Here is a 57671-nt window from a genome sequence, read left to right as displayed (position 1 = left end):
GAGTAAATCCTCATTTTCATCAAATTATTCGTATTTTCAGCCCTTATAAAATAATTACCCAAAAAATATTGAGGCCAACTCACTGATCATCAATATTTTAAGTTATCAAGGTTAGTCATTCATAGATATTAGCATATATTCAATGGAAAACACTGTAGCAAACCAACAGGACGAAACATTAACAGCAAAATTTAACGAACTTGCCCGTAAGAATGCCGAAGCATTGTTAGGTGGTGGAGAGAAACGCATAGAGTCGCAGCACAAAAAAGGCAAATTGACCGCTCGTGAGCGTATTGAGCTTTTTTTAGATGAAGGTTCTTTCGAAGAAATCGGGAAATTTGTCATGCACCGCTGTAAAGACTTTGGCTTGGGCGAAGAATATTACCTGGGCGACGGAGTAGTAACTGGATACGGCACCGTTCATGGGCGTTTGGTGTATGTGTTTTCACAAGACTTCACTGTATTTGGCGGCTCTTTGTCAGAAACTTACGCTGAGAAAATATGCAAAATTATGGACTTGGCGATGGAAAATGGAGCACCTGTCATAGGACTTAATGACTCAGGTGGAGCACGTATTCAGGAGGGGGTCATTTCGCTTGCCGGATACGCCGATATTTTTTACCGTAACACGCTTGCCTCAGGGGTAATACCTCAGATTTCGGCAGTAATGGGACCTTGTGCGGGTGGAGCTGTATACTCGCCAGCCATTACCGATTTTATTATGATGGTAGAAAATACCTCTTATATGTTTGTAACTGGTCCCAAAGTAGTAAAAACGGTTACCAACGAAGAGGTAACCTCTGAAGAGCTGGGTGGTGCCAGCACTCATAGCACCAAAAGTGGGGTCACGCATTTCTCTTGCGCCAACGAAGTAGCTTGTATTAACAACCTTAAACAGTTGTTGAGTTACATTCCTCAAAACTGCGAAGAAACTCCCCCTATGTTGCCTTACGAAAGCAATGGAGATGAACTACGCAGCAAATTGAATGAGGTGATTCCTGCCAATCCTAACCAACCTTATGATATGCGCGAGGTAATAGAGGAGTTGGTAGACACGGACAGTTTTTTGGAAGTACATAAAGATTTTGCCGAAAATATTGTGGTAGGTTTTGCCCGTTTGGGTGGGCGCAGCATTGGTATTGTGGGCAACCAACCTGCAGTGCTTGCCGGGGTATTAGACATCAACGCCAGTACTAAAGCAGGTCGTTTTGTGCGGTTCTGTGATTCATTTAATATTCCTTTACTGGTCTTGGAAGATGTGCCAGGTTTCTTGCCAGGTACCGACCAAGAATGGAAAGGTATCATCACCAACGGTGCCAAGCTATTGTACGCTTTCTGTGAGGCTACTGTACCACGTATTACAGTGATCACCCGCAAGGCTTATGGTGGAGCTTATGATGTAATGAACTCTAAGCACATTGGGGCAGACATGAACTACGCCTGGCCAACTGCCGAAATTGCAGTAATGGGCGCTAAAGGGGCTTCTGAAATTATTTTTAAACGTGAAATAGCCGAGGCTGCCGACCCAGAAGCTAAACTACAGGAAAAAGTAGATGAGTATACCCGCAAGTTTGCTACTCCTTACCGTGCTGCCCACCGTGGCTATGTCGATGAAGTAATTATGCCAGAGCAAACCCGCGCAAAGTTAATCAAGGCTTTCAAAATGCTCGAAAATAAAGTGGCTACTTTGCCTAAGAAAAAACACGGCAATATTCCGTTGTAAAATATAAACAGCTTACGCACACAATCAATGGCTGTATAGAGTGAGACAAAATCATTGCTATACAGCCATTTTTCACATCATCTGGTGGTACAAAAAATATACTCTAACTAACTCATCATCTACTGAAGGTGAATAGACTATGCATTTGTTAGTTGCCTGTGAATCGAATCTGTTTTTAAATCCCGATTCATTGGTAAGGACTTGAAGCTTGTCGCTTAAAGCTTACCCCCTGTTGAAGCTTTCAACCCAACTATTAGTTATCTTTAGCCCCATCGTTTACCCAACAACGAATCTGATCTATCTCAGACTTAGATAAGGTGCTGCCCCTCGGCATCGAGCCACTCACTACTTCGCTTTTAATGCTGGCAGCATTGTTCAAAATACTGGCTTTGGTTGTCAGGTTAGGACTTCTGCCTCCAGATACATGGCATTGTGATATAGCACAGTTGGTTCGTATAATAGGCTCAACATCTGTGATAAGGCTCACATCAGAGTTTGTTCCTATGCTGGCATTTACAGTATTGGTACAGCCTATCGAATCTTTTACTATTACAGTATAAGTATCATCTGCCAGTCCGGCAAATACGGTGTCTGTCTGAAAGTTTTGCCCATTGATACTGTAAGTCAAAGAACCTTGCCCTCCTGAACCTTCCACCACTAATTTTCCTTGGCTCTGTCCACATTCGGTGTTTTGGGTAGACTTCACTATTACCGAGGGGCTATTGGGGCAACTTGGGCCTTGCGGTATAGCAATATCGGGTTGGCTAGGTACCACGTCATCTTCTTGGTTTTGATTGCTACAAGCATATAACCCTGACAATAACAAGCAAATAATTAATAAAAGGCGCTTACTCTCCATAGTTTCTTTTGTTTAATGTAATCGGTTATTTATAAACTACTTACAAGCACACCCTAAGAATTGGTTGCTTCTGGGAAGAGATTTTTATTGTATTTTTTTTGGGAAATGTCTTTTATAAAAATTTCTGAAAAAAAACAGAAACAGTAAAAAAACACCTGATTCACTCGTAGGTAACAGTCACTTCATACCAAATAAAAAGTTGAAATATCATACCTAAACCCTTTATATACCTTCATTTATCAATTTTTACAGTATTTTTAAGAATGCTACGATAGTATCTATAAAAGGTTACAAAAATCTATAAAAACTTGCTTTTTTTAAGAAAAAATGAGTACTTTGTAATATAATAAAGATTAGTAAGGGATATTGAAAAATTGAAGAAGTTATGGACACGTTTAATAAATACTCATATTCAGATAAAAGACCAAGAATTACCAGAGGTTTTCATCGCCCATTTTTTATGATGGATATTGAAAAAAAGAAAGTAATTAAAAGAAAATAATGATCAATTAATTTAACAAGTAAACACAAAAGAGATGGCGAATATTTCACGCATCTCTTTTTTTTTGCCAAGCCTTTTTCTGCACAACCGTTCCTCTCTCTTTTTTTACTTGACAGCACAAAATATCCACCTCTGCCCATATTTAACCCTCGCTCACCGTAACCTTGACACGTTAAAATCAGTAATAATTTTAAGGAAAATAAAAAGGTCTTACAATATATTAAATACCATGAAAAATATTCTCACAGTCCTTGTCCTGACCGTAAAACAGGAGGGCAAGCAATGCACACCTTCCGTTTTACAACACCACCATTACACAAAAAACCTAACAATAACCCTAAGCAAATGATGCAAATTTCAAAAAAAACACAAAACACAAAAACCTTGATAATTGATGCAAACTTTTTAACCCGAAAGGGGTTCAAAGCATTGTTTGAAGCAATGCCAGGCTACGAAATTACCAGAGAAGCGGAAGAGCTTTTACAGGTTCATTATTTACTAAAAACAAAACAACCATATTTAATTATTGTTCACTTAAACACTCCTAACTCAATAGACATTATCAGAACTATCAAGCAAAACAATCCACAACACCAAATCATTGTTTTTGCCAATGAAGTAGAAGATCACGAGTTTAATCAACTGTTGGCAATGAATATTGATGGATTATTGATGAAGGAGGGCAAAGAAAACGAATTGGTAGAATGCCTCAGAAAACTACAACAGGGCAAAACTTTCTTAAGTAGGGCTTGCCAAAAAAATAGTATAACAACACACAACAAACCTACCAATGAACTGCACTCGCTCAATCGGTTGGAAATAAAAATACTGCAAATGATTGCTGAGAAAAAAACTACCAACGAGATAGCCTCAGTATTGTTTAAAAGCCCTAAAACGATTGAGAATAGGCGGTATCAGATGTGCCGAAAACTGAACTTAAATGGGCACAATAGTTTGTTGATATATGCCTTGGAACATAAACAAACCCTGGCAACAATGTATTAAGTAAAACAGCAAAATTCACCTGTTCCATAGAATACCATCTCTTGGATCATTTTGTTTTTTCTATTTTACTAATTTTTGAACTGTTTGCAACGCTCAAAATGAGTGCAGGTGTTGCAAACAGTTTTCCAATCACAACTTGTTGGTCAATACCCCGATTAGATAAACCGAGCCTTAAAGAGTTTATAAATTCGCCGAATCAAGTTCGGAAGACTCTGCCTTTGCGGCTACTTTAAAACACATATTACTTGTTTGGTATCATAGCTTTTCGTTCAAATGTTTGCGCTCAAAGTCTAACAACCAACGTTTGCGTTCAAGCCCTCCTCCGTATCCAGTCAATTGTCCGTTTTTACCAATTACTCGATGACAAGGCACTATAATAGATACCCGATTGGCACCATTGGCAGTGCCTACTGCTCTTACTGCCTGTATATTATCTATTCGCTTGGCTTGTTGTTGATAAGTGGCAGTTTTGCCATAAGGAACGTTTTGCAATGCGCCCCATACCAATTGCTGAAAGTCGGTGCCTGGGGTATCTAAGGGCACCTCAAAAACCTGGAGTTTGCCCTCAAAGTAAGCTGTTACTTCGGCTTTTGCCTGTTCAATGTATTGGTTTTCGCCTACCATAATTTGTGCTTGCAGCAAACGTTGCAAATCTTTCAATTCGGTTTCCAACATTTTGCGATCTACAAATTCAAGCAGGCATATTCCCTGGTTGGTGGCCGCCACAAACATAGGACCTAGTGGGGTAGTGAGTCGGCTGATTAAAATGACCGATTTATTTACACTTTTTTGGGGCGATTTTCCCAAAATTTTCTTGTAAGTATAACCAAACCCACTCAATGATTCGTACCCGGCGTCAAAGGCAGCAGCAGTAGCGGCTTTGCCACTCTTAAGCTCTTGATAGGCAGTATTTACTCTATACATGCGCTGATACGCCTGAAAGGTCATTCCATAATTTTTATTAAACCAACGACGCACCACTTCAGGGCTAATGCCTTGTTCGCGCAGTAAAGCATCTGACACTTTTTGCTTGGGATTCTCTTTTACTAAGGCAATGGCAACAGTTACTTGAGGGGGAGCAGCATGGGCGTTTTCGGTAGGTTTGCAAATTTTACAGGGGCGAAAACCATTGTCTAACGCTTCCTTAAATGTAGTATAAAACACTACATTTTCGAGCTTGGGCTTGCGGGCTCTGCAAGTGGCTATACAAAATATGTCGGTTGTTTTGACACCTACATAAAATATTCCGGCAAAATCAGACTTTCGCTCTACCAATGCCCGGTAGTATTTGTTAATGAGTTGTTGATCGGTTACTTGCATAAAAACGGAGAGTTATAAGTAGCAGCAGGCAATTAGCTACAAGTAAGATTGGCTTGCTGATAGTACGCTCATTACACTTGCCTGTTGTACTTGTCTTGGTAATTATTAAAATAAATACGCTGCAAAGTACCGAATACCTAAAGCAACTGGCAACCGAAAAATGGACAAGTATTTTTTTGGGGGAATTGAAAAAAAACCTTTGCCCACAAACGAACAAAGGTTTTAAGTTTTTTTATGAAAGTTCTAACAGCTCTTTGGCGCTTAGTATCGCACTTTCTGAAGGAGTAGAGCCACTAATCATTTGAGCTATTTCCTGGACACGTTCTTGGTCATCGAGTTGCCTTATACGACTCACCGAACGTTCTGCCGAATGGTCTTTGTACACAAAATAATGATGATTCCCTTTGGCCGCTATCTGATGTAGGTGACTAATGGCAATGATTTGGTGTCCATGTGCCATTTCTTTGAACATATTACCCATTTTCAGGGCTATTTCGCCCGAAATACCTGTATCTATCTCATCAAAAATAATGGTAGGCAATGATGTTTTACTTGCCATGATGTATTTGATAGCCAACATCAAACGTGAAAACTCACCACCTGATGCTACCTTGGCTATTTCTTGTGGTGGAATACCCTTATTGGCACTGAACAAAAAGCTGATTTCGTCGATGCCATGTACAGTAGGGGTTACTTTGTTGAGCACAATTTGTAGTACTGCGTTGGGCATTCCCAGTTCTACCAATAGCTTTTTGAGGTCTTTCTCTATCACGGGGGCTACCTTCTGGCGGGTTTCCGACAGCTCCTCTCCTACCTTCATCAAGGCAGTATAAACAACCTCTAATTGTGTGCTTAATGCCTCAATTTCTTCGTCAAAGTTGAGTACCTTATGCACTTTTTCTTCTAAAGTATGTTGTATCTCCAGCAGTTCTTCTACAGAAACTGCCTGATGCTTTTGTTGCATTTGGTAAATAAAACTCACCCGCTCTTTTACCTCTTCTATGCGTTCTTCGTTGAGATCAACTACCTCTTCTTCGCGTTCTATTTCATTGTTTAGGTCTTCCAGTTCGATCAAGGCACTATTCATACGCTCGTGAATCTCACCCAACTTGTCGCTTAAGTCACCGACTTGCCCCAAGGCGTTGGTCACGGTGCGTAATTGATCTATAATGGCGGTTTCTTCTACTTTCCCCAGCAAACCCAGTGCTTCATTGAGCTTGAGTTTGATGTCTTCTGAGCTTTCCAGCAGTTTTAGTTCACCTTCGAGCTTGTCTTGCTCTCCAGCTTGCAAATTGGCTTTTGCCAACTCATCGTACAAAAACTTATTATAATCTAACTCGTTTTTGTGCTGATTGTACTCTTCTACCAGTTGGTCGTGCTTTTTCTTAACCGTGCGATACTCTTTGTATTTAGCAGTATAGCGCTTCATCAACGCTTGGTTTTCGGCACATACATCTACTATTCTTAATTGGAAAAGATGATCGCTCAAGAGTAAGTTGTCGTGTTGCGAGTGTATGTCTACCAAATGGCGCCCTACCTGCCGCAATATATCAAGGTTAACAGGAGTATCGTTAATAAAAGCCCTCGATTTACCACTGGGGGTTATCTCCCGACGAATGGTGGTTTCTTCTTCATAGTCTATGTCCAGCTCTTCAAACAAGCCATGAAGCTGGTAAGAGCCTATCAGAAAAGCTCCTTCTATAATACACTTACTGTCATGATACAGTAAGGTTTTAGTGTCTGCCCGCTTGCCCATTAACATACCAATGGCACCCAGTAAAATAGATTTACCAGCACCGGTTTCTCCGGTAATAATATTGAGCGATTGGTGGGGTTTTACCATTAATTGCTCAATCAGGGCATAATTTTTAATCAAAAGGTTCGTCAGCATAATCTCAATGCATTCGGTACAACGATCCGCTTATGGTCTTTTTTGTGTGTACATGTTTCAACCACTACTTTAATACAAAGTAGTATGGTCTATAATTATTTCGGCAACGGCTGATTTGTCAATCACGTGTTTGCGATGAATAGTATCTTTCAAATATAACTTTGATTCGTCATACTTATAAATTGTGCCACGAAGCGTCAGGTTATTCTTAAGAATCAGGTTGAGTTCTTTTTGCACCAGTTCGGGCAACTTTGGGTCAATATCACTCTCAAAAATACGTATTTGTCTTTTTCCCATGACTTTATTTACTCATTGCTTATCCGTTCTGGAAGCAAAGTTAATATTCTAAACAAAAAAAAGAGCCGATTGGACAAAATCTTTGGTTTTTTTGGTAAATTTTCTCATAAAAATAGCAATCACAGCAACTCAATGATCAAAAATTGAGCATTCCAGTTACCACCTTACTTCATTACTTTATCAACACACTCGTCCATGAGCGCATACATCTTATGATAAATAAAAGGGCGGTGTTGTTTTTTTCTAAAAAAGGGAGTTTGCTCATGAAGTAACCAAAAAGCACCTGCATAGTTTTGGGCTAAGAACATTTTTTTTGCCTGGGCATATATTTCGTTGCCTTGAGGCAGGTACTCTACCCAAAACTTTTGCTCTTCGTACTCTTCTTGCTGAAGTTGGGTAAGAATATGCTCTACCCTTTGCTGTATATAGGGGTTGGGGTAGTGGTTTAAGACTTGCTGCCCCAGGCGTATCGCTGTGTCGCGTCGTAGGTTTTGCCAGTTGCGAAACAGTGAAGTGTAATTTTTGCCAATAATTGCCTTGCAATGCTTCAAATCTTCTTGACAATGCTGGTTGCCTAGTGCCGTAGCACGTTCATAATCATTGAAGGCTTTGTAAGGCGCGTCCATTTTATACAACAACAAGTCGGCACGCGCTGCATATCCCACCCCAGTGGCACAAACCATGATACTGGTAGTAAAATCACGCAAAGCATCGCCATATTCTTCCAACAACTCATTGGTTTTAGCCCGAAAAAAGAAATATTCGTGTTGTCGGCTATCTCGTATAATAGCACTGCTGAAGGCATCTAGCGCCTCATAGCCCCACTCTAGGTGGTACAATGCGATGCCATACAAGTAGTGTAGTTTTGCCTCGCGGTGAAACAGGTGCGTGCCTTGCGACAAAAGGTCATAAGCATCTTCATAACGTCCTTCGCCTAACAAATGAGTGCTGTAATGATAGTATCCCTCCAGTACTTTGTTGCCACAAATGTTCAAAATTTCCATAAGGGCGTCTTCTTCTCCTATTTCGTCTTTGAGATTGGTATGTGCCTGCCCCAGGTAGGTATAAATCATGGGCTCACAGGGGGTGTCGGTAAGTAATTGTTTTAAGATCAAGAATAATTTATCGAATTCTCCGTCCATCAACAAGGTAAAAAGCCTGTTTTCGATGCCTGAAAAGGGCAAATCACTTTCATCGTTGGGTGACTGCCAGGCAGTTGCCAAAAATCCGCCACAAATCACCATCAACAGCCAACCGATTGCATATATATCCATCATTGTACGTAATATGAACCAAGGGGAATTAATAGAGGTTAAGATAGTGAAAAATTGTAAATAAGGGTAGTGTGGGGCTGATTTCTTATATTAAGTTTTTATGGGGCAATCAAGGGAATTATAGGGTTAACCAATGTTTTTAAGCGCTTTTTAAAATTAGCCGAACGGCTGAGTCTCCAACTTGATTCGGAAGATTTAGAAACTCACTCTCTGCTTAGTTTAACACAGATCAAGGGCAAACAACCAGTGCTACAACTGATCGTTTGCCTACTGAAGTTGCTCTATTCTATCAACTTTGCGTATCTCTGGGTTTTACTTGGGTCAATTTTCACCAAAATGCGGTATACTTGTTGGCGTTGTTCTTTGGGTGAACGGATAAATATATTAATCAATTCATCCGACTTGGCATCCATAAAACTACGCATAAGAATCGCTGAAGGCTTCAGAGTATTTATTTGCTCCATTGTTTTCAAGACTTTAAATATTTTCTCACGCGACTTGTCGGGCGTAAACAAAAAACGGTCTAAGCCTTGGCGGTGATAAATGTAGATGCCTTCCAGGAAACCCAACATTTGTTGGCTCATGAGGTTTTCTGACAGCCAGTAACGGTTACGACGGTCTTGGTTGGGGCGCCAGCCAGGTTCAGAGGCTGCCTGGGCATTGTTAACTACCTGCAGGGCGCGTTCGGCGTATAACTTTCCTCCGTTTTTCTTAAAACTAAAATAGTCCATTGCCAATACAGTATAGGCATAAAAAGCAAGTATAGAGGTAAGGTTGTTATTGTAGGCGTTGTCGTTGTAAAGCAAGGGTTGCGCCTGGGTATAGGTAAACTGAAAGTTGCGGTCTACATAATTGATCAATACCGATTCGTAGTCAGTTTTGAACACTGGGCGCACTGCTCTGAGTTGGGCGGTTGCCTGAAAATTGTTTTGGCTGAGCATGTTGGTAATATTGATTCGCACATCACACTCTATTTTTTCAGCTTCTTCAAACTCATCTTCCGACCACTGTTGACCATTCAAAAAAGTATTAATATCTGCTTTCAGATTATTAAATATAGACTTTTCGGTTACTTGGGTGGTGTTCAACTGGCTGGTATTTACGGTCACTCTCCAGGTGATTTGTGCTTGTGTGTTGATAATACAGACCAACAAGCAGGCAATGGTATATATAAGGTTTCGTAACATTTTTTATTCAATATATTTTTTACAGATTATGTTGATGACACATCTCGCTAATCCTCTAGGTTTTAACTAACAAAAGGGACTTGTCGCTTAAAGCTTACACCTGTTGTTGCTTCTAAAAGTACTAGTGCACTGGAAACTAAATTCCTACCACATTAGCTTCGCAGAGCTCGCCACAGCAGAGCTGCCCCGATGAAATGAATCGGGATTTAGAAATAGGCTCGGTTATTCGGAGTCTTTAGCTCGCTGACTTTACTTAAAAAAGTTTGCGTAGCTACGGTTCCGATAGCCATCGGAATTGTAAACTAACTCTGCGCACTTTTTGAAGTGCGTCAGCAAACAAAATACCCTCGAATAAATAGTGCATTTATTTAATCCCCAGTACACTAGTATACGGGTTTTGCCTCAGCACAATGGAGTTTAGACCACCTCAAGGTTTTAAAGTGATACTTTAAGCAGTCACTTTTCAAATTTACAAATAATTGGGGTTTTTAGCCATACTACCTCAAACAAAACGATGAGACAACACAAAACCCCACCCTTACAATAAGTCTAGAGCTGCTGCTAACTCTTTTTCGGGCAGGTTGTATACTACCTCGTTCAAGGGCTTAAGCATTTGCTGAATGGCTTTGTGTTCGCCCTGAAATACTGCTTTTACTTTTTGTTTATGGCGCATTACTACGGGCATCAGCTTCAATATGCTTCCCAAAGGGCTGTTTGGTTCGGCTTGTAGGATAAGCACTATTTTTTGGGCGTTGTTGAGTAGCTTTAGGGCGTAGTCTGTGACCATTGCTTCTGAAAAATTATCTAAGTCATAGACAAAAAAATCGGGGTAATGCTGGGTAAACCACTCTTTCATTGGCAGCTGATAATCGAAAGATGTATCACGGGTAATTTTAAGTAAAAGGCATACTTTTTCGGGAAACATGTTTTTTGGGTTTGAAGGTGAAATTTTTCACTAATTTATCAAAAGTTCAGGAGTCTCTTTATTTTACTATTTTGCACAAATCTACTGTTAGGTACCAAGCTAAAAAACACCTCCTCAGACATAACAAATAAAAGTTAACCACCTTAAACAATCGCTGACCGACATTCTTCATTATTGAACAAAAATCTCTGTGGATTTTGCACACAAAGGCAACAAAATTGCTGCAATGTATCATCAATACTACAAGCTTTTATCAACCTACTTCCTACACCACATCTTATTGCTATAGCTTTTGCCAAAACATCCTATTCTCACGCTTAAATTTTGGTTTCTTGTATGAAAGTCGAAAGCAATAAAACCCTGCTCTACAGTGGCAATAAATCGTTGGTTTATCACCAATACAATCACGAGCGTCAATTACCTGTGATGATAAAAATGCTGCGTAATCCTTACCCTACCTCGCAGGAAATGGTCAGGTTTGACAATGAATGCACGATTTTGCAACAATTGACTGATGTAGAAGGAGTGCCAAAAGTACTAAAAAAAGGAGTGCTGGAAAACCGACAATCCATTTACATGACCCACTTTGAGGGTGTGCGCCTTCAGGACATGATCTTAGCACAGCCCCTTTCTATCCGGCAGTTTCTTCAAATAGCCCTCCACATTGCCCATACCATAGGACTTATTCACCACAAAAAAGTAATTCATCATAGCTTGCACTCTGGTAGTATCATGGTCAACCCAAACAATGACCAGGTACAAGTAATGGATTTTGAGTTAGCCTCAAAGTTTGTATTTAAAATGCCCTATCTGAACACCTCCCAACATCCAGAAAGCACCCTTTCTTACCTCTCACCAGAACAAACCGGAAAAATAAACCGAACAGTTGACCACCACACCGACTTGTATTCGTTGGGGGTGATCTTGTATGAGTTGCTTACACAACAATTGCCTTTTGCTGCCAAAACTCCGGAGGCGATCATACACCAACACCTCACAGTGTCTCCTCTTCCTCTGATTGAAGTACGCCACGACACTCCTCAGGTATTGTCTGATATTATACTTAAGTTATTGAGCAAACTGCCTGAAAACCGTTACCAAACTGCTTTTGGGCTACAAACAGACCTTAAGCAATGCTTGACCACCCTGGCAACAAACAAAAAGACAGGGACATTTGCACTGGGGCAACACGACTTTTCGGGGCAACTCAAGGTTACTGAGAAGTTGTATGGCAGGCACGCTGAAATACAGCAATTGTGGCATAATATAGAAGAAACAGCCAAAGGTAGTGTAGCTATGGTATTGATTTCGGGCGATGCAGGAGTGGGTAAGTCGGCGCTAGTTGCTGAACTACAACTCCCCCTGGCGGCTAAAAAAGGGCATTTTTTGTCGGGCAAATATGATCAATATCAACGCCCAATACCTTATGCAGCTATCATACAAGCATTTACCCAATTTGCCCACTACCTGCTCACCGAAAATGCAATGAACCTGGAACAATGGCGCAAAAAAATAATGGCAGCCATTGGCGAAAACGGTCAGGTGTTGGTAGAGGTTATTCCGGAGCTGGAGCGCATTATTGGGCAACAGCCCCCGGTAACCGAAGTAAGCGAAGAAGAAGGCGTTCGCCGTTTTAATAAAGTTTTTCGGGCGCTGGTGCAGGTGATATGTAGCCCAGCCCACCCATTGGTTATTTTTATAGATGATTTGCAGTGGGCAGACACAGCTTCGCTTCGTTTGCTGCATTCACTCATTACAGACAGTAGCCAACATTATTTACTTATTATTGGGGCTTACCGCCACCAGGAGGTAGACTTGGCTCACCCACTGTTGCGCACTGTGCATGACATAAAAACCGAGGGTGGTCAGGTTCATCAGGTTCAACCAGGCAATTTAGAAATTGCTCATGTTCGGGCATTATTAGCCGATAGGTTGCAACTACCTGCAGCCAATATTGATGCATTGGCCAATCTGGTATATCAAAAAACGGCAGGCAATGCATTTTTTACCCACCAACTATTACAAACCATACACAATCAGGGCTTACTGCTACATCAACCCAAGCAAAATAAATGGCAATGGGATTTACAAAAAATTGAAGCTGAGCATCACACAAACCAAGTGGTAGCACTGTTGACACAAAAGGTACAACAGCTTGCTTCCCCTACTCAAAGCATACTTAAGTTGGCGTCTTGCCTGGGGCATCAGTTTGAACTAAATACTTTGGTGATGGTTCAACAAAGTACGCCTACCCATGCCCTTGCCACGCTTTGGCAAGCGGTAGAGGCTGGCTTGGTGGTTCCTTTAGATCATCACTGGCAGACATTGCAGGTACAACCGTCCACCTACCCACCTACGCAAGAGGTTTGGTTTATGTTTTTGTGCCACCAGGTACAACAAGTGGTTTACTCGCTCATACCTGCCCAGAACAAAAGTAGCACTCACTTAAAAATTGGACGTTTATTGCTCAATAATTTACCTGAAGAGGCTTCAACTGCCTCTGTTTTTAAGACGACACATCACTTCAATCAAGGGCGGAGCCTCCTCAACAATCAAAAGGAAATAAAACAGGTCGTTGCGCTTAATTTGCTTGCCAGTGAAAAAGCAATGAGTATTTTGGCGTACGATTCGGCGCTGGACATGCTCAGTAAAATACTGGAAGTAATACCACATGATAAATTCTGGAAAAAGCACCACCTCCTATTATTTTCTATATATAATCACAAAGCGCTTTGTGCTGCTTATTTGGGGTTGTTTGAAAGTGCCCAGACTGACTACCAGATTTTGCAAAGCAAAGCAATTACCCCTCAGCAAATAGGCAAAGTATACAGTGAGGCAATCCACTGGCATACTACTGTGCAGGAATACCCGCAAGCTATAGCACTAGCCCGCGAAGGATTGGCATTGTTAAACATCCATTTTCCGCAAACCATTTCTCCAGAGCTTGTAAATGAAGGGTTTGCTCAGGTGAGGGCATCTTTGGGCGAACGCCAGATCAGCGACTTGTCAGATGCTGCCCAAATGGACACAAATAGCCCTATAGCTCAATTGAATATCTTATATAAGTTGGCACAATCTACCTGGCACACTATGCCCGAAGGGTTTGCCTGGAGTGTCCTGCAAATGGTCACTTTGTCGCAAAACGAGGGAAACCACCCTGTGTCATCGTTTGGGTACGCGGCCTATGCTTTACTGCTTTGTAAACAACCTGCCCAATACCAAGAGGGGCTCGAATACGGTAACCTTGCCCTTGTGTTAAATAAAAAAATGCCTCATCACTTGACCAAAGGGGCCATTTACTTTTTCTATACTTGTTTTGTTCAACACTGGACCAAACACAAAGCACACAATGTAGTTTTGCACCAAATTGCCTGTCAGCACTATTCAGCAGGCGGAACTGATGTATATGGTGTATACAATATTATTTGTTACTTCTTTCAACCATTTTGTTCCAATTTGTCTTTACAAGAGGTAGACTCACTGTTTCAGCCCTTGCTGCCTTGGGTAAAAAAAGTGAACAATCAGTCTGCTACTAGAGTGCTTGGCTTGTTGCTACAGGTGATACAAAACTTGCAAGGTAACACCTCTGATCTACACTCACTGACAAATGAAAACTTTGACGAAACGGCTTGTCTCCATGAGCTGAAGGCTTACAACGACAGCAATGGCTTGGGTTACTTTTATTTTAGTAAATTATTGGTGTACTATACGCATGGCGCTTATGATAAAGCCTTGGACATGGCACAACAAGCCCAGCCTTATGCCACCTGTATGCAGGGGTTATACCACCAGACTTTGTTCCATTTTTATTATGCGCTTACCTTATGCAAACTATACACTGGGGCATCGCCAGACCAACAGGCAGGTTTTACACTACAGCTTGACCAGCACTTGATTAAACTACGGCAATGGGCAAGCACTTGTCCAGAAAACTACGAATACCAATATTTGTTAGTGGCTGCCGAAATGGCTCACATCCAAAAAAAACCGTTGGGCGTGGTCAGCGATTTGTACGAAAGTGCAGTCGAGGCTGCCAGCAAAAAAAGCAAAGCCCTGGTACACAGGGCACTTGCCAATGAACTATATGCGGCATATTGGCTGACACAGTCAAGGGAAAAAATAGGTAAGGTATTTCTTCAGGAAGCCAACGAACTGTATGCACAATGGGGCGCAAGTACTAAAGTTACACAATGGCCACTTTCCCAACCAGGTCAGGTGCATTTAGCCCTTTCTGATGATTTGCCGCAAGCAGCCCCGCCAAACAGCCATAGCCCATCATTTTTAGGCACCTCTATTCGTCACCGTTCAGTCTCTCGCTCGAAAACTATTTCGCTAGATTTTTTATCTGTCATCAAGGCACTGCAAACATTGACACAAGAAACAAAACTGGACAATGTGCTAAAAAAAATGTTGGAAATTGTGATTCAAAATACGGGTGCCCAAAAAGGTGTGCTGATTGATTGTGCCAACAACCGACTTAAGGTATTGCTCGACGGCAATCGACAACGGGTAAAGATGTTGCCCAAAGGGATGTCATTAGACAAATACCAGGCGTTGCCCTCTTCTGTAGTTCGCCACGTCAAACGTTCGTCGCAACCTTTAGTGTTTGAAGATGTCCGTCAGGCAAAAAAATACGCCCACGATACTTACCTCAAAACTACCCAACCCAAATCGGTGATTTGCTTGCCTATTATGCGCCAAAACGAAATCAAGGTAATTTTTTACCTGGAAAACAACCTTACAGCTCAGGCTTTTACCAAACACCATTTAGAGGTGTTGAACGCATTATCGCCGCAAATGGCCATTTCGTTAGACAATGCCCTGCGTTACCAACAATTGGAACAACAGCTAAACGACCAAACCGAAGCACTACAAACACAGGGTAAACACCAGACAGAGGGCATTCATTATGGGCAAAAGGTTCAGAAAGCTATGCTACCCAACCAAGCCACACTGCAGGAAAAGTTTCGAAGTGTATTTATTATTTTCAAACCTGTTGACTTGGTTTCAGGTAACTTTTACTGGTTTTCTCAAGTAGGTCAATATTTGTTTTTGGCAGAGGCAGACTGCGGCAAGCAAGGAGTACCAGGGGCTTTTATGGGTATGCTGGGCGACCAGTTGCTCCACCGACTGATCAATATAAACCAAGTAACTGACCCAGCTGCCATAGTGGGCATGTTACATAAAGAAATCAAGCATTACCTGAAACAAGGTGCGAACGAAAGTACTGATGGAATGGCGCTCAACCTGTGCCGTATCACTTATCAAAACCCTCAGCAAATAGAGGTGGTGTTTATAGGTGCCGGACAAGATTTGTTTTATTCGCACCAAGGCAAAATGGAAGTACTAAAAGGGGGGCGAACTACTATTGGGAATGAGCAAAGTAAAGTGGCTACGTTCAAAAACCGCAAAATTTTACTACAGGCAGGCGACCATTTGTACCTGGCATCTGATGGCTATTTTGACGCTCCTAACCCCCGACGAAAGAGTTTTACCAAGAAAAAGTTTATTAAATTACTACAAGACATTTATTTACACCCCTTGCCTGAACAAAGAGAACGTTTAGAGGTAGCTCTTAAATTACATCAGGGCGAAACAGCACAAAAGGATGATATTACGGTGATTGGGGTGAGACTGTAGTGGTTGTTTGGGTTTAAAATCTGAGGGAAATCAACCATCAAAGTGTACCCTACATTTGTCATTCTCTCTCGTGTTAGAAATCAGTTTTGTAGGGTTGAATGGTCTATATATGTTTTGAAAAATCGGCTTTGGCACGAAACGACCTGCGTTGTTTGTTCAATGGGAAATGCACTCCCACCACCAGCATATCGTCTACCTGAGCGTGGGTATTGCCCTCTGGAGTCAGGTGGTTCATCCAGTCTTGAATGGTGAGTTCTATAATTTTGTGTTGTTGCTCCATGGGTAGCGGATGAATTTCTTTGAGTAGTTCTCTGAACCTGCGCCGCATAAACTTTTTACCCTTTTCGCCTCCAAACTGATCCTGGTAACCATCTGAAGCCATGTAAATAGTGGTAGGAGTATCCAACGAAAAAGTGTGGGTAGTAAAAGTATGGGCAGCATCGGGTTGCCAACCACCTATAGCCACATTATCGCCTTTGATCTCTTGCAGCTCTCCGTTTTGAAACAACCATAACCAGCTTTTGGCACTGGCATATTTACAAATTCTTTTTTCCATGTCTACTACGATCAGCCCCATGTCCATTCCATCACGGTTGGCAATTTCGTCCTGACGCAAGGCTTTTCTTACTCCTTCTTGCATGGCCTTCAATATATCGGCTGGCTCGGTCAGGCGACGATCAAAAACGATGTGATTAAGCAATGAGTCGCCAATTGCCGACATAAATGCTCCTGGTACTCCGTGCCCGGTACAATCTACGGCTGCCAATACTAACTTTTCGTTTTCGAAACCCTGTAGCAATTTATTGCCTTGAAAATCAGGAGAATCGGCATACAAAGGTTGGGGTTCGGTTTTGGTAAACCAGTAAAAATCGCCACTGACAATATCACGGGGGCGATAATAGACAAAATGTTGGGGCAATGCCTCCTTCATTTCTTCACGGTTGGGCAAAATAGCCTCCTGAATACGTTTGGCGTATTGAATACTACTTTCTATGTCTTGATTTTTGCGTAAAATCTGTTCATTGCGTTCTTCAATCGCATCCCGCTGAGTCAATATTTCTTCTTTCTGCTGATTAATCTCCTCGTTCTTTTCTCTCAAATCGTTGCGTTGCTTTAGCAATATAGCATTGACTCGTTTGCGCCTGCGACTACGGGTATACAAAAATGCCAAACCAATGACTAATACAATGATTACTCCCACTGCAATAGATTGCTTTAGCACCCGTTCGGCTTCGTCGCGGGCATCTTTAGCCTTGAGTAAAGCTATTTCCGCTTGTTTTTTTTCCAGTTCATAAGCTGCCTGTAGGTTTGTCAAACGTTTGGTGTTGGCTTCGCTAAAAACTTCATCTTTGGCAAACACATAATAGGTTTGGTACTCATACGCTTTGTCGTACTGTTTCAGGCCTTCATAAATAACCATCAACGACTGGCTCAAATTCATCACCAGTGCCTGTGACTCTACCTCTTCGGCCAGTTCAAAACCTTGCAAGGCATACTTCAAAGCCTTTTTCAATTCATCAGTTTGTTGGTATACATCGGCTATGTAGCCCAGGGTACCCGCCATACTGGTACGGTCACCTGCCTGCTCTTCTAGTTTAAGTGCTTTGAAATGATACTCCAGCGATTTTTTTATTTGCTTTTCCGCGAAAGCGACCAAACCGAGGTTGTTATAACTAATGGCGATGCCTGCCCTGTCGTTCAGCTCTTTTTCTATGGCCAACGACTTGCTGTAGTACTCACGTGCTTTGTCGTAGTCGTTGCGTTGATAATAAATACTCCCTAAGTTGTTGAGTACACTCGCCAACCCGGTTTTGTCCTGATTTTTTTCATCTATTTTACGCACTCTTTCATAGTACTTCAGGGCTTCGTCGTAGTTGCCTTGATTGCGGTATATAATGCCTATGTTGTTCAGCACATTGGCGATGCCTGGCTCGTTTTTTAGTTTTTCGAAAATGGTAAGCGATTTCAGGTAATGCTCTAATGCCTGAGGGTAGTTGCCTTGATACTGATACACCACTCCAATGTTTTTCAAGGCAGTGGCTTCGCCTTTACTGTAGCGTTGGCTTTGTGCCAAATCAAGGGCTTGCCGCCCGGTACTGAGGGCTTTCTTGGGAGCAGAGTTGCTTAGTTCCCAACACAACTCATTGAATATATCCACTTTGGCATTGGCTTTAGCGCTTTTCAAGGCGGTTTGCAGGCTGTCTATGCGTTGGTTTTGCGCCCAAACGCCTGCCGTAAAGTAAAATACCAATAATAAAGTGAATACTATTTTTTTCATGGGTGTTTTGGTAACAAATGGCTATACGTGTCACAACATGGTTAACCGAAAAACATTGGTTGAATGGTTGCGCTTAATGATGCAACAAAATTTTCACTAATAAATTCATAAACCACTGAAAATAAACATGCTATGAATTTGTTAGTTGCCTATGAACCGAATCTACAGCAGCTTGCTGTGATGAGCTCAACACAGTTAAACAGGGTGTACCTAGAACCTTGTCGGGGCTACGTACACCAGGCGAAGCTACCACTCAATCTTGTTCAGCATATACTACAGTAACAGGTGATTTTACAACATTTATGGGTGGTATAATGGTGTAACGACTATAGCACGCTTAAGATATGTACAAAAAAGTAGCCGAAGCTTTATTTATTGGCTTTTTTTCGCGGTTGAGTATGCAAACGGTTGCGCTGGGGCTTAAAAAAAGAAGAAGAAGGAAAATGATCGTGAAAACCAGCCAAATCCTGAAAAGGGGCAATCAGCTCAGGAAAGTTGATATGGCGGGTATGGCGCGACTCGGTAGAAAGGCAATAATCACTGAGATTAAACTTTTGTAACACGGCTCGTTTTTGGGCATAGTTTGCCTTGCGTTGCCCCTGCCAGGGGTACACAAACATCGCGAATACCACTACTACTTGTACTGCAATGAAAATAAGAAAGAAACGGGTCTTTTTTGGATTCATTTCTCTAAGTTATTGAATTGGTTAACGCTTTGCTCATTGTTTAGATGGTTCCCTGCCAAAGGGGCAGAGAACCATTTTACAGTAGTGCATTCTTTTTCAACAGGTTTACCCTTTCTTATGCTGCTGAATGATCACCTCTACTTGTTTTTTGTCGATAATAGGACCTACTATAGTACGAATCACTTTACCTTCGGGCGAAATAAATATATTGGTAGGGTAAGCATCTACCTGATAAATTTGTTCGCTTACAGCCTGTACATCACCCAGCATAGGAAAGCTTAAGCTAAATTTTTCTTTGAATTTTTTAGAGGCTTCCAGTTTTTCGCCCACATTGATGGCTACCAGTTCAAAGTCTTTGCCCTTCATTTGGCTATAGTAGTCTTCTATTTTTGGAAAATCTTTGCGACACGAGCGGCAAGAGGTAGTCCAAAAATGAAGCAATACATATTTGCCTTTAAAATCGGCAAGGCTTTGTTTTTTGCCTTCTATGTTTTCAAAAGTAAACGCAGGAGCCGTTTTTCCTTTCAGACCTTGACGGCTACCACAAGCTGCCAGTGTAGCAGCAAGTAATGTGAAAATGAATAGTTGTTGTAGTTTTCTCATTGTTTTGCTATTTAAAAAGCTGCAGGCTATTCACCCAAGCCTGCAATTGAGTCATCTGTTTTCGGGCAATTAAGTGATACCAACCTTGTTGTTTGAAGCATTCGGCCAATGCTACTACTGCACCAATTCTCCGTACAAGTCAAACTCAGTAGCATTGATAATTTTGATAGGAGCAAATTCGCCTACAGGCAAATAAGTATTTTCGGCAGAAATAAGTACTTCGTTGTCTACTTCTGGCGAATCAGACTCGGTACGCCCTATAAAATACCCCCCTTCTTTGCGGTCTATCATCACTTTGAGGGTTTTGCCTACCTTTTGTTGGTTCAGTTCGGCCGAAATCTCTTGTTGCAATGCCATTACCTGTCCGGCACGATCTTCTTTTACCTCTTCGGGCACATCGTCTTTCATGGTAAACGAGTGGGTATTGTCTTCGTGTGAGTAGGTAAAAATACCCAAACGGTCAAACCTTGATTTTTCTACAAAAGTATACATTTCTTCAAAATCGGCTTCAGTTTCGCCAGGGTGTCCGGCTATCAGGGTAGTTCTCAAAGCTATTTCGGGCACCTTCTGACGGATGGTGTCAATCAATTGCTCGGTTTTTTCGCGGGTAATGCCTCGGCGCATCAATTTCAATACATTAGACGACCCGTGCTGCAAGGGCATGTCTAAATAGTTACACACATTGGGGTATTGCTTGATGGCATCCAAAATATCTAACGGGAAACCTGCGGGGTAAGCATACTGTAGACGAATCCACTCTATGCCTTCTACATCGGCAAGGCGTGCCATGAGCTCTGCAAGATTGCGTTTTTTATACAGGTCTAACCCATAATAGGTCAAGTCCTGAGCAATCAATATCAATTCTTTCGTTCCATTTTTTGCCATCGTTTGCGCCGACTTTACCAACTCTTCCATGGGGTGCGATACGTGTTTGCCCCGCATAATAGGAATGGCACAAAACGAACAGGGACGGTCACAACCTTCGGCTATCTTCATGTAGGCATAATGACGCGGTGTAGTAGTAAGGCGCTCACCTACCAACTCGTGTTTGTAATCTGCCTTAAATTTTTTGAGTAATAAAGGTAAATCACGGGTACCAAAAAAGGCATCTACCGTAGTGATTTCTTTTTCTAAATCGTCTTTGTAACGTTGCGACAAGCACCCAGTGACGTATAATTTATCAATCAAACCCTGCTCTTTGGCATCGGCGTATTGCAAAATGGTATCGATAGATTCTTGTTTGGCGTTTTCGATAAACCCACAAGTATTTACGATGACTACGTTTGCCTCGTCGTTTTGGGCTTCGTGGGTCACTGCTATGTCATTGCCCCGTAGTTGAGTCAGAATGTTCTCCGAATCTACCAGGTTTTTAGAACATCCCAGGGTTACTATATTTACTTTTGTTGATGTGTTTCCTTTTGTCTTCATCTATATAAAAAATAGTCGACAGTTGTACAGTCGACAGGCCACAGCGGTAAGTGCTTCTGTTTTGCTACCTGAAGCTTAGGAACGTGATCGCAATAACTGTCCGGTTTAGAACATATCCTCTTTCCTGACTTTCGTTACTTTTATTGTCCGTAGTACCGTCTCACGGTCTGGCTCAACATCCCCCGGATGTTGCCTTGCCCGCAAAAAGTGCCTCAGTCAGCCTTGAGTTTATGACCTCAATCTCGACACTTATTTTGAACATGTTCCTTAATAAGCCGCCTTATAATTAATGTTTATGTTAACTTCGGTAATATTGTTACTTTTCACCTCTACTGGGTGCACATTACCCTTGCCGTCAAATATATTGGCAAACAGCCCGTCTTTTTCAAGGGTAAATATTGAGTATTTACCCGGAGCAAGAGGCAGTTGAAAACAACCATCTTTGTCTGCCGTTGTTTTTGCCAAAGGTGCAGTAGCAGGTTTTTGGTACAAGCCCTCGTTTTTATTCAACTGGCTGGTTTGCATCAGTGGATATACCCATACCTCGCGCGCCACCGGGTTGCCAGCGGGTGCGTTTTTTTCTTTTCTTTTCCCTTTTTTCACCGGACCAGGCATTTGGTTACCACCTACCCAAAACACCCTACCATAGATGCCTTGAGTAATTTTGACTGCACAATTGCTTACGCGGCTGGCGTTATTGCGAGGGCTACAGCCTACCAAAGCAATGGTGAGGGTAAGCCATAAACCCATTGTTACAAATGTATGTTTCATAAAAGGCGTTGTTTGGTGGCGCAAAGATAGGGGTTTTTGGGGAAAGTTGTTAGGCGTGTAGGTTTTAACAAAAACCTGTCAGGAATTATGTTGACTTCTGAATAATTCGCTTACTTTGGTAATCAATACTTATGGTTTGTACCTATGCCCCACCTACTCACTCATTTCTTGCTTTTTTGCGCCTATTCAGGGGTAAGTATTGTGCTGTTTTTGTTGCTTTTGCTAAGCAAAACCTGGCGCAAACAACGTGCTCAACAAATACTGGCAGGTATTCTACTTAGTTTTTTATTCGTTGTGCTTTTGTATGTAACAGTGCCATTGGCATCGGTTAAGGTTTGGGCAGTTTTGCTGCCTATAGGGCTTGCCATACCTTATGCCCTAGGACCTTTGCTCTACTTTTACATCAAACTCACCTATCAGCCCCGGCTTCCACTGGGCAATACATTCTGGCGGCACATGTTGCCTTTTCTTATTGTTTTCACCTGTTTAAGTTTGCCATTAGGTTGGTGGCTTTATACCTCACCCAGAATGGGTGGTCAATACCACGCCATTGTATTGGTACCTATTGCAGGTATCCTGTTGATGAGCTACTATGTTTACCGCTGTGCTCAGTTGCTTAAACGTTTTCAGTTATTGGTCAAACACAACTACTCTACACTCTCTAAAGTAGATTTGCGCTGGTTGAATCTCTGGGTCAAAGGACTGATTCTTTTTGTAGTACTCGATGCGCTGACTGGAGGACTGGTGGCGGTTTTCCCCTGGCTTGGGCAACTTATTTATATCAATGCCTTGTATTTGGTGGGGCTTATCTGGTATATTGGTTATTTTGGTCTGCAACAAACCCAGGTATTTTTAAGCGAAATGTCTACATTGCCTGCTCCCCAGAAATTGCCTCAAAAGCCTACTTCAGTTAAAGCTAAAAACAACGCCACATCAACGAAGCTTCAACAACAGTTGCACAACCTTATTTTGCAAGAAGCATTGTATAAAAACGAAGACGTATCTTTGTATAAGGTGGCTCAAAAAATGGGCTTAAGTGATAAGCGGTTGTCAGAGCTGATCAACAAAGAAATGGGCACCAATTTTTACGAATACATCAATAGCTTTAGAGTAGATGCATTCAAGGAAAGGGTAAAAATGGCGATGCCCACACTTCACTTTACTAGCGCTTGCCTATGATTCGGGGTTTAACTCCAAAGCTACATTTAACCGGATATTTAAACAACAAACGGGGCTTACTCCCAGTCAATTCAGACAAAAAGTAACGTCTCAGTCCAATAAACCAAGATAAACACCAATAAATAACGCTCTAATTTACAACTACTCCCCTCTAAACAATGTCTCACTGCTTCCAATGAGTCGCTTATCAGGCAAGCCCTCTTTTTATTTGCCCTTATTCATTATTATAAACTGTAGCACATCATGGTATTATCTACACACTTCAGGGCTGTTTTACTCACCAGTTTATTATGCCTTGTTCTGGCAGTTGCATTGGTTTTGTCTAACACACCGTGGCTTGCCTTGCACCAAACCCTGGCCACGGGCATTACTTATGATTTGGTGTTGATTGCTCCTTTTATTTATTTTTTACTCATTAGGCAAAGCCCAATACCTACTACTACCGTAGTCCCTTTTTTTGGGTTAATGTTGCTATTGGCTACCTATATGTTGCCTGTTCATCAACAACAACACTTGCAAATGATCAAACACTTTGTATTGCCTGTGGTAGAGCTTGTAGTATTGGGGGTTGTGGTATATAAAATAAGAAAAGTAAGCAAGCGTTATAAACAAAACGTAGCAACCTCTTACGATTTTTTCACCGCATTGAAAGAAGCTTTGACAATCTTGTTTCCTCCCAGGGCAAGCGAAATAATCGCAGTAGAGTTTGGGGTGATTTATTATGGTTTTATTGCCTGGAAAAAGCGCCCTCTTAAGTCCAATGAGTTTAGTTATCACCGCAAAAGCGGCACCGTATTGCTGTTGGGGGTCTTTGTGTTTATGCTCATCGTAGAAACATTTATTTTACATATTTTGCTGGAGCAATGGAGCCTGGTGGCTGCCTGGATACTTACCGGGCTTGGTATTTATTCATTGCTACAGTTGATAGGCTTCGCCCGGTCATTGAGCAAACGTCCAACGGTTATTTGCCCAGATGAACTCAGGCTACATTATGGTATCTTATCAGAAACCACCATTGCATTGGCTGAAATAGCAGCCGTACAAACACTGCCTCAGACCCACAAAATAACCTACAACGATGAAGCAAGGAGTTTGTCGCCGTTGGGCGAAATGGAAAAACCCAATGTAATGATTCGGCTACGCACACAAGGTGAACTGGTTACACTATACGGGTTTAGGCGCTCTTATCGCACTTTATATTTGCACTTAGACACTCCCCAAGAGTTTACAAATCAAATAAATCACCGTATTTCATCATTGCCTTCAGACAATATTATTCCACCTTTTCATTTTTTTACATGATAGCCTGATAGCACAACTTTGAAAACGTTCTTCAAACCATTTGCTTTATATCAGGAGGGTACTTGTTTTGATAATAACCGAACTGTGTACCCACCTAACCTATTAAAGCAAACTTAAGCTTTATTTAGACTATTTCCGTTTATTCAACTCCAGGCTTGCCTTCAAAGGGTTGTGTGCTCACTTCCCGATTAGTACTTCAAACTCCTCATGCTTGTTTTTTAATCATCGAGTAACGGTAGGCTTTAGTTTGTGGGCGTTCATACATTGCCTTTGGTGAGCTCAGCATAAAGGCTCACCAATACTCGAATCATTGATTTTATAATAGAACTTACCAATAAGCACGCATTTGACTAAATATCCGTTGCCGCCCTTCCATCAAGCAAGTGGCTTTTTAAGTTTTTGGGCAAAAATCTTACTTACAAGAACATAAACCTGCCTGCAAGACTGCAAAAGTTAAAACTTTGGTTAATTTTGCTCAAAAAAACATTTGCTTAACTCTAGCCGATGGCTTTTTCAGCTGATAAATCACTTGAGTCTGGCTATTTTTTTGTGTGTAGACAGTACCATTCTCACCAAAAGACATCCAGTTTTTACTATGCGCTATGACAAAAATTTCATACAACTAAAATCAGTGAGTCATTCTACCTGTGCTTTGTTAACAACCACTTATACAATACGCAAAATAATGAAGCAACACTTCTTACTATTACTCTTGTTTGTTTCTTGTGGTGATGTACAGGCACAACTTAGGCTTTCGTTGAACCCTGCCCAAAACCAGTACACGTTGAGCCAACACATTGGAATATTTGCTGACAGCACTGGCACCTACTCATTACAAGACCTACTTGCGGGCAAGGCTCACTTTACCATTAATACCAACCCCCAACCCAATTTTGGTTTAACCAATACCACTTACTGGGTCAGGCTCAATTTATACAATCCAGACGACAAGCCTGTTCAGTGGATGATAGAGAATGGTTACCCCATTACCCATTACATCGACTTGTTTGTGGTTGACCAAAACCAACAAGTGATATTCAAGGCAAAAGGTGGTTCGAAATACCCCTTTGAACAACGGCTGGTAAAATACAGAAAAAACGTTTTTCCTACCCTTATACCTGCCCACACCCAATACACCTATTTTTTTCGTTTGCAGTCTCAAACCTCTATGCAAATACTGCTTACTGCCTGGCAACCCGTAGCATTTGCCGAAAATACCAACAATGAACTTTATTTTTGGGGAGGATATGTAGGCATTATACTAGCCGTTATTTTATACAATATGTTTGTGGCAATGAGCCTCAAAAGCATTAGTTATGCTTATTATATTGTATATGTAGGCTGTTTTGGGCTTATTCAATTGTCGTTGCAGGGCTTGGCTTACCAATACCTGTGGCCCAATGCTGTATGGTGGACTAATCACTGTATGCCGTTTCTGATGCTGTTGTCTACCTTTGCCAGCGTAGCTTTCACGCAAGGCTTTTTGCTCACACAAACATCGCAAGCAAAATGGCTACATAAGGTTTTAAATATTGCCAAATACGCCAACCTTAGTTTTGTCGTCATTCTCTTACTGCCCTATCAGATTGCGCTCAAAATAAGTGCATTGATTTCGGTCATCAGTCTGATACTCATGCTTGCCGCTGGGGTAATCAGGTTGCTTGAAAACTACAGGCCTGCCCGGTACTTTTGTATTGCTTGGTTTACCTTTGTGTTGGGTGCCATTATACTCATACTCAAAAACTTTGGGGTATTGCCTACCAATTTCTTTACCAGCCACACCGCCGCCATTGGTTCTGCTTTGGAGGCTATTTTGCTTTCGGTAGCCCTTGCCGACAAACTAAAAGTGCTTACTCAAGAGCGAGACGAGGCGCACCGGGAAACCCTCAAGGTGCAAAAACAAATCAATGAAGACCTGGAGGATAAGGTAAAGCTAAGAACCCGTGAAATTGCCGAGAAAAACGCTGAATTAATCACTCAAAACGAAGAAATTACCGCGCAACGAGATTTGCTGGACGAACAAAAAACAGCCATTGAAGATCAGCACATACAAATTACCTCCAGTATCAATTATGCACAAAAAATACAGCAGGCAATGCTGCCGGATATTCAGGAAATTAAAGAAAATTTTGCCGATTGTTTTGTGTTGTACAAACCCAGAGACACGGTAAGCGGTGATTTTTATTGGTTTACCCGTGTAGAAACTCATCAACGCCAGCCATTACTTATTCTGGCAGCGGCCGATTGTACCGGGCACGGGGTACCGGGTGGGTTTATGAGTATGATAGGCAATGAGTTGTTGACCGAAATTGTGTACCAACGAAAAGAGTACCAACCCGACCTGATACTTCAGGAGCTCGACTTGGGCATTCGCCGGGTACTCAAACAAAAAGAAACAGGTAACCGGGATGGTATGGACCTGACAATTGTAACCGTGGACCCACACACCCAAACAATGCGATTTAGCGGAGCACAAAACCCTTTGGTATATGTGCAAAATAGTGAGATGCGGGTAATCAAGGGGGATAAAATACCTGTAGGGGGTGCCCGGCTCAAAAAAGAACATCGCTACACCTGCCACACTATAGACATAGCCTCCCCCACTACGCTTTATATGTACTCAGACGGTTACCAAGACCAATTTGGTGGAGCAGAAGGCAGGAAATTCATGTCGCGACGTTTCAGAGAATTGTTGTATTCTATTCACCAAAAGCCTATGCTCCAGCAACAACAAATACTGGAGCAACAGCTGGCGGACTGGCAACAACACCAACACAAGCAAGTAGACGATATTTTGATTACAGGGGTAAGGGTATAAGCCATTACTTTACTCAACCTACTCGTTTTACCTCTTTTAGCAAATCATTGTACAACTGCCAAAACTCGTCCTCGCTTTCAGGGTGATAGTCTTGCCATAGTTCTTTGGCTTGGGCGTCAAGTTCGGGCATTATTGCAATTGATTTCTGAGCCATTACTCCATTCTCAACCTCAAGTGTTAGATCAATATTTACACGTTTGACAATCACCCCTAAGTCAAAAACAAGCAGGGTAATTTGATCACTTAGCTCGTTCAAAAGCATTTTTCGCCTTTTGTTCGCATTACTCAAAACCCCTATTTCTATATCATGCAAACAATCTTTTATAGCCTGTCTCAACTGACTGATAGCACGAGGAGACTCGTCTATAAATTGCCTGGTGCCCGCAAGAAAAGAGTTAGAAAAGGCTTTTTGTCTCTTAATATTGAAAAGAGTGGTTTGCAACTTATTTATTTCTTGTTCAATTTTTGAAATTCGCTGGTCAAAGGGCTCATTTGAGATAGGTGTTTTTGGTGTAGATGGGTTGCTTACCACCTTCTTGGCTTGGAAAGAAGAGCTCAATACTTGGGTTTTATTTACGTTTACGTGAGCTAAGGCAAGTAATTTTGCTGTCTGAAACATCTTTACGAATGCATCCTTGTTTTCTTGCTGTCTCCGTAAGCTACGTAGATTCTCCTCCAAAACATGTACCTCTGTATGTTTCATATTTAAGTAAATCCTCAAAAAAGGCAATACCTTTTTATTTATAAGATGTACCCCAACTTGCTTCTGTTTCTGATAAGCAGGTTCATTTTTCTGTATCTCCTCCTCAATTCGCTTCTGCAAACGTGGCAACTGCAATTCAATAGATTGAATTAGGGATTTTACCTTTCGCTCTGAGCCTTTCCACATGCTCATTTTTTCTTGCTGTATCTTCTTCAAACATTCTTCAATTTCTTGAATTGCCTCTCGAAGTTCGTTCACGTCTACAGCATAGTCATCGGACATTGACACAGACCTGAAGATAAAAATGGCAAAAACCACTACCGACCTTAGTATATATCCCAGCAACAGAGGTAAAACAAAACTCCCTATAAATGCTACTTCCTGAAACTCAACTATGGGCATTATAAATGAAAATACAGAACAGCCCACAAACCAATAAATCAAAGCAAAAGACAATAACTTACCAGTTGCTTCTTTGTTAGAAATCTTAGTGTTGACAACAAAACTTAATATTACAATATATTGAATAATGATATAGATATAGATAAGTAGCATAATGATATAAGTTTGATCTCATTAAAATAATTCATTTATTAGTTTGTACACGCAGCGCATCGTTTTTGGCAACCATCAACATCAGGTCGTAATATTGCCAAAATGCTTGATTTTTTTGGGGGTCAAAGTGTTGCCATATTTGCAGCGAAGTATAACATTGCTGGTTTTTGTTCCAGTAAGCTTGTGCCTTAGCTTGTTGGTCTGGGGGCAATTGTCCCAATGCATTAGGGTAAGCCATTTGTGACCTAATAATACCCAACCTGTCGCTGATTTTACCCAGGTATGCAGTCAATTCATCGGTTTTGTCTACCAGTGTAGCCACCTGTTTCATGTATATACTGAGTTGGCGGCGAACTTGTCGGTATGGGGCAGTTTGTGGGTAAGAGATGCTGGTGTCCAGGCACAAAGCAAACCACTGCTTCAATTCCTTTTTCGCAGAGTCTACTTGTAAAAACAGGGTGTTGTGCTGCACCCCTCTTTCTGTAGTAGATAGCTTGGGCAACTTATCGGCTTTTGTTTTTATATGCACCAACCATTTTGAGATTTTATCCAGCTTTTGTTTGTCTAACCCTGACGGCGTTTTCACAACTGCGGCTTGTTGGTTGCTATAGAGTACCCCAGAGTTTACCACTGTTTGAGCAAATGGAGTTTTTGAAAAAAAGAAGGGCTGAGACAAAAATTTACCCACCATGATTATAAAACTAGCCATCATAGGATGACACAAGATAAAATACCAGGAAGTGTGGGTAGTAATGCCCTCAGCGGTTAGAAAAAAGTTAATAAAAGCAGTGCTCACAAAAGACAGCAAGCTTATATAAAGAATGGTTCGGTTATTTTCGTTGTAGGTGTGCCAAAGCCATAAGAGCATATTGATGGCAAACATAATAAGAGGTGTAGCCATAATGTTGTAAAGTTTGATCTGTTGTATTTATACGCAAAAAACACCTCTCAGTTCATTTTTTATGGCATAAAAAAGCCTGTCCTTACTGGTCTAAATCTTCAAGGTACACCCTGTTTAACTACGTTGAGCTCATCACAGCAAGCTGCTGTAGATTCGATTCACAGGCAACTAAAAAACCTATAACACATTCATTTTCAGTATTTTATAAGTTTATTAGTTAGTAGCTTCGACAGGAGCAAGCCCCTAGAAGCCAATACATATCGGTATCTAAGGACTTGCGACTTGTCGCTAAAAGCTTGCCCCTATAGTAGCTCCCGACTACTAATTATCGTCTAAAACGATTATTAATCAATTCCTGAATCGCTATTTGAGTACGCACCTGGTCGTAAGGGGTGAGCCTTTCACCATTGCGGAGTTTTTCTATTACCTCATCGCAGGTGGCGCGCAAATGGGCGAGTTTGGCTTCACGCGCCTGCACAGCCTCGTCGATAGGCAGCAACACTGGCGGCAATTCTACTTTGTTTTTTTTGCCTGTCTTTTTGCGCTTGCCCGGCAACAGGCGTTTTTTGAGTTTGTCTAAGATTTTTTTCATTTATTTGAGTTTTATTGATTAAAGTTTTAGTAGCAAATATGAGAGTTTGTAATTACGAATTTGAGAATTACGAATTACGAATTACGAATTGGGCGAAGCCATTCGTACTTTAGTCCGGAGTTGGTAGTCGGTAGACCATAGTGGCTTCGCGTAAGTTAATTTTGAGTTTTATTGATTAAAGTTTTAGTAGCAAATATGAGAGTTTGTAATTACGAATTTGAGAATTACGAATTACGAATTACGAATTGGGCGAAGCCATTCGTACTTTAGTCCGGAGTTGGTAGTCGGTAGACCATAGTGGCTTCGCGTAAGTTAATTACGAGTTTAATAATTACGAATTACGAATTGGGCGAAGCCATTCGTACTTTAGTCCGGAGTTGGTAGTCGGTAGACCATAGTTTTTAGCCTCGCTTTGCGACCATTCGTAATTCGTAATTGATCCATTCGTAATTGTTTAACTCGTAATTAACCCCACATCAAACTGTTTGTTAAAAAACCAGGAGGCAAAAGCCCCCCGATTTCTTCCCCGATTCGGCGATGCTTATTGCAGATATACGAGGAAAATATTGACACAAAAGTAAAGTCCGCCAATATACCAAACAAGGCATTTTAGCGGACTTACTCGAATGTTTTCTTTTTGTATACTTGGGTTACCCAGCCAAACAGCTGGGGTAAAAAGGCGGGTTAACTATCTGAGGTGCAATGGGTAAGCTGGGGAATTAGGGGGTCTGTCCGGAGGGCTGTTTTACCCAAAATTTTAAAGCAGGTTTTTTTTGGCGTTGTGCCTTAAAATCGGTCACAAACTGAAAAAGCGACTCTATACGAGCTTCGTCGGCGAGTTTTTTTGCGTGGTATTTTACCTTGTCGCGGTTGGTGCCCAAAAGCGCCGCCAGCTCAGCAAAGCTCTTGCCCCTATACATCAAGGTGGCAAGCTGGGTTTCGTTGGTGCTCAACTGACGCCCCAACTTTTGGCGCAAGGTTTTGATCAAGGCTTTTTCGTGTTGCAACTGGCGTTGTTCGGGTAGCAGGCGTTGCTGCCACCCCTTGTATATAAACCAAGCCAACAACAACACCGCCCCCAAACCCAAATACAAGGGCAACCTGGTGCCATACCAACGTTGGGTGCGTGCCTGGGCAAGCTGAGCAGCCAGTGCTTGAGCCCGGCGTTGGTCTTGGGTGGCCAGGTGCTGGCTATAGTTGGCATACCACGCCTGGGCCGCCTCTAGCTTGGCGGCGTACTTGTCGTGTAGGGCAGTGGGCAGGGCAGCAGCTTGCAATATATCGCGGTAGAGCCTGATGTGTTTTTTGTTGAGGGCACGTTTGTCTATCAGGTGGGTTTTGGCTTGCATGGCGGCACTCATGAGCGAGTCGAGCCGTTTAAAATCGGCTTGAGCTCCCTGGGCGTTTTGGCTCGCCCACTGCCACAAAGCACGGGCTTGCGCCACAAACAGGGCGGGCTCGGCTTGGCGGCAACATATTTGTTCGGCGCGCTGCAGCCAGAGCAAGGCCTTATCGGGGCGGCGGTCAAAACTCAAATACTTGGCAAGGGTGGCGTAGTGGTAGGCTTGCTTGTCGGTGGGGGCATTGGTGGGCAGGCGGGTGATGATCTGGTGTTGGTAATAAGCCGCCGAATCGTATGCTCTAAACCTAAAAAACGCCTGGGCAAGGCTTTCGTAAATGCCTGTCACGCGCTCAGGAGCATACTTTTGGCGCAACCCCAAGGCTTGCCGCAAAACAGGCAAAGCACTTTCTTTTTTTTCTTCTAATAATATTCTCCCCTTCAAGTTATAAGCATAGCTCAAATCTTTAAAACTTTGATGACGCTGTAAAAAATCAATATTTTGTTGAGTGATTTTTTTGGCTTTTTTGTAATTGCCAAAATTAAAAAAAGTATTCGCAATATTTTTATTTACGTCAATATAAGCTGCTGAATCTGTGGCATATTTTTGGGCTTGTAAATATCCATGCAAAGCTCTGTGATGAGAACAAGCTTGATTAGCAGCATAAGCCAAAAGGTAAAATGATTTATATATGCTGATTGAATCATAGCCTGTATTAGCAAACTCATAGGCTTCTTGATAATGTTCCTGATAAGTTTCTTGTGTTTGTGCAATTGCTGAGAAAGAAGATAGAAGAATAAAAATACAAAAGAATAATTGCTTCATAGTTTTAGGATTAGATAATTGCAAAGATACATGACTATGAAACAATGGTGAAAAAAACGAAATAGAATTAATCGTTTATAAAAACCTCTATTCCGATTCTGGCGCAAGCGTTCCTTACACCGAAAGCATTTGGTATTTATAAACTTGTGCCCCCTATTAAGGGAGTTTCAAAACTCCGAACTTGTATTCGGAGTGTCTCGTTTCCAGGTTTTTGCAATAAACAAACTTGAATTTACTACGAAGGAGATAAGTCGGGAGACTTGCGCCAGTGGTGTGTAATTACTCTATAAGCTTTAGAATACGATTTTTATTTGCCTTGATCTTAGAAATATACCTGGAATGAACCATTCCATCACCGCCATAATATGGTTTAAAGTAATGAATGCGTCTAATTTTTCTAGGTTTAAAGTCTTTGGCGCTCTGTTTATGTTCTTTTGTAAATGGTCTACAATCAACTCCAAAACCATAAGACAACAATCCTTTGAAAGACGCGGGCTGCTCAAATCCAATCAGGTGTTTTTTATATTGGAAAATAACTGTCCATTTTTTACCTTCTGCAATAACAGGTTTAGTAAAATAGTTATCCTTTATAGTTGGCTCTATCCTTAAAGTCTTCAAAGAATCTTTAAATACAAGGTAGATTTTAAAGTCGCCTTTGAGAGCTACTTCTTTACCATCTTTAACAAAACTTACCGACACTTTATGGCGTTGCCCAAAGGCACTACCCACCAGGCACAAAACCACGCAGATAGTAATGAGTTTTTTTTTCATCTTACTTTATTTTTACAAAATGTTTGACAAACCAGCCCCTAAGAATAGAGGCAAGTTTTTAACTTGCTTATAAACGAAAATTAAAAACTTTCTCCTATTCCAAGGCTTAAGTTAAAAAAACTTAAGCCACTTACTGGTTTAAGTCTTCTGACTTAATACCTAAGATATAGAGGCAAGTTTTTAACTTGCTTGTAAACGAAAGTTAAAAACTTTCTCCTATTCCAAGGCTTAAGTTGAAAAAACTTAAGCCAGTGAGGGACACAGTAATAAACCCCTGTGACACAAATAATATTTGGCGCAAGACTATTTCTCCTCTCTAGTGTAAGTGCCTTTCGTATCTCAAGAACAACAAAAAAGCCCCAGCCAAGGCGTGATTGAGTAAGGCTTACACTTAACTACTCTATCAACCGGAGTATTTTGCGACGGTGTTTTTTGGGGTGTTTTATTTTGCCTACTGCATAAGAACCATATTCAGGGAACTCTACATAGTCGATATATTTTACCCCCTTAAGGCGTTTGCCTTCAGAGTATTTTTTATCAAAAGGACGGTAGTCTACCCCAAAATCTAAACTATCATCTTGTTCTGAATATACTTGCGTTGTAAACCACATCAGATTTTTTTTATATCGAAAAATAAATGTTCCTCTTTGCCCCTTTTTAAACTGAGGGTTTACAAAGCTGTTGTTCTTAATTACGGGCTTTATGATGGTAGTTTTGAGTGAATCTTGTAGCACAATATAAATCTTAAAATTGTCTTGAAGGGCTATTTTTTTACCATCTTTGGTAAAGCTAATCGTTGTTTTGTGTGATTGCCCAAAGGCACTACCCGCCAGGCACAAAACCAAGCAGGTAGTAATGAGTATTTTTTGCATGTGATTTTATTTAATTTTCACAAAATGTTTGACGCTTAAAATTTAGTCTATGAGTTTAAGCAATTCATCCCTAAATTTCTCAGGATCATTGCTTTTCATTCTTATAGGTTTACCAGCTTTGCGAGGTATACTCAGGTAATATATACGCTTGTTTTTTCTTCCTGTAGCCTTAGCAAAGTATTCACTCATTTTTTCTTGCTCTGTAATCACTGTAATAGTTTCATTCTCAATGGCACGTAAGTAAATAATAAAATAAGGTAAATGATTTTTATACTTAAAAACCATGACCCATCTCCTATGCTTGTCTAAGTTAGGCATAAAAAAACTATTATTTTTTATCACAGGTTTTATAATAGTGGTTTGGATAGTGTCTGTCAACTCAAAGCAAACTTTAAAATCATTGTTGAGCTTTACCTCTTTGCCATCTGCTACAAATTTTATAATTGTCTTCTTTTGCTCTTGTTGCCCCAGTGCTATTTGCACTAGAAACAATGCCATTGATATAAGTATGAGTTTTTTCATTGTTGAGTCATTTATTTAATTTTCACAAAATGTTTGAGGGGCATGGTAGCCACTACCCCATTGCCATTGTAAATATACACGGTTTTGTTGCCTGCCCCCAACACATAGCTATTGCCTGTTACATGATAAGGGTTGGCGTCTTTGTCGGGGTTGGCTCGTTCTCTGGCGTTGGGTATATCTCCTTCTCCGTTTTTATTAGAGGGAGCTTGGTCAAACTCATGTTTAAGTCCATTCTCACCCATAATAGTACCTTTGGGGTGCACATGGTAAGTGCCATGAATGGTTTTGAGGTTATCGGTTGAACTCTCCCCGCTAAATACATCTACACTGGCATAGGCAACTTTGCTAGGGTCGGCATATTTGCCGGGCAACGCCTCTACTATATTCTCGTTGCCGTCATTATCAAGCCCAAACATGCCCCCTTCTTCGTGAAAGCCTCCTTTTTTGTCGCCTACGGTGGTATTGGGCTTATTAGAACGTTTGACCGCCTCTAGCATTGCCTGGCGCACCGCAAAGCTGGGCAGCACCACCGCCGAGCGTACCTCGCTTAGCGGCATACAAGCCCCATGCTTGTGGGCATCTTTTATTGCATTGCGTTCTTTTTTGTTGGTTACCAGGTATATGGTGTCGTTGGCTTGGTCGTGGCTGCCCAGGTATTTCCCCTTGCGGCTATAGTAGCCCCCGGTAGAGCCTTGGGCAATGGGTAGAGGGCTTTGACCATAAGCAAGCGCCTTGTTGCGTGCTGCACTCCTATCTACATTGCGGTGCTTGGCAGGTACAGGCACCATTCCACTTTTGTAAGGGCTGTCAGGGTTGGGGAGTTGCCTTACAGGTTGGTTGTTGTGGTTATTTTCGTTTTTGTTGTGGTTTTTATGTGTATGCATACGTTTGCTTGGCTTAGGTAATGCGCCAGTTTTTGGGTGAAAAAAAGATTGTAATATAAGGGCAAAGGTAGAGGGGCATCTCCCGAAAAACAATAGCAAAACGAGCGTGTTCACTTTTTGTATACTTTATTACCCAGCTTGCCGCAGGGGTTTTACTGGGGTAAAATCACGGTTTAACTCTTTGTTTATCAACACTTTATTTGGGTAAAACCCAGGCAATACTTAGGGGGAGATTTTGCCCAACTAAAACCTGACCTGGTAAGCGTGTTTACATTGGTGATAGGGGTAAATTGGTAGCTTGCCATTGAACGAAAATTAGTCAGGAGTCAATCGTTGGGAGTCAGGAGACTATTGGCTACCACTCCCAGCTTGCGATTGTACGAAAGTTGAAAAAAATTAAGCCAGTGAGTATGCTGATATAAAAAAAGCCTACCCTCTCAAGTAAGCCTTTTCGTTGTTCAATAAACTAGAGTCAAAATATTTAAAAACTTATGGGTACACGTACCCTGGTTTTGTCCCAGCCCAATACCATAGTCAGGTTTTTATTGTTGCCACCAAAACGAATAGAAAAATTTTCGAGGCTTTTCTTTGCCTCATTTTTAGCTGGTACTTCTATACGCGCCACATCGTTGGCTTCTTTGTAGCCAGATGTCCCCCACTGATCATAATCTTTGTTCAAAATAATGGTCCATTTGTCTTTGCCCGGCACAGTAAACAAAGCATAAGTACCTGCTTTTACCGCTTTGCCACCAAATTTTACATCTTGGGCAAATCTAATTTCGGTGGCTTCGTTGGCACCAGTGCGCCACAGCTTATCATACTTGATAATACCGCCAAAAATCTCACGTCCTTTTTTGTAAGGTCGGCTATAAATCACTTTTATTTTTTTGGCACCCCGGCGAGGGTAATAAGCCATGTCTAAGGGGCTTTTGTCTAAGCCACGCATTTTTTTCTGGGCACTTGCTACATCGGCTGCAAAAACTACAGCTACCAGGGTAAGTATTGATAGAATGTATTTTAATTTCATGAGTTTGTAAGGATTATGTTTACAATGAACTTGTTTAAGGTTTTGGCATTGAGAGCAAAATGAGTGATTTTTCACATAGATGAGGCGTGGAAGGCGGAGTTTAGCCTAGCTAAGGAACATGATCGCAATAACTGTCCGGTTTAGAACATATCCTCTTTACTGACTTTCGTTACTTTTTTCGCCGTAGCTATGGCTACGACTGCAAAAAGTGCCTCAGCCAGCCTCGAGTATACGCCCTCAATCTCGACACTTATTTTGAACATGTTCCTAAATGAGCATTTTCACAACGAAGTATATGGGTAAAAGAACCATTTTGAATTATTTGAAAAAACCTTAAACAAGTTCTATAATTAATATCCAAAAGTAAGGGCTAAGTTCAAAAAGATGCAGTGCCTCATCAAGTTTAACAGATTTTTTACTTTATATCAATGCTCCCTTACCTAAAATCAAACCCTCCTCTTGATTATTCAATCAAAAAAAGTGTATATTTGCAGCCCTTACAACACCATTTATATTTTTACAACCTATATAAAATAAGGAGCTGAGATGCTGTACTTACTTTTCTTTAAACATAATTGAGGCTTATAGCCACCTTCTTATAAGTCTATACTCACCTTTTGCGCGCACAAATAGCCCAAAATGGTATAAATGGTTGCGTCCTTATAATTTTACTCCACTTTGGTATATGTAATGGACAAAAAATAACCTTTCGATTTAGGAAATAACCTCTACCCTTGATGCTTCGTTATTTTTATTGCCCGTAGCACTGCTACGAGCGCAAAAAATGCCTCGCCTCAGTAGCAAATCTCTATCTCCAAATGGATACTTTATTTTTCAACCATTACATAATTGATTTTTTGCATTGACAAACACATTGTTTCAATTGTGCAATACGGGTAACTTTGTCTATCCACCTGATGCACTTCAGGGCTTCGGTTTTTACAAAACCTCAACAAGTAAACAACAGAACCTTTTAGCAAAAGCTAAACAGGGATTGAAAAAATATTTAATTTCTTAGAAGAATGGTTTATCCTAACAATTTAGAAGAAAAATTAGGATTTGATAAAATCAGAGAACTTTTAAAAGCAGCTTGTGTCAGTACATTGGGGCAGAGCTATGTCGAAAAAATCAAGTTCTCCACTAAATTTGATTTGGTAGAAAAGTTGGTCAAACAAACGGCTGAATTTAAAGACATCTTGGTACAGGAAGAGGGTTTCCCTCGCCAAAACTATATAGATACACACGACTACCTTTCGAAAGCGGCCCTAGAGGGGGCTTTTTTGTCAGAAAGAGAGTTTTTCGAACTCAAAATATCGTTGGTGACCATCCGTGAATGCCTTCAGTTTTTTGCCAACAAAGAAGAACAAGCCTATCCTTATTTGATAGAGCTGAGCCACTCGGTAGAGCTAGACCGAAACCTGATCAAACGCATTGACGAGGTCGTTGACGACCGGGGCAAGGTACGCGATACGGCTTCGCCTGAACTCAACAACATTCGTCGCCGCATTATAGTAGAGCAAAGTAATTTGCGCCGTCGTTTGGACGAGATTTTGAGTTCGGCAAAAAAAGACGGACTGGTAAAAGAAGATGCTTCGCTCACATTACGTGAGGGCAGAATGGTGATTCCGGTAAAGGCAGAAAACAAACGGAGAATCAAGGGTTTTGTGCACGACCAATCGTCTACCGGACAAACTGTATACCTGGAGCCTGCCGAGATATTTGACACCAACAACGAAATACGCGAACTTGAATACCGCGAACGCGATGAGGTAGTCCGTATTTTGATGGAGCTCACCAACGAGGTACGCCCTCATATTGGGGTGTTGCGCCGGGCATACAACTACCTGGGTATGATTGATTTTATCAGGGCTAAAGCACGCTTTGCGCTTGATACCCAATCGGTACTGCCTACTATGCTACAGCAACCCATTGTAGACTGGACTGATGCTCGTCACCCTTTGTTGTACTTGAGCTTTAAGCAACAGGCCAAGCAGGTAGTACCGTTGACTTTGTTGCTCAATCAGGAGCAAAAAGTACTGGTAGTGTCGGGGCCTAACGCCGGGGGTAAATCTGTTTCGCTCAAAACTGTAGGTTTATTACAATACATGTTTCAGTCGGGTTTGCTCGTGCCTATGTACGAAAACTCCCGCATTGGTTTCTTTCGCGATATTTTTATTGATATTGGCGACGAACAATCACTGGAAAACGACCTGAGTACCTATAGCTCTCACCTGACCAACATGAAGCACTTTTTGCGGCACGCCGATGAGCGCTCACTGTTTCTGATTGATGAGTTTGGTACAGGCACAGAACCTTCGCTGGGAGCGGCTATTGCCGAAGCGATTCTCGAAAAGCTCGACCAGTCTCAGGCAAGTGGTGTAATCACTACTCACTATACCAACCTGAAGTTTTATGCCGAAAATGCCCCTCGTATCATCAATGGAGCCATGCGTTTTGATGTTGAAAACCTAGAGCCTCTGTATATGTTGGAAATGGGCAAACCAGGTAGTTCATTTGCTTTTGAAATTGCCCGAAAGATAGGGTTGCCCCGTGAGGTGATTCAGCGGGCTCAGAAAAAAGCCGGACGCAAACAGGTCGATTTTGATAAGGTATTGCGTGACCTGGAGATTGAGAAAAAGGATTTTGAAACCAAAAACCAACAATTGACCCAACGCAACGAACTGCTCGAAAAAACTACTGCGCACTACCAATCTTTGAAAGAGCACCTGGACAATGAACGTAAAAAGATCATGAACCAGGCTAAAGAAGAAGCCAAGCGTTTGGTACAACAAGCCAACCAGCGGATAGAGGAAACCATTCGCCAAATAAGAGAAAACAAGGCGGAGAAACAGGCCACTAAAGAGCTTCGCAAAGACCTGGACAGCTACAAGGAGGAGTTTAAACCCGAAGCAGTGGCAGAGCCAGTACCCGAAGACGAAGTGGTAAAAGTGGTAGGTGGTAAGATTGATGTAGGTAGCCTGGTACGTATCAAAGGGCAAAACACTATAGGCGAGGTAGTCGAAGTCAAGGGCAAAGATGTGCACATGAGGATTGGTGACCTTAAGTCGAAAGTAAAACTCAATCGCCTGGAGAAAATTACCCGCAAGGAGTTTAGAAAACAAACCCAAGAGACGGGACCTTCTAAAATCAAAGGTTTGGACCTGACCGAAAAAATGGCACATTTCAACAGCCGTTTAGACCTAAGAGGCAAGCGAGGTGATGAAGCGCTCAAAATAGTAGAGGTTTTTATTGACGACGCTATATTGGTGGGTACCCACGAAGTACAAATTGTACACGGCAAAGGCGATGGCATTTTACGCAACCTGATTCGTCAACGCCTGAAGGATTTCAAAGAAATTGAAAGCATAAGCGATGGGCATGCCGATCGGGGCGGAGACGGTATAAGTGTGGTAAGGTTGAAATAATCAATAGTAACAAGTAAGTTTTTACTAACCAATGCCTTGATTGAAATTACTATTACAAACAAAAAAAGCTGCCCATGGGCAGCTTTTTTTGTTTTATATCTATTTTGAACAAATGCCAGATTTATTGCTGGGCAACCATTCTTAGCTCAGTATCCACATCCAATTCAGCAATCACAATGTTTACTTTGGTAGAGCTGGTACCTTTAAGGTTTAAGTTAGTCGCACTCAAAGTAGAAATGGCCAACTCAACCGTACGCGACTCGGTAGTACCAATTTTAGGGTATATCAGCGTAAGCATGGTAGGGTTGGTAGCATCGTTGATAGACCAGGTAACTGGGGCAGGTACACCCGTAATGGTTACAGTATTTAAACCCAAAGCGTTGGTTCCAAACTTCATGGTTTGTTGGGTAACATCTACACTATTTTTGATACCATTGGAATAAACCCCTTCACCTTTCCAGGTAACAGCAGTTAGAAAGTTGTTGGTAGCAGGAGGAGCCGCAGTTCCAGTTTTGTTAAAACGTAGCTCGGCACCAGCTGGCAATGGAATTCCAAATACGTTCACACTTTTACCACTTTCGCCAAAAATCACTAAATCAGTATCAGTCAAGGTAATCTTCAAATCAGTAGTAGGAGCAGTTAATAACTCTGTTACGATTTTTTCAATAGAGGTGCCCGCTTCCAAAATTTTAGTTGCACTAGGAATTTTCATTGATAATAGTGTTCCATCTGCGTTTACCTTCCATTGGGTAGTAAGAGGAGTAGACGTTTTCTCATTGATAATAATGGTATTGTCCACATTGGTTACCGATCCGTTGCCATCTTTGAACTCAAGAGTAAGCCCTAAGTTTTGTAAAGGGGTAGAGGCACCTGTGGCATAAATACCAGTAGACTTCCAGGGGCTTGCCACTAGTTTAGCTTCTTGTACTTGCTCTGGTGTTGGGTTATTTTCATCCTTTTTTTTACACGATACCATCGCGAAAATTGCCAAAAGTAATAGTAGACTATATTTCTTCATAGTTTTTGTAAAATTGTGAGAATTTAATAGTTAGTTGTTATACGGGATTTCATACTTGAAGTTATTGTATTTTACCCTCTAACAACAATTAATATTATTTGGTTTTGATAACTAAAATATTCTGCCGATTTTAAGTAATTTTTACCAGACACCAACTAGTTTGGTGTAGACAAAAACACTTGCACAACAGCAACTAATATACGCAGAACGATCTTAATTTGTCTCGTTGAGCACGAATAAAAAGTAATCAAAGAAGATTATTATTTAAAAGAAGTGATGTCGATAACCTCATCGCAAAACTCATATTCATACGCTTGGTTAGAGCATAAGATTAACAAGCGATCTTGGGTGTTTTTTTCTATTTCCTGGTGATACCAGTCAATGCCCTGGTTATCGAGGTTTGAGGTGGGTTCGTCAAGCAAAATAATCTCAGTACCTGCATAAAACGCCAAGCCCAACTTGAGGCGTTGCTTCATGCCTGAAGAAAAATGCTTAATCATTTTGTGTTTTGCTCTTCCCAGTTTCATAATGTCCATAAACTCCTCCAACGATAGCTCATTCTTCAGAGGCTTAAACTTACAATGAAATTTGACCAACTCTAATAAGGTAAACTCTTCGATGAGTTCAAGGTAAGGGGCAGCTATGGATAAGTGACGATAGATATACTCTACCGCAATGGTTTGTTGCTGTTGCTTAAAGAGCACTTCGCCATTGGTGGGGGCGGCTACTCCCGCCAAAATCTGCAACAAAGTAGATTTGCCACTGCCGTTGGGTCCAACTACAGTGTAAGAGTGGGGGGACTGAAAACGCAAGTTTAAGTTTCTAAAAATCCAATCTCTTTGAAATTTCTTGCTAAGATTCTCTGCTATAATTTCCATTCACTCCCCCACAATGTTTATTGAATTCCTTTCATGATGCCACGATCAGAACTCTGAATAAACTTAATTATTTCTTCGCGATCAGGCGATTCAGGGATTTGTTCTTTTACCAGGTTCAACGCTTTAGTAGTGTTGAGCCCACTTTGAAAAATAATACGGTAAGTATCTTGAATGGCATTGATCCGAGCCTTGGTAAAACCTCTTCTTTCGAGCCCAATAGAATTGACCCCAACATAGCTCAAGGGCTCGCGGGCGGCAGTTACAAAAGGAGGCACATCTTTGCGTACAAGAGACCCACCTGATACCATTACGTGGGAACCAATTTTTGAAAACTGGTGCACTGCACTGTTACCTGATACAATGGCATGGTACCCTATTTCTACGTGTCCGGCCACCTGTACCGAGTTAGAAAGGATGCAATTGTCGCCAATGAGACAATCATGCGCCACATGCACATAAGCCATAATTAAGCAATTGTTGCCTATTTGGGTTTTGTCAGCGTATTTAGTCCCACGGTTAATCGTTGCACATTCTCTGATAATAGTATTATCACCTATGACTGCCAGAGAGTCTTCACCTTCAAACTTTAGGTCTTGAGGAATATTACTGATAACTGCGCCAGGGTGAACTTTACAGTTTTTTCCTATACGTGCTCCTGACATGATTACAGTATTTGCACCAATCCAGGTTCCGTCTCCTATTTCTACATTGTCGTAGATGGCAACGAAAGGTTCTATAACTACATTTTCCCCAATTTTAGCATTTGGGTGAATATAAGATAGTGAATTATTTTTCATTTTTCTTTACAATACTTGCCGATAGTTGAGCTTCACAAACTAATTCACCTGCTACAAAGGCTTGTCCATGCATTGTAGCGATTCCACGTCTGATAGGGTATTTTAATTCGCATTTGAAAATAATAGTATCCCCAGGAACCACCATTTTCTTGAAACGACATTTATCTATAGAGATGATATAAGCACGGTAGTCATCGGGGTTGGGCAAAGTACGCAACACCAAAATACCGCCAGTTTGTGCCATAGCTTCTATTTGTAATACGCCTGGCATGACTGGTTCGCCAGGAAAGTGTCCTGTGAAGAAGGGTTCGTTGACTGTCACATTTTTGATACCAGCCACAGTTTTATCATCAAGGTGATAAATTTTGTCTATAAGGGCAAAAGGGTAGCGATGAGGTAAGATATTAAGAATTCCTTGTATGTCCATCAAAGCAGGGAGCTTGGGGTCATATTCAGGAATGCTGTTTTTAGCCTCTTTCATATGTTTTTTAAGCTTTTTGGCAAAAGCTACATTAGCCGCATGACCAGGGCGGGCTGCCAGTATTTGTCCTTTGATAGGACGACCAGCCAAGGCAAGGTCACCAACTAAATCAAGTAGTTTATGACGGGCAGGTTCATTTTTAAAACGTAGCTCTACGTTGTTCAATATCCCCTCTTTTCGTACCTCTACCTTGGGCTGGTTAAATATTTCTTTCAAGTGGTCTAACTCCGAGCTATCAATCATCCTGTCTACAATCACAATGGCATTTTTGACATTACCACCTTGTATCAGGTTTTGCTTATAGAGCATTTCCAGCTCATGCAAAAAGCAAAAAGTACGGCAAGCAGCTATTTCACTGGGAAAATCCTTGATATTATTCAAAGTAGCATGTTGGCTCCCCAATACTGGCGAGTTATAGTCTACCATTACCGTCAAACGATAATCGTTTAGTGGAAAAGCCCCAATTTCTATATTATTGGCAGTGTCCCGGTAATAAATATTTTCATTTATTTCAAAATAATTACGTAGCGCGTTTTGCTCCTCTACGCCCGCTTCTTGCAACGCTTCCACAAACTGAATAGAACTCCCATCCATAATAGGAGGTTCAGGTCCATCAAGCTGTATCAATACGTTGTCTATTTCTAAACCTACCAAAGCTGCCAAGGTATGCTCTACCGTATTTACCCTTGCCCCACTTTGCTCAATTGTAGTTCCTCTTGACAAATCCACTACATTGTCCACGTCTGCATCCACAATAGGAGAACCCTCCAGGTCGGTGCGTTGGAACTTGATCCCATGGTTAGGTTTAGCAGGCAAAAACGTCATATTTGCTGGTACACCGGTATGCAGCCCAACTCCTGAGACGGTTACTGTTTTTTTTATGGTTTGTTGCTTAATATTCATAATTAAGAGGAAAGCATATTTAGAATTTTTTCTTCTAGTTCTTTTACTATTTTCTTGAGGTTGTCAAGTTCTGAGTTTGCTTCTGGGCTGATCCCATTTTTCTCAAGCTGATCAACTCTTTTTTGCAAATCGGGGAGTTTGCGGAACACCACAGATGACTTCATAAATCCGTTGTAGTCAAAGGCTGGATAGCCTTGAATCTTGGTTCCTTTTTTCTTAATACTGCTATTAATGCCCGACTGTGCCCCTACTTGGGTATTGTCAGGAATGATGATATGCCCGGCAAGTCCTACCTGACCACCAATGGCACAATTTTTACCAATTTTAGAAGAGCCCGATATGCCTGCCTGAGCAGCAACTACCGTATTTTCTCCTATCTCTACATTATGCCCTATCTGAATCAGGTTATCAAGTTTGGCGCCTTGCCTTATCACAGTACTGCCCGATCTTAGTGTGGCACGGTCAATCGTAGTGTTAGAGCCTACACTTACGTAGTCTTCTACAACGACATTGCCCAGTTGAGGAATGGTTTTGTAAGAGCCGTCTTGTTGAGGAGCAAAGCCAAAACCATCGCTGCCTATCACAGCTCCCGCGTGAATGGTACAAGCCTTGCCTATGACAGCGTTGTCATATACTTTGGCCCCTGCATACAATATGGTTTCGTCACCTATTTGTACATTGTCACCTATGTAGCTATGTGGATATATTTTTACATTTTTGCCAATCTTGCAGTTTTTACCAATATAGGCAAAGGCTCCAATATAGATGTTTTCACAATCGCTTACCCCTTCTGTCCCAATAAAACAAGGTGACTCTACCCCTCTTTTGTTGAGTTTCACCATTTTATCGTATTGTTCGAGCAAAGCAGTAAAAGCGGAGTAGGGATCTTTTACTTTGATGAGTGTGGTATCGATTTCTTTTTTAGGGGAGAAATCTTCATTTACAATCACTGCATCTGCAGATGTGGTGTAAATAAAGTTTTCGTATTTTTCGTTGGCCAAAAACGAAATAAATCCTGAGCCAGGGGGTTGTTTATCAATTTCTATCACATCATGAATTTCAAGGGATTCATTTCCTTGAACTTCACCACCAACAACAATAGCGATTTGTTTTATTGTGAACTTCATCAAAAGCCAAATATAAATTTATCTAAATGAATTCTACATTTTAAAATGTATTTCTAATGTTTTAGCATCTCGCCCAACAAACATAATATTTTTTTACAATCTTACGCAAAGCTTTAATATTTGGCAAATCAGAGGCTTGAGCTATGTCAGCCACTTTACCCTGTTTGGTAATAATGTTTATATTATCACCTTTACTTAGATAAGCTTCATTTGCAGTAGAACCTTTTACTACAAAGTATTTTGCTTGTTTATTGGAAATTTGATAATGTTTTGCGATTGCCTCCCGCTTCTTGTCAATAGCTGCGGAATCATATTTTTCGGACGACAAAGTTACTTGAAATAATTTTCTGTCCAATAACATTCTACTAATTGTTGATAATACCTTATCCTTGCAAGTAGACCATTGTTTGACAGATGACCAAATATCAATATCATCAAGGTTGGCAAAAGCCTGCAAAAGCGCTGGCTGTTTTCTAAACTCGTTGATCCCAACAGAATTTTGCAAAAGTAGTAATAAATTAGGGGAGGCAATTACTTTTTTATCTTTTTGTATCAAGTGCTTGATTCGGTTCACCAACTGTACCAACATTTGTTCTGCACTGATATTGGTCTTATGCAAATACACCTGCCAATACATCAAACGGCGTGCTGTCAAGAAGTTCTCAATGCTATAAATGCCTTTTTCTTCTACCACCAACTCATCTTCATGCACATTGAGCATTTTAATGATCCGGTCTGCCCCAATGGTTCCCTCCGATACTCCCGTAAAAAAACAATCTCTCTGAAGATAATCCAGCCGATCAACATCTAACTGACTGGAAACCAATTGATGAAAGAACTTTCGAGGATAAGTATCTTTAAAAATACTCACTGCCATTTCTAAGGCTCCGCCAAACTCTTTATTTAATTGCTCCATAAAAAGCAACGAAATCTGCTCATGAGAAGTACTGGTTAGTATATGTTCTAAACCGTGCGACATAGGACCATGCCCAATGTCATGCAAAAGAATAGCAATTTGGGAAGCTTCAAGCTCCTGATTAGATATTTCGTGCCCTTTGTTACGCAAGTTATCAAGTGCTAAACCCATCAAATGCATGGCACCCAACGCATGGTGAAACCGGGTGTGTAAGGCTCCTGGATAGACATAGCCTGACAAACCCAGCTGTTGAATTCGTCGTAATCGCTGGAAAAAAGGGTGCTCAATCAAGTCAAAAACAAGGTCAGAAGGTATCTTAACAAAACCATATACCGGGTCGTTGATTATCTTTTTTTTGTTCAAAAGCATGCAGGAGATTAAAAGTGTGAATAAAATGAAATTGGGAAGGTTTTGAAAAGAAAATCTTAACAATTTCGTCGGTTGAAATGTATGAAAGGTAGCTTGGTAGTTAGAAGCACCAACAGGGGCAAGCTTTAAGCAACAAGTCGCAAGTCCTTAGATACCGATGAATATCGGTGCTATTCCCTGTTTAACTCCGTTGAGCTCATCACAGCAAGCTGCTGTAGATTCGGTTCATAGGGAGCCATCAAGTTTTTAAAGTGCTTATTTTCAGTTGTTTACAAATTTGACAGTTAGAAGTACCACGTAGTACCGATCCTGATAGGTATTGGAATGGTAAGCAAACGCTGATCAATTTGAAATTCAAGTACAATATAAAACAACCTACAAATCATCTAGTACTCTAGATAAAGCGTTATTCTGTCCCTACTTAAAAGCTAGAATAGTACACTTGTTACCTCTAACATTAACCAACAACCTAAACCTCTACAAATGTAGAACTATTTCTAATAATTTATAACAAGGCACGTGTTCTTCTTGTCATTCTTAAACAATATATGCTTGTTGCAACATACCAGATAATAAAACTTAAGTAATCTCGAAAGACAAAAAATTTAACTAATAAAGTATATGCAAAGATATTCTATTTTATGGGCCGATGATGAAATCGATATGCTCAAGCCTCACATCATGTTTTTAGATAAAAAAGGCTATGATATTACTCCTGTAAACAGTGGTGCTGATGCCCTAGACAAGTTTCAAGAAGAAAATTTTGATGTCATTTTTCTTGATGAAAATATGCCAGGCATTTCCGGGCTGGAGGTACTTGCCCAAATCAAATCAGAGAAACCCAATGTACCAGTAGTCATGATTACCAAGAGCGAAGAAGAACACATTATGGAGGAAGCTATTGGGTCTAAAATAGATGACTACTTGATTAAACCACTCAACCCTAATCAAATATTGTTATCCGTCAAAAAGATTTTGGAAAACAAGCGTTTGATCACTGAGAAGACTAATATGAGCTATCAGCAAGACTTCCGCAATATTAGTATGGCCTATACCGATGATATTGACCATGAAGAATGGGTAGATATTTATAAAAAGCTGGTATACTGGGAGTTGGAGATAGAGAACACCGAGCACAAAAGTATGGCTGAGGTGCTGGAAATGCAAAAAAGCGAAGCCAATACCAACTTTGTGAGGTTTATCATGGAAAACTATGAGGACTGGTTGAACGACAAAAATATTGAACGCCCTATGTTGTCGCACGAACTCATGAAAGAAAAGGTTTTTCCCTTATTGAACGATGAAGAACCAGTCTTCTTTATTGTAATTGATAATTTGCGTTACGATCAGTGGAAAATTATAGAGTCGGAAATCAATGAATATTATAAGGTAGCTGAAGAGTCTGCCTATTACTCTATTTTGCCTACTACTACGGCTTACGCCAGAAACGCTATTTTTTCGGGCTTGCTGCCCAACGAAATGGCAAAATTTCATAAAGACTTATGGGTAGAAGAAAACGAAGAAGGAGGTAAAAATTTACACGAGGCCGACTTTCTTGAGCGTCAACTTCAACGCTACAGGCTGGATATAAAATATTCTTATAACAAGATTATTACCCAAAGCCAAGGCCGAAGTCTGGTAGACACTGTGCATAACTTAATGGGCAACCAGTTAAACGCCGTCGTATTTAACTTTGTAGATATGCTTTCTCATTCGCGCACTGATATGAACATGATGCGTGAGCTTATGCCCGATGAAGCCGCCTACCGCTCACTCACCAAGTCGTGGTTTTTATACTCTCCTTTGTTCGATTTACTCAAAAAACTTTCTGAAGAAAAGGTCAAAGTAGTGCTTACTACCGACCATGGTACCATAAGGGTACGTAAGCCTTTCAAAATAGTAGGAGACCGTAATGTAAATACTAACTTGCGTTATAAACAAGGTAAAAACCTCAGCTTTGACGATGACGATGTTTTGGTGGCACGTAAACCAGAAAAGTTTTTCTTACCCAAACTCAATGTATCTACTACTTATGTGTTTGCCCTGGAAGATTACTTTTTTGCCTACCCCAACAACTTTAACTATTATGTAAGTTACTACAAAGATACTTTTCAGCACGGAGGGGTGTCGCTCGAAGAAGTGATTATTCCTTATGTATTGTTAGACCCTAAGGGTTGAATGGTGTAAAGTACCTAATAAAAGATGAGAAATCTCCACACACTATCAAGCTTACGTAGTTCGAGGCATTGATCGGGCTGTGAAGCCACAGCCCAGGGCGGAGGGTTGAATGGTGTAAAGAACCTATTTCATGGCAAAAGCATTCATGCTATTATAAAAAATAGTATGAATGCTTGTTTATTGTGTAAGTAAAACGGAGTTTGTTGTTACTATTTCAGAAGTGCATCAGTGCTTATTTACTACTGTCAGCAACCCCAGCTAAGTTTTCTTGTTTAGGCTTTGCTTTCTTTCTGGGACAATTTTTTACACACTTACCCAGTTTGTTGATATAAAACCAAGCAGTGCCAATTTTTGCTTGTGCCAGGCCGTGGTCATTAAAATCAAAAACCTTATCGTACTTGATAGGGATAATTATCTTTCCCGAAGTGTCAATAAACCCATACCTACCTTCTAGTTGTACTCTTGTCAGGTTATTTCTAAAGTCCCACGCATCTTCATATTTAATCGGAATAACTACTTTACCGTGTTTGTCAATAAACCCAAACAGATGCCCTTTTCTTACTTTGGCCAATCCATCGCGGTAAGGGCTTACCCAGTCATACTTACTTTTAATATTCTGCAAACCAGTTTCAGTAGTTTGGCTGGAGCCACGATCAAACAAAAAAAGATTGGGCTTATTATACAAAAAGAGAAGAATCATAGAAAGGATACCTATAATGCCCAAAAAACGTAAGTTACTGATGCTATTGGGGGCAGTGCGTTCGGTAATGCTGACTGCCATGAGTCGGTTATTTTTTTCGCTCAGAATGAGGGCAAGTTGCTCTTCATTATTGGCAACTTCGCGCTTGATTTGGCGAATGTGTTGTCGGTATTGTTTAAGTTCTTGTGGAGTATGTGCTAAGATTAACTTGAGTTGCCAACGGTATAATAAGTCATAATTTTCCCTCAAATGTTTTTTTAGCTGCTTTATCTCCTGGTCGTAATTGGTCGTCATGTTGTTTTTATTTATTGAAGCAAGCGTCAAATATTATTCGTAAAATCAAGTTCTGTACCACTATAGCATAGTGTACAATTTAGTTGAGTTTTATTTTCACCCGTTTGTTTGCCCGATTAAAATAAAAGAATGGTGGTGGTAAGTAATTATAAAAACTATTAAGTGATGCCTGAGGTGTAAAAGAGAGGGTAGTAAAAAGAAAAAGGAACTGTAACGAGCTCCTTTTTCACCAAATCTAAAAACTACTTTAAAAAAAACTACACATTATATATTTACCATAATAATTGTAGCAAATATATTGAAGTTTGAAACTTCATTTTTTTTAAAACTAAAACTTACCTATATATACCTTTTTATCATTTAAAATGTTCTACAAATTTCTTAAAAAAAACTAAAAGCCCAATATCTGTAAGATAAAACAAAAAAACATCGGTAGTTTTTTTATGTAACCCTTTTTTATAGGACGCATAAAAAGAAAAAAGCCCCCAATCTGAGCGCTTTTTTCGATCACCTATTTTTCATAAACATTACAAATGATAATGGTTGAAAGTCAAATCTTTTTATTAAACAACTAAAACCTTGTATCAATAACTGACTTAGTTATGGCTACAGGGTTTGTTGATAACAACTTGCTTTTCAAAAATATCATATATGTACTTATACCCTTATTGGTATTGAGCAACGGACAAAAAAAACAAAAAAATAATTATAACATTCTATAAAGAAGCTAACACACTTAAAATCAATCCATTATCCGCTACAATAATTCAGTGTGTTTTTAATATAATTGCCCTGGCGAGCATCAATAGAAAAGTTAAACGCATAAAAAAACCAATCGAACTCCCATATCGATTGGCTGTTTATTATTCAACAACTAAGTCTGGTATAATTACAGTTGCACATTTATAAAAATGTCGGTTGTTCCGTTAGCAGAGAATAAAATGAAAGAAAATATCTTTCGTATAAAAAATGTTTAAATAATAGCAAATAGAATATTTTTTTTGCTGATTGGAAGCAATAGTAGTGATCGTTTTTACCACTTTGCTGCGTTTACAAAAGTAAGCATACTTACTTGCTCAAAAAAAGTAAATTAATAAGGGTTGTTACCCATGTAGGATTCCTTGTAATTTTGTAGTTGATGTTATAGATTAATCAAGTACTTTTATTGCTAAATAATTGACCTGTAATGGCTTGTAAGTAAAAGTTTGTACCAGTTAAATGTACACAGTGATGATAGTTTTAGGTAGGAAGCAGAACGATTCACTGATATATTATTTGTTTTCACGTAACAAATATACACTCAGCAAGTAATTACAAACAATAATGTATTCGCATTATTTTGAGCAAATCACAAAGCTTAATATTTTGTATTACAAAACACCCCTCTTACAGTTTTTCTGCTGATTTAAAGTTAATATACAGATGCAAAATGCCATCAAAGATTTTATAAAATGGTTTATACCTCCAAATATTTCTCCCCAGAGTGAAGATTACCGAAAGGCAGGCCTGGTAATTTACTCTATCTGGATTACCCTGTTCTTTTCAATGATCTACCTTTTTGTGGCCATGTCTATATGCTTGCGCGACCTGGTAGATACGCTGATTATTACGTCCATATTTTTTGTAACTATACTATTTCTTTTTAGGTCTACTGGCAGGCTTATCCTTACTGGTAACCTATTTGCCGCCAACCTATTTATCATCAGTGTGATCAGTATTATTGATACGGGTGGCATTGACTCCCCCTCTATTGCCTGGCTTATACTGCCTACAGTAGCAGCTTTGATGTATGCCAATAAAAACTCTGCCTTTGCCTGGGCAGTTGTAGCGCTGGCATTTATTATAGAGTTCTTTTTGGTGGGTTTGTATGGCATTACCTTTACCGCAAAATACCACGCAGAGGCACGCAATGTATACGGTTTTTTTGCTTTCACTGGCTTATTTAGCTACTTGTTGGTCATATTTGTAATATATGAACAAGCCAAAGAACGCTTTGCTCTTCAACTGAAGGCCGCTAATATAAAAATCTCAGAAAAAAACGAAGAAATTCAAACCCAGTCCAATTATTTGTCGGAAGCCCTGCAAGAAATTACCCATAGTATAGAATACGCCAAACGAATTCAACGGGCGGTATTGGGAGACTCCAAAGATTTGATTGAAAAGTTTCGCCAGGGTTTTGTACTATTTGAACCCCGTGATATAGTTTCAGGTGATTTTTTCTGGCACTCTAGCCTGACCAGTTTACGGGGCGACTCGATGAAAGTACTCATTGGGGCAGATTGCACCGGACATGGTATTCCTGGAGCTTTTATGACTATTATGGGCAATGCTTTGCTGGATGAGATAGTCAATGAGCGAAAAATTACTGCACCCAATCAGATTTTGCAAGAACTAGATCAAAAGGTGGTGGCTACCTTGCAAAAAAAAGACAAAGGTGAAGGCATCAATGATGGCATGGACATGGCAGTATTGGTAGTAAACGAAACCCAACAACAAGCCTACTTTGCTGGTGCCAAATCACCCATGTGGTACATTAGCCAAGGAGAAATACATCAAGTCAAAGGAAGTAAATATCCCATAGGCAGCAATCAATACAATACTGTCAAAGTATATGAGAGCCACACAATCACATTACACCCCGACACCATATTTTATTTGTTTTCTGATGGTTTTCAAGATCAGTTTGGGGGTAGTGATAACAAAAAATATTTACGAAGTCGTTTCCGAAGGTTCCTACTTTCCATCAGTCACTTTCCATTTAGTAAACAAAAAAACCTGCTGCAACAAGAGTTTACCAGTTGGAAGGGAAGCAATGAACAAACCGACGATGTATTGGTAATAGGCGTACAAGTTTAATTTTTTTTAAACAATCATTCTTTTTTTTCGTAACTTTGTGTAAAAAGGTATTTGGTTATACCAGCTACCTTTTAAATTTAATAACTCATATAACTTTAGCTCAAAATATTATGGATTTGATTAGTGCTATTTTCCGCCCCGAAGTAATGGTTTTTCTTGTTCCTATCACTGCCATTGCCGGGCATTATTTTTACCGCGCTCAAAAGCTAAAGGCGGGCGATCAACTAAGTGGCGAGGAAAGAAAGATGTTGTCACATGTAATGAATGAAAATGAGAACCTTAAAAACAGGGTAGAAAACCTTGAGTCGATTATTACCGGACTGGACAAGGAGTTGCTTCAGATAAAAGTAAGCGAAGATGCCAAAGAGGTAGAAGATAAGGTACGTAAACTGGCCGATGCACTAAAACAAGGATAATGGTATCTGCAAATATTACTGCCAATTTGACTGACTTACTAAGCATTTCTCTTGATTTTATCGATATTTTCAACTAATAAATCTCACAAAAAGTCATAAAGGCAGTAAAAAAGTTTTGGCTTTTATATTGTATAGCCAATTATATACTTTTTCATTTAACCATTAACCTCGATAAAACCATGCATAACAAACACAATAAAGACGATTATAAAAAGAAGTTTTCCGATTTATTTGGAAACGACTTTGAAGATCTCCGCAAAGAGTTTGTAAAATTTGGCAAAGAAATTAAAAAAGAATTTGACAGTGTTTCACAGGAGTTTCGCAAGAAGGCAGAAGAAAACATGGAGTTTTATGACCGGGTTCCTCCCATGAACATTATAGAAACGGCCGATAGTTACCGCTTGGAGCTTGCCGTACCCGGCTATAAAAAAGATGATTTCAAGATCCACCTGGACGAGCGCGAACTCAAGGTGTCGTTGGACATTGAAACCCAAAAAGTAGAAGGAGAAACGTATCACTACAAGGAGTTTGGCTACGCTAAATTTTCACGCAAATATAATTTACCCGAAACAGCCGACCTGGACAGTATAGAAGCGAAGTATGATGCGGGACTTTTGAGGGTAATTATTTCAAAAAAAGAATCAGCAAAGGATAAAACAAGGGATATTAAAGTTGATTGACCCTCTTATTTGATGCTCGTAAAAATAAAAACCTGCGCTGAACTCAATGTTTGGGCAGGTTTTGTTTGTCGAACTGATGATCTCTTGATGATGCACTAATAAATAAAACCCTTGATTCGTGGAACGAATTCAAGGGTTTTGCTTTGGGTAAGGTATTATTTGCTTATTGCTTATTGTTTAGGCGTAGTACCAGCTACCATTCACGTTTACTACTTGACGCCAGCCTGAGCTATAGTAGTACCAAAGGTTATTATAACGGTACACTCTCAAACCATCGATGGTATAGTATTGTCCGTTTTGGTAAGTTGGAGTACCAGGGTTTCCATCAGTACCTGGATACATTTGATTGATCCCGTCTACATCGGCACTAGAAAGACCATTGCGTTGTACATCAAAAGTGCTTCCGTCTTTTTTGGTAATGGTAGGTTGTCCATTGTTTGAAAATCCAAAAGAAGAATACATCATTACCGAACCAAAGTCTAAAGTATTGGTATACTCTTGTCCATCAGCTCCTGTCTGCTGGTAAGTTCGGAAGTTGTTCTCATACCCTGACTTGATTCTATCAAAATAAACAGTAATATAGCTATCACGGTCAGCGCGGGTGTGTTCGTGCCACAAACCTACAGCATGACCAATTTCGTGGATGGTATTACCAGTAGAGCAACCAGAAGCCAAGTTGATGTATTGACGACCACCTTGCATACCTACATTTGAGGAACACCCACCACCTACACGAAAAGTGATATAGTTAGATTGGTTGGTTCTTTGAATAAAACGAAGGCTTGTTTTAGCTTCCCAGTGGGCTATGGCATCGGTTACCCGAGATTGGTTAGGCAAGTTGCCGTCTATGGTGTAATACACAGTGTTGTTTGGCCAGCGTCCAGAAGTACGCCCTACGCTTTCGCTTTGCAAACCATCTAATTTCTTAGGAGTGCTACCCACATGTTTCTTATTAAGGATGATGTCACCTTCGGCAATATACTGTCCTTTGATGACTTGATAAGAAACTGGACGAATGCCTAAGTATCCTTTTTGAACTTGCCCTTTTTGATTTGGGAAAGCTTGTTCTACGCTCATACCTTCAGAGATAGAAGCAGTGTTGGTAGTAGGAGTTAAATTTTCTTTATTTGTTGAGCAGGCTGTAAACAGCAAAAAACTTAAAACGATTAACGATAATTTTTTCATTGTATAAAATATAATATTGATGTGTAATATAAACTTGACACAATGTTCTGGAAAATAATTGAATAATCAAATTTTCCAGGGTATACAAAAAGGGTACAAGTGAAGTAAACAACTTTTAAAAAAGTAAACATAACTATCAACAGGGCACCACAGAGGGGTTTATCGACAGAAAAACAGGTATACGGAAAATAATTAACTTTTTATCAAAAAAATATTGCAATTGGCTAGTTAACTGGTGGAAAGTTATTGTTTTTTACTGTAAACAGATACAAAATACCGAATTCACATACATCAAAATCGCTTATGATAATGACAAAACAAACACACATTTCATCTTGTGGCAGTCCTTGGCCTGCTCTAGAGTACAATACTTGGAAAGATACGTTAAAAACTGTGCATCAATGGACCCAAATTGTGGGTAAAATAAGGCTGGTAAGTATGCCTTGGCAAAACCACTCTTGGCACACTGCTTTATACATTACAGCACGAGGGCTCACCACTGGCAGCATGCCTTATGGCAATGGCATTTACGAGATCGAGTTTGATTTTGAAAACCACCAGTTGATCATCTCTTCTACTTTTGAGCAAAATGTGGTAATGGCATTGCGCCCCATGACAGTAGCTGATTTTTACAAAGAACTATTTGATAAACTGCAAGGGCTGGGTATTGACATAAAAATACACGGGCGCCCCAACGAACTGGAACACAACACCCCATTTGCAGAAAATGTACAGGATAAATCATACAACCAACAACAAGTAGTCAACTTTTGGCAATTGTCGGTAAGCGTATCCAATGTATTTTCCAGGTTTAGGAGTGATTTTGTCGGCAAATGTAGCCCAGTACATTTTTTCTGGGGAGCGTTTGACATTGCCTTGACTCGTTTTTCGGGAAGAGCAGCTCCTTTGCATCATGGGCAAGCCCCCAACATGCCTAAAGAAGTTATGCAAGAGGCTTATTCGCAGGAGGTGAGTAGTTGTGGCTTTTGGCCAGGAGCCGATAATTTTCCTCAACCTATGTTTTATGCCTATAGTTACCCTTCGCCAGCCAACTACGGTAAGCAACAAGTGAAGCCCCAGGAAGCATTTTGGAGTGAGGATATGGGCGAGTTTTTCTTGCCTTATGAGGCGGTACGCACTGCTGAAAATCCAGAAAAAACCCTGCTGGACTTTTTACAATCTACCTATGAAGCGGCAGCCAATACTGGTAACTGGGACAGGGAACACTTAGAACGATAAACAATCAATCAAACACTGTACAACTCAATGGAAACATACCAGGTACATATCACCGAAGAAAACAACAAAGGCAAAGCATATATTGGTACCAATGCCAAGCCTTTGGCTGCCATGACTTACTCAAAAGCAGGCAATGATTTAATTATTATTGACCATACTGAGGTAGATCAAAGCTTGAGGGGGCAAAATATAGGACGCCAATTGCTGGATGCTTTGGTAGCAATGGCACGTAACAAGGGGATTAAGATTATGCCCTTGTGCCCTTATGCCAAAAGCGTATTTGACAAGGACAATTCTCTCAAAGATGTGTTAAAATAAATATTTGATATTGTACACAGCAACTACGTTGGGGCTCATCACCACAAGCTACAGATTTGGAATGTAGGGAGCCACTATTTATTTTCAAACCTGATATTTTACCTAAAAAAAATATCCCCTCTGACAATATTTGAGGGGATATTGATACTTATGCAATGGTGATTTATTTATTGAAAATATATCTCATGCAACCATATATAACCATCTGGGGCAAAAGCTGCTTTTACATCATCTTTATGGTACTTGACAAACTTACCAGCAGTGGCAGTTTTGTAATAACCCGAGCTACCATATTTGCCATCCCACTTACCATAAGGGTCATGTACAGTGTAGTAGGTACCATCAAAAGCTAAGAACACCACCAAATGCCCATAGCTAGTAGTATAACCGTGCGCCATTACTGGTTTGCCCTGTGCCAACAATTGATTGAGTTTAGACATAGAGCCATATTGAGTCCCTCTGTCTCGCACTCTTAGCCCAAAATGTGCAGCTTCAGAATTAAACACTGATTGAAATCCAGGTACTGTTTGGGCTTGTCTTTTACCATAATGGTTGGTAATTTGATCGGGAGTAGTATTGCCGCCATAAAAATTGATAACCATCGCAATCGCAGTATTTTGACAAGAGGAATAAGGATATACGCTATTGTTGAGTTGCCAGTAATAGGGTACACCTGAAGTGCCTCCTCCCCCACCGCTCTGCACATTATTGAGGTTGCTTCCTCTTCTGCTCACCAACAAGCTAGTTTTGTTGGCGTTATATACTTTAACGGTAGTATATATTTGCCCACTTTGGTTAAACTTCATGCTAAAGTTCTTTGTAGTAGTAGTTTTGCCTGCTCCTATAGCTATATTGCTGCTTGCTACAACCCAATTGCCAGCGCTTCGGTTAATTTCTATCTCTACATAATAGCTACGATTCATTGAGGTCTTAGTGTTTTCGGTCAGTTGCACTGATAAAGTCTCGTTACTATTAACAACTAAAGGAGTGGTGGTGTAAAAAAAAGAACCAATGGTAGGCTTGGGTGTACCACTGTTAATGCTTACTATCTGCCCATTGGCGTATACAGTCTCTACGCTACCATTTTTTATGGTTACTCTGCCCGAAGGGACATTCAATATCACATTGCTTCCGCTATAGCTCACCGATACTTGACTTTTAGCAATACTTTGTAAGTAGAGCACATCGGCACCGCTGGCATCGTCAATAAC

43 protein-coding genes and 1 pseudogene (1 of these 44 only partly in view) are annotated in these 57671 nt (G+C 40.6%); 14 read left to right on the top strand and 30 right to left on the bottom strand.

What is annotated here, in order from left to right; all coding sequences use genetic code 11:
* Positions 1-142: 142 nt before the first annotated feature.
* Positions 143-1723 carry an acyl-CoA carboxylase subunit beta gene (locus M23134_RS15765; protein WP_002697843.1) on the top strand — a complete coding sequence of 527 codons (1581 nt, stop codon included), beginning with the start codon at positions 143-145 and terminating at the stop codon, positions 1721-1723.
* A gap of 253 nt (positions 1724-1976) precedes the next feature.
* Here the strand turns inward: M23134_RS15765 and M23134_RS38290 are convergent, their stop codons facing one another.
* Entirely contained in the window at positions 1977-2582 is a 606-nt protein-coding gene (locus M23134_RS38290) for a hypothetical protein (RefSeq protein WP_002697841.1), read from the bottom strand.
* Positions 2583-3429: 847 nt separating this feature from the next.
* Here M23134_RS38290 and M23134_RS15755 point away from each other — a divergent pair.
* Positions 3430-4089: a response regulator gene (locus M23134_RS15755; RefSeq protein ID WP_198145032.1), complete on the top strand. Its 660-nt coding sequence runs from the start codon at positions 3430-3432 to the stop codon at positions 4087-4089.
* Between the two features lie 255 nt (positions 4090-4344).
* On the opposite strand, the gene M23134_RS15750 is transcribed toward M23134_RS15755, so the two are convergent.
* The 6 genes from M23134_RS15750 to M23134_RS15725 all read right to left on the bottom strand — a co-directional run bounded on the left by M23134_RS15750 (position 4345) and on the right by M23134_RS15725 (position 10983).
* The gene (locus M23134_RS15750; RefSeq protein ID WP_002697834.1) at positions 4345-5409 is read right to left on the bottom strand and encodes a bifunctional transcriptional activator/DNA repair enzyme AdaA; all 1065 of its coding nucleotides are present in this window, start codon (positions 5407-5409) and stop codon (positions 4345-4347) included.
* A 232-nt stretch (positions 5410-5641) separates the two neighbouring features.
* Complete coding sequence (gene recN, locus M23134_RS15745; protein WP_002697833.1) at positions 5642-7300, bottom strand: DNA repair protein RecN; 1659 nt, start codon at positions 7298-7300, stop codon at positions 5642-5644.
* Positions 7301-7369: 69 nt separating this feature from the next.
* Positions 7370-7597: a hypothetical protein gene (locus M23134_RS15740; protein WP_002697832.1), complete on the bottom strand. Its 228-nt coding sequence runs from the start codon at positions 7595-7597 to the stop codon at positions 7370-7372.
* A gap of 164 nt (positions 7598-7761) precedes the next feature.
* Positions 7762-8874, bottom strand: a complete 1113-nt coding sequence (locus M23134_RS15735; protein ID WP_045113684.1) for a hypothetical protein — start codon at positions 8872-8874, stop codon at positions 7762-7764.
* 278 nt (positions 8875-9152) lie between these two features.
* Positions 9153-10058: a type IX secretion system protein PorD gene (gene porD / locus M23134_RS15730; RefSeq protein WP_002697830.1), complete on the bottom strand. Its 906-nt coding sequence runs from the start codon at positions 10056-10058 to the stop codon at positions 9153-9155.
* 538 nt (positions 10059-10596) lie between these two features.
* On the bottom strand, positions 10597-10983 hold the full coding sequence (locus M23134_RS15725; protein WP_002697829.1) for a hypothetical protein: 387 nt from the start codon (positions 10981-10983) through the stop codon (positions 10597-10599).
* A 336-nt stretch (positions 10984-11319) separates the two neighbouring features.
* On the opposite strand from M23134_RS15725, the gene M23134_RS15720 reads away from it, so the two are divergent.
* Positions 11320-16623 carry a trifunctional serine/threonine-protein kinase/ATP-binding protein/SpoIIE family protein phosphatase gene (locus M23134_RS15720; protein WP_002697828.1) on the top strand — a complete coding sequence of 1768 codons (5304 nt, stop codon included), beginning with the start codon at positions 11320-11322 and terminating at the stop codon, positions 16621-16623.
* 103 nt (positions 16624-16726) lie between these two features.
* On the opposite strand, the gene M23134_RS15715 is transcribed toward M23134_RS15720, so the two are convergent.
* The 5 genes from M23134_RS15715 to M23134_RS15695 form a co-directional block, all read right to left on the bottom strand.
* Positions 16727-18901 carry a tetratricopeptide repeat protein gene (locus M23134_RS15715; protein ID WP_002697827.1) on the bottom strand — a complete coding sequence of 725 codons (2175 nt, stop codon included), beginning with the start codon at positions 18899-18901 and terminating at the stop codon, positions 16727-16729.
* Between the two features lie 368 nt (positions 18902-19269).
* Positions 19270-19587: a hypothetical protein gene (locus M23134_RS15710; RefSeq protein ID WP_045113683.1), complete on the bottom strand. Its 318-nt coding sequence runs from the start codon at positions 19585-19587 to the stop codon at positions 19270-19272.
* Between the two features lie 105 nt (positions 19588-19692).
* Entirely contained in the window at positions 19693-20190 is a 498-nt protein-coding gene (locus M23134_RS15705; RefSeq protein WP_002697823.1) for a TlpA family protein disulfide reductase, read from the bottom strand.
* Positions 20191-20304: 114 nt separating this feature from the next.
* The gene (gene rimO, locus M23134_RS15700; RefSeq protein WP_002697821.1) at positions 20305-21618 is read right to left on the bottom strand and encodes a 30S ribosomal protein S12 methylthiotransferase RimO; all 1314 of its coding nucleotides are present in this window, start codon (positions 21616-21618) and stop codon (positions 20305-20307) included.
* Between the two features lie 267 nt (positions 21619-21885).
* Positions 21886-22389, bottom strand: coding sequence for a hypothetical protein (locus M23134_RS15695; RefSeq protein WP_053337314.1), 504 nt, complete (start codon positions 22387-22389; stop codon positions 21886-21888).
* Positions 22390-22533: 144 nt separating this feature from the next.
* On the opposite strand from M23134_RS15695, the gene M23134_RS15690 reads away from it, so the two are divergent.
* The 4 genes and pseudogenes from M23134_RS15690 (at position 22534) to M23134_RS15680 (ending at position 27688) form a co-directional block, all read left to right on the top strand.
* Complete coding sequence (locus M23134_RS15690) at positions 22534-23568, top strand: helix-turn-helix domain-containing protein (protein ID WP_002697818.1); 1035 nt, start codon at positions 22534-22536, stop codon at positions 23566-23568.
* Positions 23569-23590: 22 nt separating this feature from the next.
* A pseudogene (locus M23134_RS42735) lies at positions 23591-23680 on the top strand (AraC family transcriptional regulator); the annotation flags it as partial.
* A 131-nt stretch (positions 23681-23811) separates the two neighbouring features.
* A complete protein-coding gene (locus M23134_RS15685) occupies positions 23812-24870 on the top strand; it encodes a hypothetical protein (protein WP_002697817.1) in 1059 nt (352 codons plus the stop codon).
* A gap of 685 nt (positions 24871-25555) precedes the next feature.
* Positions 25556-27688: a 7TM diverse intracellular signaling domain-containing protein gene (locus M23134_RS15680; RefSeq protein ID WP_198145031.1), complete on the top strand. Its 2133-nt coding sequence runs from the start codon at positions 25556-25558 to the stop codon at positions 27686-27688.
* Between the two features lie 13 nt (positions 27689-27701).
* On the opposite strand, the gene M23134_RS15675 is transcribed toward M23134_RS15680, so the two are convergent.
* From M23134_RS15675 to M23134_RS15635, 9 genes are all read right to left on the bottom strand, one after another.
* Positions 27702-28946, bottom strand: a complete 1245-nt coding sequence (locus M23134_RS15675) for a hypothetical protein (RefSeq protein ID WP_002697815.1) — start codon at positions 28944-28946, stop codon at positions 27702-27704.
* Between the two features lie 31 nt (positions 28947-28977).
* A complete protein-coding gene (locus M23134_RS15670) occupies positions 28978-29847 on the bottom strand; it encodes a hypothetical protein (protein ID WP_045113681.1) in 870 nt (289 codons plus the stop codon).
* Between the two features lie 325 nt (positions 29848-30172).
* The gene (locus M23134_RS15665) at positions 30173-30439 is read right to left on the bottom strand and encodes a hypothetical protein (protein ID WP_002697813.1); all 267 of its coding nucleotides are present in this window, start codon (positions 30437-30439) and stop codon (positions 30173-30175) included.
* A gap of 719 nt (positions 30440-31158) precedes the next feature.
* Complete coding sequence (locus M23134_RS15660) at positions 31159-32604, bottom strand: tetratricopeptide repeat protein (protein WP_002697812.1); 1446 nt, start codon at positions 32602-32604, stop codon at positions 31159-31161.
* A gap of 279 nt (positions 32605-32883) precedes the next feature.
* Positions 32884-33375, bottom strand: a complete 492-nt coding sequence (locus M23134_RS15655; RefSeq protein ID WP_002697810.1) for a hypothetical protein — start codon at positions 33373-33375, stop codon at positions 32884-32886.
* A gap of 395 nt (positions 33376-33770) precedes the next feature.
* Complete coding sequence (locus tag M23134_RS15650) at positions 33771-34247, bottom strand: hypothetical protein (RefSeq protein WP_002697808.1); 477 nt, start codon at positions 34245-34247, stop codon at positions 33771-33773.
* A gap of 42 nt (positions 34248-34289) precedes the next feature.
* On the bottom strand, positions 34290-34769 hold the full coding sequence (locus tag M23134_RS15645) for a hypothetical protein (protein WP_002697806.1): 480 nt from the start codon (positions 34767-34769) through the stop codon (positions 34290-34292).
* A gap of 11 nt (positions 34770-34780) precedes the next feature.
* Positions 34781-35653, bottom strand: a complete 873-nt coding sequence (locus tag M23134_RS15640) for a hypothetical protein (protein ID WP_045113680.1) — start codon at positions 35651-35653, stop codon at positions 34781-34783.
* A gap of 481 nt (positions 35654-36134) precedes the next feature.
* Complete coding sequence (locus M23134_RS15635; protein WP_002697800.1) at positions 36135-36680, bottom strand: DUF2911 domain-containing protein; 546 nt, start codon at positions 36678-36680, stop codon at positions 36135-36137.
* A 1022-nt stretch (positions 36681-37702) separates the two neighbouring features.
* Here M23134_RS15635 and M23134_RS15630 point away from each other — a divergent pair.
* A complete protein-coding gene (locus tag M23134_RS15630; protein ID WP_002697793.1) occupies positions 37703-40105 on the top strand; it encodes an endonuclease MutS2 in 2403 nt (800 codons plus the stop codon).
* A 121-nt stretch (positions 40106-40226) separates the two neighbouring features.
* On the opposite strand, the gene M23134_RS15625 is transcribed toward M23134_RS15630, so the two are convergent.
* From M23134_RS15625 to M23134_RS15600, 6 genes are all read right to left on the bottom strand, one after another.
* Entirely contained in the window at positions 40227-41123 is an 897-nt protein-coding gene (locus M23134_RS15625; protein WP_157558501.1) for a hypothetical protein, read from the bottom strand.
* Positions 41124-41383: 260 nt separating this feature from the next.
* On the bottom strand, positions 41384-42001 hold the full coding sequence (locus M23134_RS15620) for an ABC transporter ATP-binding protein (protein ID WP_002697791.1): 618 nt from the start codon (positions 41999-42001) through the stop codon (positions 41384-41386).
* Between the two features lie 17 nt (positions 42002-42018).
* Positions 42019-42798 (bottom strand): acyl-ACP--UDP-N-acetylglucosamine O-acyltransferase, encoded by a 780-nt coding sequence (gene lpxA / locus M23134_RS15615; protein ID WP_002697789.1) that lies wholly within the window; start codon positions 42796-42798, stop codon positions 42019-42021.
* Positions 42788-44182: a bifunctional UDP-3-O-[3-hydroxymyristoyl] N-acetylglucosamine deacetylase/3-hydroxyacyl-ACP dehydratase gene (locus M23134_RS15610; RefSeq protein WP_002697787.1), complete on the bottom strand. Its 1395-nt coding sequence runs from the start codon at positions 44180-44182 to the stop codon at positions 42788-42790. The genes lpxA and M23134_RS15610 overlap by 11 nt, the downstream gene beginning before the upstream one ends.
* 2 nt (positions 44183-44184) lie before the next feature.
* Positions 44185-45309, bottom strand: coding sequence for a UDP-3-O-(3-hydroxymyristoyl)glucosamine N-acyltransferase (gene lpxD / locus M23134_RS15605; protein ID WP_002697785.1), 1125 nt, complete (start codon positions 45307-45309; stop codon positions 44185-44187).
* Positions 45310-45370: 61 nt separating this feature from the next.
* A complete protein-coding gene (locus M23134_RS15600; protein ID WP_002697783.1) occupies positions 45371-46594 on the bottom strand; it encodes an HD domain-containing protein in 1224 nt (407 codons plus the stop codon).
* Between the two features lie 621 nt (positions 46595-47215).
* Between M23134_RS15600 and porX the strand changes: the two genes are divergently transcribed.
* On the top strand, positions 47216-48772 hold the full coding sequence (gene porX / locus M23134_RS15595) for a T9SS response regulator signal transducer PorX (RefSeq protein WP_002697781.1): 1557 nt from the start codon (positions 47216-47218) through the stop codon (positions 48770-48772).
* A gap of 232 nt (positions 48773-49004) precedes the next feature.
* Here porX and M23134_RS38285 read toward each other — a convergent pair whose 3' ends face one another.
* Entirely contained in the window at positions 49005-49766 is a 762-nt protein-coding gene (locus M23134_RS38285; RefSeq protein WP_002697780.1) for a WG repeat-containing protein, read from the bottom strand.
* A gap of 1422 nt (positions 49767-51188) precedes the next feature.
* On the opposite strand from M23134_RS38285, the gene M23134_RS15585 reads away from it, so the two are divergent.
* The 3 genes from M23134_RS15585 to M23134_RS15575 all read left to right on the top strand — a co-directional run bounded on the left by M23134_RS15585 (position 51189) and on the right by M23134_RS15575 (position 53718).
* Positions 51189-52622, top strand: coding sequence for a PP2C family protein-serine/threonine phosphatase (locus M23134_RS15585; RefSeq protein WP_002697777.1), 1434 nt, complete (start codon positions 51189-51191; stop codon positions 52620-52622).
* Positions 52623-52732: 110 nt separating this feature from the next.
* Positions 52733-53038 carry a hypothetical protein gene (locus tag M23134_RS15580; RefSeq protein ID WP_002697775.1) on the top strand — a complete coding sequence of 102 codons (306 nt, stop codon included), beginning with the start codon at positions 52733-52735 and terminating at the stop codon, positions 53036-53038.
* A gap of 179 nt (positions 53039-53217) precedes the next feature.
* Positions 53218-53718: an Hsp20/alpha crystallin family protein gene (locus M23134_RS15575; RefSeq protein ID WP_002697773.1), complete on the top strand. Its 501-nt coding sequence runs from the start codon at positions 53218-53220 to the stop codon at positions 53716-53718.
* A gap of 177 nt (positions 53719-53895) precedes the next feature.
* Here the strand turns inward: M23134_RS15575 and M23134_RS15570 are convergent, their stop codons facing one another.
* Complete coding sequence (locus M23134_RS15570) at positions 53896-54903, bottom strand: M12 family metallopeptidase (protein WP_002697771.1); 1008 nt, start codon at positions 54901-54903, stop codon at positions 53896-53898.
* A 309-nt stretch (positions 54904-55212) separates the two neighbouring features.
* Between M23134_RS15570 and M23134_RS15565 the strand changes: the two genes are divergently transcribed.
* Together M23134_RS15565 and M23134_RS15560 are read left to right on the top strand one after the other, a co-directional pair.
* Positions 55213-56142: a DUF5996 family protein gene (locus tag M23134_RS15565; protein WP_002697769.1), complete on the top strand. Its 930-nt coding sequence runs from the start codon at positions 55213-55215 to the stop codon at positions 56140-56142.
* Between the two features lie 27 nt (positions 56143-56169).
* Entirely contained in the window at positions 56170-56460 is a 291-nt protein-coding gene (locus tag M23134_RS15560; RefSeq protein WP_002697768.1) for a GNAT family N-acetyltransferase, read from the top strand.
* 167 nt (positions 56461-56627) lie between these two features.
* On the opposite strand, the gene M23134_RS38280 is transcribed toward M23134_RS15560, so the two are convergent.
* Positions 56628-57671, bottom strand: the 3' portion of a protein-coding gene (locus M23134_RS38280; RefSeq protein WP_082226583.1) for a C39 family peptidase. 495 nt of this gene lie beyond the right edge of the window; the window shows 1044 of its 1539 coding nt (coding positions 496-1539); the start codon falls outside the window, past its right edge; the stop codon is at positions 56628-56630.

Origin of the sequence: Microscilla marina ATCC 23134, from assembly GCF_000169175.1 — a bacterium.
Lineage (GTDB): Bacteria > Bacteroidota > Bacteroidia > Cytophagales > Microscillaceae > Microscilla > Microscilla marina.
The sequence above is the reverse complement of the archived record's forward strand: the minus strand, read 5'-3'. Positions and strand labels throughout refer to the sequence as shown.

Coding starts and splice junctions, on each gene's coding strand:
- M23134_RS15735 (WP_045113684.1), bottom strand. CDS start 8,874: ATGATGGATATATATGCAATCGGTTGGCTGTTGATGGTGATTTGTGGC.
- M23134_RS15640 (WP_045113680.1), bottom strand. CDS start 35,653: ATGCATACACATAAAAACCACAACAAAAACGAAAATAACCACAACAAC.
- M23134_RS15570 (WP_002697771.1), bottom strand. CDS start 54,903: ATGAAAAAATTATCGTTAATCGTTTTAAGTTTTTTGCTGTTTACAGCC.
- M23134_RS15740 (WP_002697832.1), bottom strand. CDS start 7,597: ATGGGAAAAAGACAAATACGTATTTTTGAGAGTGATATTGACCCAAAG.
- M23134_RS15635 (WP_002697800.1), bottom strand. CDS start 36,680: ATGAAATTAAAATACATTCTATCAATACTTACCCTGGTAGCTGTAGTT.
- M23134_RS15765 (WP_002697843.1), top strand. CDS start 143: ATGGAAAACACTGTAGCAAACCAACAGGACGAAACATTAACAGCAAAA.
- M23134_RS15580 (WP_002697775.1), top strand. CDS start 52,733: ATGGATTTGATTAGTGCTATTTTCCGCCCCGAAGTAATGGTTTTTCTT.
- M23134_RS15620 (WP_002697791.1), bottom strand. CDS start 42,001: ATGGAAATTATAGCAGAGAATCTTAGCAAGAAATTTCAAAGAGATTGG.
- M23134_RS15750 (WP_002697834.1), bottom strand. CDS start 5,409: ATGCAAGTAACCGATCAACAACTCATTAACAAATACTACCGGGCATTG.
- M23134_RS15565 (WP_002697769.1), top strand. CDS start 55,213: ATGACAAAACAAACACACATTTCATCTTGTGGCAGTCCTTGGCCTGCT.
- M23134_RS15695 (WP_053337314.1), bottom strand. CDS start 22,389: ATGAAACATACATTTGTAACAATGGGTTTATGGCTTACCCTCACCATT.
- M23134_RS15670 (WP_045113681.1), bottom strand. CDS start 29,847: ATGGCTACACCTCTTATTATGTTTGCCATCAATATGCTCTTATGGCTT.
- M23134_RS15725 (WP_002697829.1), bottom strand. CDS start 10,983: ATGTTTCCCGAAAAAGTATGCCTTTTACTTAAAATTACCCGTGATACA.
- M23134_RS15610 (WP_002697787.1), bottom strand. CDS start 44,182: ATGAATATTAAGCAACAAACCATAAAAAAAACAGTAACCGTCTCAGGA.
- M23134_RS15720 (WP_002697828.1), top strand. CDS start 11,320: ATGAAAGTCGAAAGCAATAAAACCCTGCTCTACAGTGGCAATAAATCG.
- M23134_RS15575 (WP_002697773.1), top strand. CDS start 53,218: ATGCATAACAAACACAATAAAGACGATTATAAAAAGAAGTTTTCCGAT.
- M23134_RS15715 (WP_002697827.1), bottom strand. CDS start 18,901: ATGAAAAAAATAGTATTCACTTTATTATTGGTATTTTACTTTACGGCA.
- M23134_RS15585 (WP_002697777.1), top strand. CDS start 51,189: ATGCAAAATGCCATCAAAGATTTTATAAAATGGTTTATACCTCCAAAT.
- M23134_RS38290 (WP_002697841.1), bottom strand. CDS start 2,582: ATGGAGAGTAAGCGCCTTTTATTAATTATTTGCTTGTTATTGTCAGGG.
- M23134_RS15600 (WP_002697783.1), bottom strand. CDS start 46,594: ATGCTTTTGAACAAAAAAAAGATAATCAACGACCCGGTATATGGTTTT.
- M23134_RS38285 (WP_002697780.1), bottom strand. CDS start 49,766: ATGACGACCAATTACGACCAGGAGATAAAGCAGCTAAAAAAACATTTG.
- porD (WP_002697830.1), bottom strand. CDS start 10,058: ATGTTACGAAACCTTATATATACCATTGCCTGCTTGTTGGTCTGTATT.
- M23134_RS15690 (WP_002697818.1), top strand. CDS start 22,534: ATGCCCCACCTACTCACTCATTTCTTGCTTTTTTGCGCCTATTCAGGG.
- M23134_RS15680 (WP_198145031.1), top strand. CDS start 25,556: ATGAAGCAACACTTCTTACTATTACTCTTGTTTGTTTCTTGTGGTGAT.
- recN (WP_002697833.1), bottom strand. CDS start 7,300: ATGCTGACGAACCTTTTGATTAAAAATTATGCCCTGATTGAGCAATTA.
- rimO (WP_002697821.1), bottom strand. CDS start 21,618: ATGAAGACAAAAGGAAACACATCAACAAAAGTAAATATAGTAACCCTG.
- M23134_RS15650 (WP_002697808.1), bottom strand. CDS start 34,247: ATGCAAAAAATACTCATTACTACCTGCTTGGTTTTGTGCCTGGCGGGT.
- M23134_RS15560 (WP_002697768.1), top strand. CDS start 56,170: ATGGAAACATACCAGGTACATATCACCGAAGAAAACAACAAAGGCAAA.
- porX (WP_002697781.1), top strand. CDS start 47,216: ATGCAAAGATATTCTATTTTATGGGCCGATGATGAAATCGATATGCTC.
- M23134_RS15675 (WP_002697815.1), bottom strand. CDS start 28,946: ATGCTACTTATCTATATCTATATCATTATTCAATATATTGTAATATTA.
- M23134_RS15625 (WP_157558501.1), bottom strand. CDS start 41,123: ATGAAGAAATATAGTCTACTATTACTTTTGGCAATTTTCGCGATGGTA.
- M23134_RS15705 (WP_002697823.1), bottom strand. CDS start 20,190: ATGAGAAAACTACAACAACTATTCATTTTCACATTACTTGCTGCTACA.
- M23134_RS15655 (WP_002697810.1), bottom strand. CDS start 33,375: ATGAAAAAAAAACTCATTACTATCTGCGTGGTTTTGTGCCTGGTGGGT.
- M23134_RS15630 (WP_002697793.1), top strand. CDS start 37,703: ATGGTTTATCCTAACAATTTAGAAGAAAAATTAGGATTTGATAAAATC.
- M23134_RS15645 (WP_002697806.1), bottom strand. CDS start 34,769: ATGAAAAAACTCATACTTATATCAATGGCATTGTTTCTAGTGCAAATA.
- M23134_RS15755 (WP_198145032.1), top strand. CDS start 3,430: ATGATGCAAATTTCAAAAAAAACACAAAACACAAAAACCTTGATAATT.
- M23134_RS15665 (WP_002697813.1), bottom strand. CDS start 30,439: ATGAAAAAAATCTTAGACAAACTCAAAAAACGCCTGTTGCCGGGCAAG.
- M23134_RS15660 (WP_002697812.1), bottom strand. CDS start 32,604: ATGAAGCAATTATTCTTTTGTATTTTTATTCTTCTATCTTCTTTCTCA.
- lpxA (WP_002697789.1), bottom strand. CDS start 42,798: ATGAAAAATAATTCACTATCTTATATTCACCCAAATGCTAAAATTGGG.
- lpxD (WP_002697785.1), bottom strand. CDS start 45,309: ATGAAGTTCACAATAAAACAAATCGCTATTGTTGTTGGTGGTGAAGTT.
- M23134_RS15710 (WP_045113683.1), bottom strand. CDS start 19,587: ATGAATCCAAAAAAGACCCGTTTCTTTCTTATTTTCATTGCAGTACAA.
- M23134_RS15685 (WP_002697817.1), top strand. CDS start 23,812: ATGGTATTATCTACACACTTCAGGGCTGTTTTACTCACCAGTTTATTA.